A 49,767-nucleotide genomic window follows, 5' to 3' on the forward strand; every position below is an offset into this window, starting at 1 on the left:
TCAAGTGAAAAATATACCTAAAACCACAAGCGGGAAAGTCCAGCGCTATAAACTTCGGGATAGCTATATGCGGGGGGAGTTTGACCTAGTCAAACATGAGATAGAGCTCTTGCTTCAAGAAAATTTTGAAAAAAGAGAGTATGTACAGCCAAATAGCAATACTGAGAAAGAATTGGCTCAAATATGGAGTGATGTATTAAACATAAAACAAATTGGTATTTGTGATGATTTCTTTGCTTTGGGCGGGAATTCTTTGCATATCACACAAATCGTATCCAGAATCAGAGATTCCTTTGAAATTGAATTGGAACAGGGAGAGATTTTTGAAAACTCTGACATTGAGCATTTGGCAAAGAAAGTAGAGCTTTCTCTCAAGAACCGGCAAGGAAGGGTTGAACTGATAAAAAGTACTTCAGCAGGAAAAAATAGGCTGCCTCTTTCATTTGCACAACAGAGGCTTTGGTTTTTGGACCGCTTGAATTCAGAGAGCCCGCAATACAATCTGTATACCGGGTTAGTATTAAAAGGAAGCCTAAAAAAAGAAGTTATTTTAAAAAGCTTCAACGCTTTGATAAAACGACATCAGATTTTACAGGTATCTTTTACTGAAGAGAATGGACAGCCTGCTCAGGTGTTAAACAAGGATGCCCAAATGCCTATGGAATATGTTAACCTTTTTGATACTTCAGCGAACGAAAAAGAGTTAAAAGCATCAGACATTGCAAAGGAGTGGGTTTCGAAACCCTTCGACTTGGAAAAGGCTCCACTTTTAAGGGGCATGCTCATCCAAATGGATGAAGAGGAACACATACTTGTTTTAGCAGTACATCACATCATTTTTGATGGTTGGTCTTTTGGCATTCTTTTAAAAGAGCTTAATTTCTACTATGAAGCATTTCTGAATCATAAAGCAGAAGATTTACCTTTACCCGCTATTCAGTATGCAGATTTCGCACAGTGGCAGATTGAAAAGTTAAAAGAGGGGAGTCTAAAAAAACAAATTGAGTATTGGAAACAAAAACTCAGTGGAAAACTTCCCGTTTTAGACTTGCCGCTGGATAAACAAAGACCACCTGTCCAGACCTATCATGGAGCAAAATTCACCTGTACAATTTCGGGAGAATTAGTGAATAAGCTGCAGCTTTATGCCGGAAAAGAGAATGCAACTCTTTTTATGGTATTGCTTGCAGCATTTAAACTCATGCTTTACAGGTATTCGGGACAATTGGATATTGTGGTAGGTTCACCCATTGCCAACAGGAACAGGAAAGATCTGGAGGATTTAATGGGCTTCTTTACAAATAACATTGTTTTGCGTACTACATTCTCCAGTGAAATTAATTTTAGTGAGTTTTTAAGACTTATAAAAAAGGTGACTCTAGAAGCGTATAAAAACCAGGATGTTCCCTTTGAAAAGCTTGTAGAGGAGCTTCACACCGAACGTGATATGAGCAGAAACCCACTATTCCAGGTGTTATTCAGTTTGCAGAATTCTCCACTGCCGCGCATGGAGTTTTCTGAGCTCAGTGTTTCGAAAAAGGATCTGGATGCAGGTTATGCAAGATTTGATCTTGCCGTGGACATTCGTGAAGCAGGCGAAGGTATGATTGTAGATTTTGAATATAATACAGAGTTATTTAATGAAGACACGATCATCCGGATGTCTGGTCATTACAAACAATTATTGAAGAATATTTTAAAAAACCCCAAGGCCGGTCTGGATGATTTTGAAATGCTTACCATTGAGGAGAAAGATACACTCATCAATAGATGGAATGATACAAAAGAAGATTATTTCAGTAAGGGTCAGAGTTGGGTGGAATTATTCACCAAACAGGCGGAAGAAACACCCCAGGTGCTGGCGGTTGTGTGTGAGAAACAGCACTTGACTTACCGGGAGCTGGATAGTGAATCGAACCGATTGGCTCATTACCTGATTTCCAATGGAGTGGGAGCGGAAAGTATTGTAGGTATCTATATGGAGCGCTCGGTGAATATGCTTGTTGGGTTGCTGGGCATACATAAAGCCGGAGGGGCATACCTTCCCATGGATCCTGTCTTCCCGGGAGAACGGCTTGCGTTTATGTTGGAGGATGCAAAGGTAAATATCATACTGTCCGAAAGTAAGCTTGCAGACACTTTACCGCAGAGTGATGCCAGAGTCATCTGCCTTGATGCGGAAAAGGATACTATATCCCGGTTTAGTGCTGAAAAGCCAAATAGAAATTATGAAGGGCATCATTTGGCTTATTTAATATACACTTCCGGTTCTACCGGAAATCCTAAAGGTGTTCAGATTGAACAGCGTGCGCTGATTAATTTCCTTATCTCCATGGAGAAAAAGACCGGAATTTGTGCGAAAGATGCACTTTTAGCTGTTACGACACTTTCTTTTGATATTGCAGGACTTGAAATGTACCTGCCGCTGATTTGCGGTGCCAAAGTAGTCATTGCAAAGAGAGATGAAATCATTGATGGCAGCGCATTAATGAAGATTATAAATCAGCAGGATATTACCATAATGCAGGCTACACCTGCTACATGGAGACTTTTAATTGAAGCGGGATGGAACGGTAATCAAGACCTGACAGTATTATGCGGTGGAGAAGCCCTGCCCCGGGATTTGGCAAATCAGCTTCTGGATAGATGCCAGACCCTTTTGAATGTTTATGGTCCTACCGAAACAACCATATGGTCTACATTGGAACGTATTGATTCGAAAGATGGAGATATTTATATAGGTAAGCCCATCGCCAATACTCAGGTTTATGTGGTAGACAGGGCAATGAATCCTGTCCCCGTAGGAATACCCGGTGAATTGCTCATCGGCGGGGATGGACTGGCAAGAGGGTATTTAAATCTACCTGAATTAACGCGTGAAAAGTTTATTCCGGATATCTTCAGTGGGAAAAAGGGGGCTCGTCTATATAGGACGGGAGATTTGGTCAGGTTTACCCGGGATGGCAATATGGAGTTTGTGGGACGTATGGATAATCAGGTAAAAATCAGGGGATTCAGGATAGAATTAGGCGAAATTGAGACCTTGTTAAACCTCGACCCATCAATCAAAGAATGTGTGGTTGTTGCAAAAGAAGTGATTGCAGGTGAAAAAACACTGATTGCTTATATCATTCCTGTGTCGGAACAAGCTGAGGAGACCTTAAGCTCCGAGAACCTTCGTAAAAGCTTGAAAGAAAAGCTTCCTGATTATATGATACCGTCCAGCTTCATATTTTTAAATTCTTTCCCCATGACACCTAACGGGAAGATTGACAGAAAAGCACTCCCTATGCCTGAAAACATAAGGCCGCAATTATCAACCCAATATACAGCACCTTCCAATAAGACGGAAGATTCGATCACAAGGATTTGGCAGGAAGTTTTGCACCTGGAAAGGATAGGTGTTAACGACAATTTCTTTGATATGGGCGGACATTCTTTACTTTTGGCACAGGTTAGAAGCAAAATAAGTAATGCCATTCATAAAGAAGTATCTATAATGGACCTCTTCCGATACCCCACAATAAGTACCCTGGCCAGGTTTCTGCAGACTGGGAACCAACCTGAACCGAAAGGGAATTCCAACGGTCGGATTTCTGGTGAAAAGAAGGATACCGATATTGCAATCATCGGTTTGAGTGGAAGATTCCCGGGTGCAGCAAATATTCAAGAGTTTTGGGATAACCTGTGTAATGGGGTTGAATGCATTTCCCGTTTTACAGACGAACAGGTATTGGAAGAAGGGGTGGATCCGGAACTTTTAAAGAAGTCAGGCTATGTAAAGTCTTGGGGTATACTGAATGATGTGGATAAATTTGATGCAAACTTCTTTGGATACAATCCAAGAGAAGCCGAGATTTTGGATCCACAGCAGAGGATATTCCTGGAGGAATGCTGGAAAGCACTTGAAACGGCTGGTTATGACTCGGAGCGTTATCAGGGGAAGATTGGTGTATACGCAAGTGTGGGAATGAATCATTATATCCAAAACATTAAAGAAAGCCGTGGTTCTCAAGGTTTAGCCAGTGATTACCAGATTATGATCAGCAACGACAAGGATTTTCTGGCTACACGTGTCGCTTATAAAATGAATCTTGAAGGTCCGGGCATAACGGTGCAGACCGCTTGCTCATCTTCTCTTGTTGCTGTTCATCTGGCATGCCAGAGCTTATTCAATGGGGAGTGTGATATGGCTTTGGCGGGTGGTGTGAGTATCAGACTCCCTCAAAAGTCAGGCTACTTGTACCAGGAAGGGATGATTTTATCTCCGGATGGCCACTGCAGGGCTTTTGATGAGCAGGCAAAAGGGACCGTGGGTGGAAATGGAACGGGTGTGGTTGTTATGAAACGGCTTCAGGAAGCAATTGCGGATGGAGATGACATCAGCGCTGTTATCAAAGGTACAGCCATTAATAATGACGGGGCATTAAAAATAGGATATACTGCTCCCAGAATTGACGGCCAGGCCGGAGTAATTGCAGAAGCCCAGTTAAAGGCGGGTGTTGAGCCAGAAACCATTACCTATATTGAAGCACATGGTACGGGAACTCCATTAGGAGATCCTATTGAAATAGAAGCCTTGACCCAGGTGTTTAATCAAAGGACTGATAAAAAAGGCTTTTGTGCCATTGGATCGGTAAAAACCAATATCGGACACCTTGATGCAGCCGCAGGGGTAACGGGCTTAATTAAAACAGTATTATCGCTTCGCAATAAAAAGATACCGCAAAGCCTCAATTTCAAGAGCCCCAATCCAAAGATTCATTTCAAGGAAAGCCCGTTTTATGTAAATGAGTCTCTGACCGAGTGGAAAAACAGCCAGGGGCCTTTAAGAGCAGGGATCAGTTCATTCGGCATCGGTGGCACCAATGCCCATGCTGTGCTGGAAGAGGCTCCGGTAGTTTACAGTGATATAAATAATCATTCTGAGGTCTTATTGGTTTTCTCTGCAAAAAGTAACCAGGCTTTGGAAAGAATGACTGCTAATTTTGCAAACTTTTTGAAAGCAAATAAAGAGATTAATCTGGCTGATATGGCCTATACATTGCAGGTGGGACGAAGGGAATTTGAATTTAGAAGGTTTGTGGTATGTACATCGGTTGAGAATGCAATAGAGCTTTTGGAAAAGAATATAAATGACGCCAAAGCAGCAGATGCTGGAGCTTTAACCATTGAAGAGCCGGCTGAATATTCATTGGAACAGCTTGGAAACCTATGGACCACCGGAAATAAGATAAATTGGAGCAATCTTTATAAGGAAGAAAAGCGGAAAAGGGTAGCACTTCCAAACTACCCCTTTGATGGACAGTCTTATTGGGTTAAGAAGGATAAAACAGTTGATGCTGTGAAATCCCATAAAAATGAAGCCAAAAGAGCTGGGCTTTCTGAATGGTTCTATACGCCTGTTTGGAAGCAGTCCTTGAAAAATGGTGTCTATCCAAATACAAAGGATGGTACCGGGAAAGAAGTATTGCTGGTATTGACCGAGAAAAATATTTTTGCCCATGCTTTTATAAATAGACTAATAAAGGAATATACCGACACATTTGTAGCAGTCAAGGGAGAGCAATTCAATAAAACCGGAAGCAATCAATATGCAATCAATATTGACGATTATCAAGATTATGAGCGATTATTGAGGGAATTGTCCGCAATGGGTAAAACACCTGCAAAAGTGATTAACTTGCTTGGCTTAACAGAATACACAAATCCTGGCGCAGCAGAGCAGAGTATTCAGTGTGGGAAAAGTTTGTTCTATAGCATGATGCTCCTGGCACAAGCCATTGGAAGATGTGGAATGACAACTCCTGTACAAATAAAGGTAATCACAAACAATTCTCAAAGGGTGTTTAATGAAGGACCTCTATATCCTGAGAAGGCATTGCACCTTGGAGCTTGCAGGGTTATTCCCAGAGAGTATCCCAATATCCGGTGCAGCAGCATTGACTGTATCCTGCCTGAGATAGATTCTTTGGAGGCGCAGGAAGATTTAATAGAGCAGTTGATTACGGAAGTTACCATACAAACAGAAGAAGGGATTGTAGCTTACCGGGGCTTGAATCGTTGGACCCAGGAGTTTGAAAAAATGGAACTCGGGAAAGCTGCAAATCCATCTATAAAAATCAAACAGAATGGTGTTTATCTCATTACCGGCGGTTTGGGAGGCATAGGGCTTGTTTTGGCTGAGTTTCTCGCACGGGAGGCAAAGGCCAAATTAGTTCTGGCAGGCCGCTCCGAATTCCCGGATGTCGAGCAGTGGGAGCAGTGGATTACTGCCCACCATAAGAAAGATACCATATCAAGTAAAATAAAAAAATTAAAGCAATTACTGGCTATGGGTGCAGAAATCTATGTATGCCGGACAGATATTGCTGATTTGGAGCAGGTTCGCTCTTTACGTGAAAAGACAATAAACAGGTATGGGACGATTGATGGAGTGATACATGCAGCAGGAAACCCAGGTGGTGGAATGATTCAGCTCAAAAAGAAAGAGCATGCGGAGCAGATGCTTTTACCTAAGGTACAAGGTACACAGTTTCTTTATAAGACAATGAAAGAAGATAACCTTGACTTTATGATATTCTGTTCTTCATTAAATGCCATTACCGGCGGGTTCGGACAGTTGGATTACAGTGCAGCCAATGCTTTCCTGGACGCCTTTGCACAGGCCTATGACAGCAGGCGGGGCACCCGTCTGGTTTCTATAGACTGGGATAGATGGCCTGGAGTAGGAATGGCTGCTGGAACCGGATTGGGAATAGATTCAGAAGAAGAAATACACCCTCTCTTAGGAAAATGCATTTTGGAGCAGCCGGAAAAAGTGATTTACTCCCAGGAGCTATCTCCTGAAAAGGACTGGATATTATCAGAGCACCTTGTCTTAGGAATACCGACCATTGCCGGAACTGCATACCTGGAAATGGCCAGGGCTGCATTTGAGGATACAACAGGGGAAACAAATATTCAAATATCCGATGTCCTATTCTTAAGCCCTATGGCAGTAAGGCAAGGGGAGAAAAGGAAGGTTTACACCCTTTTAAATAAAAATGGAGAGGCTTATGATTTCCGTATTATCAGCCAGGAAAGCGGAGCACAGGAGGATAAGGAAAACTGGCTGGAACATGCCAGGGGGAAAATCAGCTGCCCTCCAGGTTTGGAGAGTCAAATATTTAACATCCGGGAGTTAATGGAAAAGTGCTCCGGGAAGACAGTGTACTCGTCGGAAGAACAGCAAAAGCTTTCAGAAGAATTCATCAGCTTTGGAAATCGGTGGAGAAATCTTAAGAAGTTCTCTCATGGTGAAACAGAAGGTTTCGTTGAACTTGGTCTGGCTGAGGAGTATATTTCCGACCTTCATAGCCACAAAATTCACCCGGCTATGCTGGATATGGCTACGGGTGCGGTAAGACTGGCGGCTGGAGGAAATTATCTGCCTTTTTCTTATGAAAAGATTGAAATAAAGGAGCCAATGCCTGAAAAGATTTATGGCTATATCCGATTTAAAAACGGCTGCCATTCATCCCAGGAAATCATCACCTGTGATATAGACATTTTAGGAGAAAACGGGCAACAGATTATCGGGATTAAAAATTTCTCAATGAAACTGATAGGTGAGGCAGCTGCTGCAAACATCAAGAGTAGGACTTCGGTGGGATTGCAGAAAAGTGAAACCGCGTTTATCGGAGAGTTGGCAGAGCAAGGGCTCCGCAGCAGGTCAGGAATACTGCATGAAGGTATTCTTCCTGCCGAAGGGCAGAAGGCATTCGGTAGTATCCTTCATGGCTGCTTCAGACCTCAAATCATCGTTTCAACGAAAGACATTATGGCTGCTATTGAGCAAGCCAACTATTTTGAACAATCCGGTATCAAAGATACCCTTGAAGAGGCTGCAGCTTCAAAAGAAAGACATCCCAGGCCGGAACTGGAAAACGAATATGTGCCTCCTAAAAGTGATACAGAAAAGAAACTGGCGGAACTTTGGCAGGACGTTTTGGGGATTGATAAAGTAGGAATTCTGGATGACTTTTTTGCATTAGGTGGAGATTCCCTGCTGTTAATACAGTTCCATACCAAATTGAAAGAAAAGTTTGAAACAGATATTGCTGTGGTCGACCTGTACAAATATAATACCGTCGCATCACTGGCAGGCTATTTAAAAAATGATAATAAGGAAGAGTCTCAGCCGGTTTTTGAAGAAGTCAACAGCAGGGTTAACAAACAGCTGGAATTGATGAAACAGAGAAGACAGCGCATGCAAACAAGAAAAGGGGTGGAATTTGGTGAGTAATTTTGATGAAAGTAATGGAATAGGGGCAATTGCCATTATCGGAATGGGTGGACGCTTCCCCGGGGCAGCGGATATGGAGGAATTTTGGCAAAACCTTTACAATGGAGTAGAATCTGTCAAGTTTTTTAACCGTGAAGAGTTGTTAAAAATGGGTATAGATGAGAATTTATTGGATAATCCGAGATTTGTAGCAGCAGATGCTATTTTGGACGGAATGGATTTATTTGATGCCTCTTTCTTTGACTATTCTGCCAGAGAGGCTGAAATCATGGATCCACAGCACCGTCTGTATCTGGAGACCGCATGGGAGGTACTGGAAAGTGCCGGGTATAATTCAGAGCTTTATACTGGGAGAGTGGCTGTCTATGGCAGTGCAAACTTAAGCGGCTACATGATACGAAATCTATACTCCAATCCTGGATTGGCAGACACAGTGGGATCATTTAAAATCATGCTGGCAAACGGGCAGGATTTTTTGGCTACAAAGGTATCCTACAAAATGAACCTGACAGGACCCAGCGTGAATGTAAATACCCTTTGTTCCTCATCTCTGGTGGCTGTCCATGATGCATGCCAAAATCTTATGAATTTTGGGTGTGATCTTGCATTAGCGGGGGGAGTGAGCTTCCAGGTTTCAAGAAATGAAGCCTTTTTCTACCAGGAAGGAGGAATCGGCTCTTCCGATGGTCATTGCCGTGCTTATGATTCCAAAGCAAACGGAACAGTCAGCGGAAGCGGTCTTGCAATTGTTGCATTAAAAAGACTGGAAGATGCCATTGCAGATGGAGACCATATTCATGCAGTTATTAAGGGGACAGGTATCAATAATGACGGTTCTCAAAAGAACAGTTATACAGCTCCGAATGTTGACGGGCAGGCAGAGTGTATTGCGGAAGCTATTGCAATGTCGGGTGTAAATCCCGAAACCATTACCTATATAGATGGTCACGGCACAGGTACAGACCTTGGAGACCCCATCGAAATTGCTGCCTTAACAAAAGCTTTTCGTGCGTATACAAAGAAAAAACAATTTTGTGCCATTGGCTCTGTAAAAACCAATATTGGACATCTTGTAAATGCCGGTGGTTTGGCAAGTGTGGTGAAAACAGTGCTTTCCATGCAAAATAAAGTGATTCCCCCAAGCCTTAATTTTGAAGCGCCAAATCCCAAAATCGATTTTGAGAACAGCCCGTTTTATGTGAATACAAGATTATCCGATTGGAAAACAGATGGGTTCCCATTAAGAGCAGGGGTTAGTTCTTTCGGAATAGGTGGGACGAATACCCACGTGATTTTGGAGGAATCACCTCAGGTGGAATCATCCCAGGTTTCAAAGAGACCGTGGCAGATTATTTCCTTATCAGCCAAGACAGGTACGGCATTGGAAAAGATGACTGGCAATCTTATCCGTTTTGCTAGGAACAATCCAGATACAAATCTTGCAGATGTTGCGTTTACACTGCATCTTGGAAGAAGGAATTTTAATCACCGCAGAGTTTTGATCTGCAGGGACATGAATGATTTGACAGACAAATTTGAAAATATGTCACCTGTAAGTGTTTTTACATACTTCCAGAAACCTAAAGTTCAGCCAGTTGTGTTCATGTTCCCGGGAGAAGGGGAATATGTCAATATGGGTGCAGAGCTATACAAAACAGAAAATAATTTTAGGAATACAGTGGACCGGTGCTGTGAAATTCTGCAATCTCAAACAGGTAAGGATGCACAGAGTGTTCTTTACCCAACTGAATCGGATAAAGAACGGTCAGCAATACAAATATCCGATGCCGGAACAGGGAGAGGAATTCTCTTTGCTGTTGAATATGCCCTGGCTCAGTTATGGATGAAGTGGGGTATTAAGCCTGGCTGTATGATTGGCGAGGGTATTGGCGAGGTAGTTGCTGCCTGCCTGTCCGGAGTACTATCCCTTGAAGATGCCTTGAAACTGGCTGTTTCAGAAGATAGCAGCCTTCCGGAAACAGTATCCAGGATAAGTAATGGTAAAGTGGACATACCCTTTATCTCTTGTGTAACCGGAGGTTGGATTACAGATACCGAGCTTGGAAGCCCTGATTACTGGATACGTCAAAGAGGTTCTTTCCGGTTTGGCGACGGCTTAAATGAAATAATGAAAGACGCTGACCAAATTCTACTGGAGATTGGACCTGGAAACAAGCTGACCATTGAGGCAGAAAAGTATAAAAATGAGGGTGTTCAACAGGCCATCCTATATTCAATGCCTGGTAAGGGTGAAGGAACTTCCGATTGTGAAGCCTTATTCAAATGCTTGGGAATGTTCTGGAATGTGGGAGGAAGAGTGGATTGGAATCAATTCTATGTTGAAGAAAAACGCCACCGTATTCCATTGCCTACCTATCCTTTTGAGAGACAGCGCTATTGGATAGAGCCAGGAAAACGGGGTGTGTCAAAACCTGATGTATTGATTTCCAGGAAAGAGGATATTACCAGCAGTATTACTGACTCAGAGTTTAAGGAAGCAAGTATTACCATCACATTAAAGCTGGATGAGCAAAACCGGACAAACAGCAATGAAGAACGCAAGAAACAGTTAGAGGAATTTTTAGCTTTGAAGGAACGCTTGGAAGAGCTAAGTAAGGAAGTAAACGGTAGCTGCACCAGAATAGATGTGTCTCCTTTAGGACTAAAGACCAATGGAGGTGAAGGGCAATTTGGCTTTGAAAGTAATGAAAAGCTGAAAAAAAGGCCGCGTCCTGATTTGGAGTCAGCTTATGTGGCACCTGCCAATGAAGTAGAAAGTGCCATTATCGAAAAGTGGCAGGAGGTCCTTGGTTTTGACAGGATTGGGATCCATGACGACTTTTTTGAACTGGGCGGACACTCATTGATAGCAGCTGCAGTTGCGACAGACCTCAGCAAGAAATTTGATGTCCAAATCCCTATGAGAAAATTATTTGAAACTACAACAGCAGCAGGCATTGCACAATTGATTGAGACGTTCCGCTGGGCAACGGAAGGTGTAAAAGAGGCAGCATCCAGTGAAGAACTTGAAGGTGGAACCATTTGACGGAGGGAAATATGTCTATTATTGATTTTTTAACGAAGTTGAGAAAACTCGATATAAGACTCTGGTTGGAAAATGATGCACTCCAGTATCAGGCACCCAAAGGGGTAGTAACAAAGGAACTGCTTCTCGAAATTAAAGACAGAAAAGATGATATCCTAAGCTTTTTAAGACAGGTGAATATGGAGGCACGTACAAACAGAGAACCTATTCCAAGGACCTCAAAAGAGGACGGACAGGGAATACCTCTGTCTTTCTTCCAGCAGTCCATGTGGTTCTTCAGTCAGCTTACAAAGGCAAACCCTGTATTCAATATTTCCAATGCAGTAAAAATGAGCGGAACGCTTCACAAAGAGATTCTTATTCAGTCTTTAAAGGAAGTAATTGCAAGACATGAATCGTTAAGGACGACTTTTAAGAATGTTGACGGAAGACCGGTTCAAATTATAAACCCATCAGTTGAAGTGACCTTGCCTGAGATGGACTTGCGTCATATTCCGCAGGAGGAACTGGGACAATACCTTAAAAAACGCTTAAAAGAAGAAGCAAGATTTATTTTTAACCTTGAAAAAGGACCATTATTCCGATTTTGCCTTTTTGTCACAGGAGAAAATGAATACGTATTTTCCATGATTATTCATCATATTATTTCGGATGCCTGGTCTAATGCTATTTTTGTGGGGGAGTTCTTCAAGCTCTATGAGGCATTTTTAAAAGGAGAGGATTTGAAGCTTCCGGAGCTGCCTATTCAATATACTGACTTTTCTGTTTGGGAAAGAAACCGGCTTCAGGGTGAAACCCTGGAGGAATTACTGGGTTACTGGAGAAAGCAGCTGGTAAATCCAACAACCATACAGCTTCCTACCGATTACCCAAGACCTAAAAGCCAGACCTATGAGGGAGGCTTTGAACCTTTTTCGGTGTCAGGGCCTTTGACAGAAAGACTGAAAGCCATTTGCAACAAGGAAGGCACTACTCTCTTTATGATTATTCTTGCGGCATTTCAGACGTTACTTTACCGTTATTCAAATCAAACAGATATCTTCACGGGTACTGTCGTTGCCAATAGGAACAGGAAAGAAGTAGAGGGTCTGGTCGGGTTTTTCATGAATACCCTTGTCCTTCGTTCCGATTTTGAGGGAAATCCCAGTTTCATTGAGGTTTTACGCAAGATTAAGAACATGACACTGGATGCCTATACATACCAGGAATTGCCCTTTGACAAGCTCCTTGAAGAATTGAAACCTGAACGTGATGTCAGCAGGACTCCACTATTTCAAACCATGTTAATATTCCACAATACACAAAAAGTTGAGTTGGAGCTGCCAGGTTTAAAAATAAATCAAATTGATGTGGAAAGTGGTATGGCTCCCTTTGATTTAAGGCTGCAGCTGGCTGAATCAGAAGATGGAATCAAAGGTGGATTTGATTATAATTCAGCTCTCTTTAAGAATTCAACCATAAAAAGATTAGGCGTTCATTTATTGAATATTCTTGAAGTAATATCCATGGTACCTGAAGAAAAAGTGTCAGATATTGTCCTGCTGACCCAGGAAGAACAAAATCAGATTTTATTGGAGTTCAATCATACGGAAGCGGATTATCCGGGGGATAGAGTGATCCATGAATTTTTTGAGGAAAATGCTTCCAATTACCCTGAGCGCGTAGCTGCAATATTTGGAAACCAACATCTGACATACCTTGAACTGAATGAGAAATCGAACCAGCTGGCAAGGCTGCTTCGCAGAAACGGCGTTCAAAAGGATAGTATCATTGGAATTATGCTGGAACGTTCCTTGGAGATGATTATCGGTATAATGGCTGTAGAAAAAGCAGGAGGAGCATACCTGCCTGTCGATCCACACTATCCCAGGGATAGAATCAATTATATTTTAGAGGACAGCGGAGTAACCCTGTTGCTTTCTCATAGAAAATTCAGTTCAATCGAAGTGAATGAAAATATACATAGGATATTTCTGGAAGATGCTTCCCTATATGAAGGAGACAGCTCCAATTTGCCGGGGCTTGCCGGACCCGGGAACCTGGCTTATATCATCTATACCTCCGGTTCTACCGGAAAACCCAAGGGGACACTCATTGAGCATCACTCTTTGGTAAACAGGCTCCACTGGATGCAAAAAAGATATCCTATAGGACCAGAGGACATTATCTTGCAGAAAACACCATTTACTTTTGATGTCTCTCTGTGGGAGCTGTTTTGGTGGTCCATGCAGGGAGCAAAGGTATGTTTCCTTGAGCCAGGTGCAGAAAAGGATCCCGGAATGCTTGTCAATGCCATTGAAAAGAACCGCATTACAGTGATGCACTTTGTACCTTCCATGTTGAATTCATTTTTAGAATATATCAATGATACAGGGAAAGTTGAGAGAATTGCAAGCTTAAAACAGGTTTTTGCCAGCGGTGAGGCTTTGGCACCTTCACATGTCAGACTTTTTAAACGCCTGCTGGAGAAGAATGGTACCCAATTGGCAAACCTCTATGGTCCGACCGAAGCAACCGTAGATGTGTCCTATTTTGACTGTATTACAAAAGAAGATCTGGATAGTATTCCTATTGGAAAGCCAATTGACAATATCAAGCTGTATATCATGGATAAAAAAATGCACCCTCAACCGATCGGAGTAGCCGGAGAGTTATGTATTGCAGGAGTAGGTTTGGCAAGAGGCTATCTAAACCTCCCCGAACTGACTGATGAGAAATTTGTTCCAAATACTCTGGAGCCTGGGCAAAAACTGTACCGTACCGGTGACTTGGCAAAATGGAGGGAAGACGGCAATATCGAATATCTTGGAAGAATGGACTTTCAGGTCAAAATCAGGGGACTTCGGATTGAACTGGGAGAGATTGAAAGAGTACTTCAAGAACATCCCGCTGTCAGGGAAAGCATTGTGACTGCCTGGGAAAAACAGCCTGGCAATATGCATCTGGTGGGATATGTTGTGCATGAAAAAGGGATGGATGTAGAATCTGGAGAGCTTCAAGCCTTCCTTGAAAAGGCACTGCCTGAATATATGGTGCCCCGTATTTATGTTTTCCTTGATACCATGCCGTTATCAGCAAATGGAAAAGTAGATCGTAAAGCACTGCCGGTACCTGTATTGGATAGCAAAACCGATTTTGTGGCCCCTCGAAATGAGGTGGAAAACATTCTGACAAATATATGGAAGGATGAGCTGGGAATTGAAAATGTGGGTGTAAATGATAACTTCTTTGAAATCGGTGGTCACTCACTGCTTTTAACAAGGGTTCACAGCCGTTTGAACAAGCAGTTTCAACGGGAGTTTTCCTTAATTGATTTATTTACCCACTCTACAATTAGTGCCCTTGCCAAATATGTCGCAGCAGATAATGGAGAAGAAACCTTCCTTATGAATAATGACAGGCTACAGAAACAAAAAGAAGCAAAAAGAATGAGAAAACAAATGTTCAGGAGGTAGAAAAAATGGCTGATACACCTATACAAGACGCTCTGGAGGGAGTAGCCATTATCGGAATGTCGGGGCGTTTTCCGGGAGCCAAAAATATAAATGAATTTTGGGAAAGGCTAAAAGGCGGTAAGGAATGCATTACCTATTTTTCAAAGGAGGATGCAAGAGCTTGCGGGATTGATGAGGAAAGTATTAATGATCCCAACTATGTTTTTGCAGGAGGTATCCTGGAAGATATTGAGCTTTTTGATGCAGGCTTTTTCAGTCTAAACCCCAAAGAAGCAGAAAACCTTGATCCTCAGCAAAGGCTCTTTTTGGAATGCTCTTATGAAGCATTGGAAGATGCGGGTTACTCCTGTAATCAATATGATTACCCTATCGGTGTTTACGCGGGCAGTAATATGAGTTATTACTTTCTTTACCACCTCTTTAACAAGCTGGGGGTAAAGGATGATCTGGCTATTGCGGTAGGTAACGACAAAGACTATATGGCTACCAGGGCATCCTATGAATTCAACTTAAAAGGGCCCAGCATCAATATTCAAACAGCCTGTTCAACTTCTATGACTGCGGTTGCGATGGCTTATGAAGGATTACTGAACTATCACTGCGATATGGCTGTTGCAGGAGGAGCCGGAATAAAACTGCCTCAGAAATCAGGATATTTGTATCAGACGGGTTTTATCGGCTCGCCGGATGGGCATACTCGACCCTTTGATGCAGATGCCTATGGAACGGTTTTTACCAGTGCAGTTGGTGTTGTTCTTTTAAAGCGTGTGGAAGATGCCCTGCGGGACGGAGATCACATTTATGCAGTGATTAAGGGAATGGCTGTCAATAATGACGGTTCTACAAAGGTTGGTTTTACTGCACCCAGCAGGGAAGGAGAAGCGGAGGTAATCGCAGCAGCCCAAAATCTTGCCGGGGTTCATCCGGAAGATATCAGTTATATCGAAGCCCATGGGACAGGTACGGCTTTAGGGGATCCGATTGAAATATCGGCACTTACCAAGGTGTTTGAACAATTTACAAACAAAAAGTCTTATTGTGCCATTGGTTCGGTAAAAAGCAATATTGGACATGCTATTTCAGGTGCGGGTATTTCTGGAATGATTAAAACTGTACTGGCTTTAAAACATAAGCAGATACCTCCCAGCATTAATTTCTCAATACCAAACCCCAAGATTGACTTTGAAAATAGTCCTTTCTATATCAATACCAGGCTCTGTGACTGGGAAACAGGTGAAAAGCCAAGAACCGCAGGAGTCAGTTCTTTTGGATTTGGCGGTACCAACGTCCATGCTGTAGTAGAAGAAGCACTTCCCATGGAAGTATTGCCTTCCTCAAGGGAGTGGCAGCTGATAACCTTATCTGCCAAGGCTCCGGAGGCATTGGAACAGATGTGCCTGAACCTTTCACAACACTTTAGGGAAAATCCAACCGTACATCTTTCGGATGCCGTTTATACCCTCCATGTTGGTAGAAAAGAGTTTGAATACAGGCGTGCAATCCTGTGCAGGGATCTGGAGGATGCAGTTCGCCTTTTGGAAGCCAAGGAGGATGAAAGAGTTTTCTCCGGTGCAGCAAAAAGTACGCAGAAAGAAAACAGTACTGCCAATCATCTGATAGGAAGCAGTTCCCTGGCTTCTAAAGAAGTTTTGGCTTCCATCGGTAAGCTTTGGGTTGAAGGTGTGCCCGTTGACTGGAAAACTTTCCACAGTGATGAAAAAAGGCATAGAACGCCGCTGCCTACTTACCCCTTCCAGAGGAAGAGATATTGGGTAGAGCAATATAATAGCAAGGAATTAATGAAAAAGAACAGTATTTCATCCTCAAAAAAATCCGATTTTAATGATTGGCTTTACTTCCCTTCCTGGAAGAGAGCGGCCAATGTTCCTTTTGTCAGCAGCAAACTGGAGAAGGACGGTACTTGGCTTGTTTTCGAAGATGAAACGGGCTTAAGCGAAAATATCGTCAGGACGTTAAAAGAAGAAGGTGTTCAGCTTGTGACTGTCTCTAAAGGGCATCAATACCGCAAGATGAATCAAGGCGCCTATACCATAAATCCTAAGACCAAAGAACATTACGTATCACTGGTAAAGGATGTGTTTAAAGGGAATAAACCAGGCAGCATTCTTCATCTTTGGAATGTAACAGAAGAGGAGCTTGGATGTCCAATGCTGGAGTTTTCTGAGGAATGCTTAAGTCATGGCTTTCACAGCCTGCTTTGTCTTGCACAGGCATTGGGAGAAACTATCATTGACCATAATGTAAAAATTGCTGTTGTTTCAAATAATATGCAGGTCATTTCAGATGAAAAGGTCTGTTATCCTGCAAAGGCAGTAATCACCGGACCTTGTAAGGTTATTCCGATGGAGTATAGCAATATTTTTTGCCAAAGCATCGATTTAGTTTTAAAAGGCATCGGAAGGAATGAAAAAAGCAGATTTGCAAAAGCAATTCTAGCTGAAATATCGGCAGAGGAGCCTCAAACTACTATTGCACTGAGGGGAAATCATCGATGGCTGCCAACCATGGAATGTACCACCCTTGAAAGTATGAAGGAAAGAAACTGGGTGAAAGAAGGAGGTACTTATCTAATCACTGGAGGCCTGGGAGGGATAGGACTTGTTGCAGCTCTTCGTATGGCAAAGGAGGCAAAGGTTAATCTGATTCTTACCAGAAGGTCTGCTTTCCCTGAAAAAGATCAGTGGCAGGAATGGCTTGATACACACCCTGCCCAAGATACTGCCGGCGATATCATAAAGCAAGTAAAAGCACTGGAAGCACTGGGGTCTGAGGTCATGGCAATCCAGGCTGATACTTCTGACCTGGAGCAGATGCGTGAAGTGGTTCGACAGGCAAAATCCAGATTTGGCGCCATTCACGGAGTCATTCATGCAGCAGGAATTTCTGATAACGGGCTGATTCAGGAAAAACAAGCAGAAGCTGCAGACAAAGTGTTTGCACCCAAGGTTGCAGGTACATTGATAATCGATGAATTATTTAAGGACGAGGATTTAGATTTTATGGCGTTGTTTTCATCCAGCAGTTCCATTCTGGGAGAGGCAGGCTTTGTAGATTACTGTGGTGCCAATGCAGTTTTGGATGCTTATGCGCATTACAGAAGTCAAATGTCAAACACTTTTACCGTATCGGTTAACTGGGATGAATGGGACGAAGTAGGAATGGCGGTGAAAACCGGATCCAGAAGCAAAAGGCAGAAAATAACCGTTCACGAGGGACTCACATTATTAGAAAGGATCATAGCATCCAAGGCCCTGGCTCAGGTTGCAGTAGTACCCGATGATTTTATGGGAAGGCTTCAAGAAATTGAGGAATTCAGAATGTCATCCGTAAGAGGAAATAGCGGTGCTGCGAAGGTCACGAACCAGTCAAATAACAGACCGAATTTGGATGTGCCTTATACGGCTCCTCAAAATGAACTGGAAGAAGTGATAGCGGGAATATGGCAGGAGCAGCTGGGTGTTTATCCTGTGGGTATTCACGACGACTTCTTTGAATTAGGAGGACATTCACTCCTGGCCACTTCATTAATTACAATTCTTCGAAAGAAGTTCCATAGAAATGTGAATCTGCAAAGCTTTTTTGAACAGTCAACTGTCGCACAGTTGGCAAAGATACTGGGAGACAGTGATGAGGATTCAAATGAACTGGAAGAAGAATTTGACGAAGGAGCTTTATAAATAAAACAAATAATTTTAAATATTGGAGGTTGATTTGATATGAATAAAGTTGCATTGTTATTCCCCGGTCAGGGCTCTCAATACGTTGGAATGGGAAAGGTGCTTTATGAGTCCTTTCCGGAAGCAAGAGAAACCTTTGAAGAAGCCAATAATGCCTTAGGCTTTGACCTGAAAAAACTATGCTTTGAAGGTGATATGGAAGAGCTTATAAAAACGGAAAATACACAGCCTGCTATTTTAACAGCAAGTATGGCAGCCTTCAGAGTATATATGAAAGAAATTGGTATTGAGCCTGCATATGCGGCTGGGCATAGTCTGGGTGAGTTTTCGGCATTGTGCTGTGCAGGAGCAATAAAATTTACGGATGCGGTCAAAATCGTAAGACAAAGAGGCAAATTCATGCAGCAGGCTGTAGCAGTCGGAGTAGGCGGTATGGCTGCTGTCAGTGGGGTCAGCCAAAGTACAATTGATGAAGAATGCAGCAATGTCTCAAAGAATGGAAAGCTGATTGTGGTGTCCAATTATAATTCTCCCGAGCAGATTGTTATTTCAGGGCATTTGGAAGCTGTAGAAGAAGCAGGTGCAAAACTAAAAGCTTCAGGTGCAAGAGTGATTCCGCTAAAGGTAAGCGCACCCTTCCACAGTCCTTTAATGCAGCCTGCTGCAGACTTGCTGAACGGGGAATTGTGCAAATATAGCTACTTTGACTTGAGTTACCCTGTTTTATCCAATGTTACTGCTCTATCTTACCAGGGAAAAGAAAGTATTATTGAAAATTTAACAAAACAGATGGTACAGCCTGTCAGATGGCAAGCTTCCATGCAATATCTGCAAAATGAAGGGGTGGATCTGGCAATTGAACTGGGACCGCAGACAGTTCTTAGAAATCTCATGAAGAAGAATGCTCCACAAATCAAAACCTATTCTTACGACAATGCTGCAGACATACAAGCAGTAAAGAGGAAGCTTTTAAGTGGTGAACAGGATATCAGTAACGGGATGGAAGTCATTACAAAATGCATTGCTGCAGCAATTTGTACCAAGAACAGTAACTGGGATGAACAAGCTTATCAAAAGGGAGTTGTAGAGCCTTATAGAAAGATTAAAAACCTGAAGGAGGAAATATTAAAAGAGAATAGACAGCCTAGCATTGAAGAGGTTGGACAAGCCTTGGATATGTTAAAGAGTGTACTCTTAACAAAGATGGTTTCGAAGGAAAAACAAATCGAATATATAGGCCAGATACTGGGAGAAACAAAATTCAAGGAAATATTCAAGAATCCTGAAGTGGGATGATTATATAAAGAAGGGTATTTGGGTTTAGTCATTTGTCTTTGGGGGTAAAATAAAATGATAGAAAATGATAGTTGTTTAAAAGAGAAGCAGCCAATAGAAAAATTTATCTCGGAGTTAAAAGCTAAGAGTATCAAGCTTTGGAAAGAGGACGGGTTTTTACGGTACAAGGCCCCGAAAGGAGTCATTACAGCGGAGATTCTAAAGGATATGGCTGAAAGAAAAGAAGAAATAAAAAACTATCTTATTTCCTCTGACTTTGGCGATGCTTTTAGCAGGCCTATTCCAAAGATAGAAATGAGGGATTATTATTCCCTTTCTGCTGCCCAGAAGAGAATGTACCTGGTTAGCCAAATAGATAGTGAAAGTACGGCATATAATATGACTCAGGTTTTAAAAATAGAGGGTGATCTGGACTTAAACCATTTTACACAGGTAATTGAAAAGCTGGTGGAGCGGCATGAAATTTTACGAACATCCTTTGAATTTATTGAGGGTAAGCCGGTTCAAAAGATTCACCAAAAAGTAAGCTTCAATATAGAATACAATGAAATGGAAGAAGACAAGGAAAAAGTGGACCTCATGATAGGGGAGTTTATCCGTCCCTATGATTTGAGCAAACCCCCGTTATTCAGGTTTAAACTTGTAAAACTTAAAAATGCTTCAGAAAGACCTACCTACATACTGCTCCAGGATATGCACCATATTGTAGGGGACGGGGTATCCGAAGGTATTCTTGTCAGCGAAGTCAATGAGCTTTATGCAGGGAAAGACCTTCCGGCTCTAAATATTCAATATAAGGATTATGCTGTATGGCAGGAAAAGCTCCTGGAAAGTGAAGAGGTGGAGAGCCAAAAGCGGTTCTGGAAAGAACTGCTTTCGGGTGAATTACCGGTTTTGAATCTTCCGGCTGATTTTACCAGACCTATAGAATTTTCCTATAAAGGGGACTCGGTGTTATTTGCTTTAAATAGGGAGCTGGCTGAAAAGCTTTATCAGCTTGCAAGGGAGAACAGGGTTACCTTGTATATCGTACTGCTTACCGCATATAATATCCTCCTTGCAAAATATACAGGGCAGACGGATATCATTATTGGTACCCCTTCTGCAGGAAGAAGGCATTCGGATATTCAGAATACTCTCGGTGTATTTATTAACACACTGGTGCTCAGGAATTTTCCTCAAGCTGACAAGACTTTTAGTGCGTTTTTACAGGAAGTGGGTGCAAATGTATTAAAGGTATTTGACAACCAGGATTACCAATTTGAGCAATTGGTAGATGAACTGAATATCAAAAGGGATTTGAGCAGAAACCCTATATTTGATACCATGTTTATTCTACAGAACATGAATATCGGAGATGTAAAAGCCGAAGGACTTGAGATATCCGGTTATCAATACAAACGGAAAATGTCTCAATTCGATATTGAAACCATTGCAGCAGAAAGTAAAAAGGGTATTGATATTGAAATCAACTATTGTACAGATTTATTCAAGCGGGAAACTATTGAAAGGTTTGGGAGACATTTTTTAAATATATTAAATTTTATAGTGGACAATACGCAAGTCAGATTACATGAAATAGACCTATTAGACAATGAAGAGAAGGATCAGGTACTCAATGAGTTTAACAACACCGCTGCTGAGTTTCCAAGGGATAAGACACTGCATGAGCTTTTTGAAAATCAGGTGGAAAAAACTCCTCTTAATACTGCTCTGATATTTAACAACAAAACTCTGACCTATAAGGAATTAAATGAAAAATCAAATCAGCTTGCAAATGTGTTAAGAAGTAAAGGTATCAAACCTGATGATATTGTAGGTATCATGGTAGAACGGTCATTTGAAATGCTCATTGGAATTATGGGTATTCTGAAAGCTGGAGGGGCATACCTTCCTATTGATACTGAATATCCGGAAGAGAGGATAAACTATATTCTGGACGATGGTGGGGCAAAGCTTGTACTTACCAGGAAGCAATTAGAACACAAGCTGAGGTTTGCCGGGGAAATTATAGATTTGGAAGAGGAAAGCCTGTATCAGGGGGATTACAAAAATCTTGAGAAAATAAATAATCCAAAAGATTTAGCTTATGTTATCTATACATCGGGTTCCACAGGGAAACCAAAGGGGGTCATGATTGAACATGGAAGTGCGGTAAATATACTTATTGGACTTCAGGAAGATTATCCGCTGCTTGAGGAAGATACATACCTATTAAAGACAACTTATACTTTCGATGTATCTGTTGCAGAACTGTTCGGCTGGTTTTATGCAGGAGGCAGACTGGCTATTTTAGAGCCTGGTGAAGAAAAAAACCCTCAAAAAGTCCTTGAAGCGATAGAACAGTATCACGTTACCCACATCAATTTTGTACCTTCCATGTTAAACCTGTTTTTGGATATATGTGCCAAAGAGAAAACGCATACCCTCGACAAATTAAGGTATATTTTTGCATGCGGTGAAGCATTACCCAAAGAAGTAGTCAATAAATTCAACAAGATATCTTCAAAAGTAAAGCTGGAAAATATCTATGGACCCACAGAATCAACCATTTATGCAACCCGGTACTCTTTAAGTGATAGTGCCTATCAGGATATTGTACCTATAGGTCAGCCACTGCAGAATATCCAAGCATATATTCTGGACAAAAATAATAACCTTCAACCCATCGGTGTACCGGGTGAATTATGCCTGGGAGGAAAGGGAATTGCAAGGGGATACATCAACAGGCCGGAATTGACCTCATCAAAGTTTATACCCAATCCCTTTCGCGCTGGAGAAAAAATATATAAAACAGGAGACCTTGTAAAGTGGCTCCCTGACGGGAACATTGAGTATCTTGGAAGAATGGACCACCAGGTAAAAATCAGAGGTTTCAGGATAGAACTTGGTGAGATCGAGTCACAGTTATATAAGCTTGAGTATATAAAAGAGGCTGTTGTTGTTGCCAGGGAGGATGCAAAGAGCGGCACTAAATACCTTTGTGCCTATATCGTGGCGGACAGGGATTTGATCGTTCATGAAATAAGAGAAAATCTCAAAACTACACTTCCTGAATACATGGTGCCGTCTTATTTTATTCAAATGGAAAACCTGCCGTTATCGCAAAACGGAAAGATAGACAGGAAGGCACTGCCTGCGCAGGATGGTAAATTTAGTACAGGTGAGGAGTATGTAGCTCCTTCCAATGAGATCGAACAAAAGCTTGTTGAAGTATGGCAGGAAATATTAGGTGTTAAGAAGGTAGGCATCAAGGATAACTTTTTTGACCTTGGAGGTAACTCGCTGAAGGCGATCCAAATGATGGGGCGCTTGGAAGGGTATTCGCTGAATATGCGACATATTATGCAATACCCAACAATCGCAGAGCTCCAGAAATATGTGGTTGGTTTAAATGCCAAAGAGCATGAACTGCCCCTGATAATGAGACAAAACATAGATATGGAGTATCACTTTTTAAAAAACGGGGAAACAGATGATTATAGTATATATCTGGATTGTGCTTCACTTATGCTGTACTTTATTTCAAAGAAAAAACTAAAAAGTATAAAAGGCATTAGAGAATTGTTTCTGGGAGATATAGTCCCTAAAGTAATCCAAAACTCAGACGGTTCAATTTATGATGTTGATCATTTGGCTTATCCATTTAGAGAAGATATTTTCAAGGTGCAGTATTACAGAGATAAAGGATATCAGTCTATAAAAGAAATAGAGGAACTTCTTGATAAAGGAGAGTTGGTCATAGTTAATACTTTTATGCAAAGGGTGCCATTTTCAGTTCATTTTAGAGGAGCAGAATATTCTGCATTAGAAGTTAATGATGAACATACTTTCCTTATTATAGCTTATGACAAACAAAGGTTTTATTACGTAGAAATACCTCATGTTATCAACGCCGAAAATTATATACCATATGATGGAAACAAATCTGTGGGGATTATTGACAAGGAGGAATTACGTCCAGCATTTGATGTCTTGCTTAACTTTGCCACGGTTTCTGTTGATGAACAAAAACTAAATAAAGGTTCTCAATTGAAAAAGTTAATCCAATTAACGCTGGATAACTATGAAAAAGGTGTGTTTTACGAAGAAGGGCGAAAAGTATCTCAAGGGTTTGCTGCAATACCATGTCTTATGGAACTATGTGAAAAGTGCAATTTAGACTTGAATAATAGAAAGGTATTCACGGGAACTACGCTAGTTGAATTGTTCAATTGGAAAATCTGGATGATAGCATCCCAGAGAAAATTATTAAAATTTGTTTTGGAAGAGTATGATGAGGAATGTAATTACGAGGTTAGATTAAATCTTATGGATAGGCTTGAAGAATTATGTAAAATGTGGATAGATCTAGGACATCTCATTGGGGGAAGGCATGGAAAAGGTGAAGCTATTTTTGATACTTTCTATATGGAATATCTGAGAGAATTGAAGGATAAAGAGGAAGAATTGATCAATGAACTAAAAGAGATGTGGAGCCCGACAAATCTGGTGTAGAGCAGCAGAAAAATATATTGTCAAGTCTAAAATGGGGGGGATTATAATGAAAAAATACAGTTTTATTATTCCTGCATACCAAAGTAAAGTCATGCTGAAGAATTCCTTGGAAGCGATAAATTTCCTGGAAGGTTATCCTAAAGAGAAATTTGAGGTCATTGTAGTGGATGACGGTTCAATGGATGGTACAAAAGACTTTATCAAAGGTGTAAATAGAAACTATGAATTGAAATATGTCTATCTTGAAAGATGTGAGGATTCATGCCGCTCCAGAGCCAGAAACTTCGGGATGAAAAATGCGGAAGGAGAAATCCTGATTTTTATTGATGCTGACATTATCATCCGTAAGGACTACCTGAAGGAGGTAGAACGGTACTACTGTACGAATAATGAGTTTGTTTTGGTAGGCCCCAGAATTATGATTCCTCATGATATTACATATGAAACGGTCCAGAGTGGACAAGTGTTTGAGGAATTCACATTTGATTGCAGCCGGGATGAATTACATGAATTCAGATACGGGGTGTTTAATGAATTATCTTATAATGCATCTGCTATTATGTATCCATTTTTGTATGGGCAAAGCTGCAATTTGGCAGTTCCTAAAAAGTGGCTTGAGAAAGTAAATGGATTTGATGAGGACCTTAAAGCATGGGGGTTAGAAGATATAGAAGCAGTATACAAATTGTGGAAGGAAGGCTTGAAATTCTATATAAACAGTAAATTGGAGGTTCTCCACCAGTTCCACTGGTTTGAGGGGAAAATTGTTGAAGATGACAAAATTGCCGGTGTTGAGGAGAATACAAGACTATTTTTATTGAAGCATTCCAACATTTTTAATATTCCTGAAGAAAAGGTATATGAACTGTTTAAAGGCTTGGCAATTCGATTCTGGTATGTAGAAAAGCAGGCATCTGAGTATACAAACCGAATTGTCATCGAGTTTAAGGATCGGAATACCCTGGAAGATCTCAAGGAAACGATTGCTGCATTATCCAACCGTAAAGGTCTGGAGATTGTCATCAATGATCACATTGAAGATACTGATTTAGATATATGGATTCAGTTCCTGGGCAGAAGGAACAGTACACCAAAGTACTATCCGGTTTCAAGAAAACTGCTGGTTAACCAGCGTCAGACGGTATAGAACTTAAGGGAGGTTAAAAATCAATATGATATTTCATTTATTGGAGCAAACGGCAAAAGTACATAGTGATAATATTGCTGTATGTTGTCAACATAAGAATGTGACCTATAAAGAACTGCTTTTTAATGTAAAAAAGTTGGCAGAGAGACTATCTTTGAAGGGGATTCAAAAAGGGGACAATGTGATCATTGCAATGGACAACTCTATTGAATTTATAGAAGCATTCTTTGCAATCAATCTTTGCGGTGCAACTATTGTTCCTCTATATGTCAATATGGGAATCCACAAACTGCTGAACGTGGTAAAATTTTATGATGTTAAGTATATCATCACTCTTAGTAAATTTGAGAAAGTTTTTTCGGCTTTTCAGCAGAATGACTGCGGTATTTTATCAGGCATTTTTTATCTGGGGAATAGTGGAGAAGTGGATGATTGCCGGTTTATAGAGATTTCTAGTATGGCGTCTGAAGTCCCACAGACATGTCCAGGAAAGGAAGCGGATCTGGCAATCATTCTGTTTTCTTCGGGTACAACCCAAATGCCAAAGGGAATCATGCTTTCAAATCACAATATTGTAAGCAACGTCATGGCAATTTCGGATTATTTAAAGCTTATCCCTGAAGATAAAATACTTCTTATAAAAAATATTAACCATGCTTCGAGCATCACCGGAGAAATGCTTGTTTCACTGGTAAATGGCTGTACCCTTGTTTTAACTTCCAATATGCCCACTGCATCGTTAATACTGCAGCTTATTGATGAATATAAAGTTACGGTCTTTTTTGCTGTACCTACCCTATTGACTGCAATATTAGGTCACAGGAATTTGGAACAATATAATATATCAACCCTCAGGATTATTAATTTTTATGGAGCAAGTATAGCAGCTTCAAAGATTAGAGAACTCGCCGACCATTTTGTATGGGCAAATCTCATCTATTCTTACGGTTTAACTGAAGCTGCACCCAGAGTTACCTATATTGAAAGGGATGAATTACTAAAAAGGGAAGGCTCAAGCGGAGTTCCTATTAAAGGTGTGAGTGTGTGTATTTTAGATAACAAGGGTAAGGTACTGGGGCCTGATCAATCTGGAGAAATTGCCGTGAAAGGTCCGAACGTAATGCTGGGATATTATAAAAATGAGGAGTTGACCTGTAAAGCCTTAAAAGACGGGCTTCTACATACCGGTGATATTGGGTGTCTTGATTCAGACGGATATTTGTATGTTACAGGAAGAAAAGACAATTTGATTATTCATTCGGGTAAAAACATATACCCTGAGGAAATTGAAAGTGTGCTTATGGGATTTAAAGGTGTCAAGGAAGTTTTAGTAAGGGGCGAAGCAGACGAGCTGGCTGGAGAGGATATTGCTGCTTATGTTGTCCTGGGTGAAGGACGCAAAATTAATATGAGAGAATTGCTGATGCATTGTAAAGACAACCTTGAGGACTATAAAATTCCACAGAAAATATTTGAGGTGGAACAACTGGAGAAGACACTCAGCGGTAAGATTGTAAGAAAACAGGACTTAAAGACAATAATGTAAAAACATTGTAAAGGGGATGGCGTTTTTATGAAAGAATGTGTAGATGAAAAGCTAAAACAAATTATTGCGAGGAATATGAGAATAGGGCTTTCTATTGACGAAATTCATGACGATTCAGACCTTATCGGGGATTTCCTTTTTGACTCCATACAGGTATTAAGGCTGATTGCCGATATCGAAAGGGAATTTGAGATGATCGTTGAAAATGAATATCTTGTAATTGAGACCCTGACGAAATACAGTGCTTTAAGGGAGTATATAGAAAGCAAAGCTTGCTGATGCATTTTAGAATATTAAATAATTTGCGGGGGATAAAATGATGCTGGAAACTTGTGATAGACGCCTCATGATGCCAAATCCGGCTCAAAAGGAAAAGCTGGCTGGCATTCTTAACTATCTGAATACGCATAATGAGTATTACAGAGAAGTTTTCCTGAAAAATAACATTAATCTTGATGATAGTATAGATGAAAATTTTCTGAAACTGCCTATTACCACAAAAAAAGACATCAGGAAAAATTATTCAATCTATTTTTCAGATACCAAAGAAGAGAAATTTGGAGAGTTGACCAGCGGTTCAACAGGAATACCTGTCAATTGCCAGAAAACCAGGGCTGAACGAATGATTGCCATGTTGAATATTTGGAAACAGAGGCGCATATGGGATTCCGAAGTGGATATTACAAATTACCTGTCACTCCACGATGTAAATACATACAAAAAGGTTGGAAATCTTCTGAATTTTGAAAAAGACCACATGAAAAAGTGTTTCAGCCGGATATTGGCATTGTCCCCAAGGTGGCTTTCAGGGCCTATTTCTACATTTGAAAAATATGCAAAACTGATTCAAAACGGAGAAATGTCCTATAACAAGGGGACAATTAAGTTTTTAGAGTTGGCAGGAGAATTTGCAGATAAAAACAGAAGGCAATATATCGAAGAAATCTTTGGATGCAAGACGATTAACCACTATGGAACCATTGAAACCTGGTGTATTGCCTATGAATGCCGGATGGGTCATCTCCATGTTCAGAAAGATCTGATGTATGCGGAAACGACCAACCATAGTATACTGCCTGGAGAAAAAGACATTGGGGAGATTACTGTAACAAGTCTATATAATAAGCTGATGCCAATCCTCCGTTACAATATTCAGGATATTGGAAAGGTAGAAAACTTGGATTGTGAATGTGGACAATCATCACAGGTGATTACACTTTATGGCGGAAGGACCGGCGATATGATTGCCGGAACAAAGGAAGTCCTTGGAGAAATTTTCTTTAAAAGGGGGGTTTACAAATTAATTAACAGGGGAATGGACTGTATCGATAGCTTCCGGGTGGAGCAAGTGGAATTGAATAAGTTTATTATGTATATTGTTAAGCTGCCAAACTATACGGACGAGGCTGCGCGGATTCTGCTGGATTATATCCATATAGGAATTAGCAGAGAAGTGGAGGTTGAATTCAAGTTTGTGGAAGATATTCCGCCGCTTCCGTCGGGCAAGATCAAGATATTCTATTCTTTTGTTAAAGCTGGAGAAGGAGAGCGATAAAAGATGTTACAGGGGTTTGAACCGCATCATGATGAATTATATAACTGTTTGGAGGATGTTGTTGCATGTATAGCAAAAGGGTTCGAAAGAGAACATATGCTAATTTATGCAGATGCCTGGAATTTTGCTTTCTTTCCTTCAGCAGGTTCTTCGAGAAAGAGAATTATTGGTAATAGGGTAGAAGCAGGAGAATATAATGCCTGGGTTAGTCTGGAAAAATATCACGGGATCAAGTCCAAATGTCATTTCAGTCATACAATGGATCAGCAGATTGAGATATTGAAAAAAGAATTGGCTGATGGCAAGCCCACGGTTTTGTGGTTGGATGGTTTTTACGTTCCCTGGACGAATGTCTATGGAAAGTTACATATGAAGCATTTTTTAATTGTAGTGGATATGGATGAAGACCGGGAGATTATCCATGTGGTGGATCCTTACTGGAATCAGAATATTAATCCGCTTCCGGTGAAGAATTTTAAATTATCCATGGCAAAATGCATTACCTTTTCCCTTACTGAAAAAGAACCGGAGCTTGACTGGCGTGAGATAATAAAAAATGCTGTTTCAAAAGTACAGGCTTCAGGGGCCTTTGATGCCATGAGAATATTTGCAGATGAGGTGGAACACACCATTGATTTGAAGGCAGAGATTGAAGGCTTTGAAGAATTAAAATATAACTCACCAATCTTCATGCAGTTGGCAGAAGTATTTTTCCGCAGGTTGAATTTCGCACGGTTGATGGAATATCTGGGAGAACGAAATAATGTTTTGAGACTGGTGGAGCTTTCACACAATATGAAAAAGGTTGGAGAAGGATGGAAAAAAACCAGGGAAGTACTGGTGAAATCTATCGAAAGCAAAGAGCAGAAAAAGAAAATACTTCTATTTGCGAATGAAGTAAGAACATTGGCAATGGAGGAAAAAGAATTGGCGCATGAACTTTCGTTGATAGTTGGTTGAAAAGAATGTACGATTTGTTGTTTAAGGAGTTTCAGTTCAATGATTGATAATTTTAAGTTTATTCGTGAAGAGCATTATAACTGCCTGGAAAACGTTCTGGTATCGTTGATGGAGACCTGGCAGCAGGAATATGTTTTGATGTTTTCGGAAGGCTGGGGTTTTACCTATTTGCCGCCGGAAGATAACCCCTCTGAAATCCTCGGTAACCGGATAGGGGGAGGAGAATACAAGGTTTGGGAATGTCTCCAAAAATACTATGGGATTATACCTACAGTGCATTTGGAAGAAGATACCGATTTGCAGAAGAATATTTTAAGAAACGAATTAGCTGAAGGAAGTCCTGTCATACTGAGCCTTGATGCGTTCTATGCACCCTGGAAAGATGTTTTCGGCAAATATCATTTTGAACACTATAGTCTGGCTGTAGCGATTGATGAAGAAAAGGGAGCGGTTTATTGTCTGGACCCGTTTGTAAACAGTCTTGCCAATCCACTACCTATGGATAATTTTATTAAGGGGAATGCAAAGTGTATCACCCTGGTCCGCAATACAAAAAAGCTGATAAGTATTAACCTTTATGAAATTCTTAAAAATGCAGCATTGACGATCCTCAGAGATGAGGGGGATATCAACGGAATTAAAGGAATGCGAGCTTTTGCGGACCAGATGGAGAGTTCGTTTAACCTTAGGAAAGAAATCGAAGGTTTTGAAACAATGATATGGGTTTCTCCAATCATTTTGCGCATATCGGATATTGGTGCCCGCAGACTGCATTTTGCAAGTGTTCTTCTTTATCTTGAAAAGCACTTTTCCGGAAATAACCTGTCTTATTTCTCAAAACAAGTAGAAAAAGCAGGCTGGGGATGGAGAAGAATAAGAAGGTTACTGGCCAGTGCCTGTGACAGTAAAAACCCAGAAGAATTCACAGTTCAAATTGTAAGTGACATAAGACGTCTGGCAGAATTTGAAGAAAGTACAGCGAGAGAAATGCTGGATCTTTTCAATAGATATTAAAAAAACATACCTATCGTATCAGGTAGGTAGACAAGGTGGGTTAACGATGGAAACCTGTGTAAACAAAAAAAACAGACCGGAAAATGAAGAGATTTTTTCATACTGGAAGGAATATCTTAGCGGCTTTGAACAAGATACGATTTTTCCGAAATTCAACAAAGCAAACAAAAGTAATATTTATATACAGGAAGAAGTTTTCATTGAGCTGAATGAAAAGCTGACCCAAAACATGAAGGAAATGGCCCTAAGGCATCATGTATCCATGGATATAATAGCGGAAGCTATTTGGGGAATTATCCTCCAAAAATACAATAATACTAACGACGTATTATTTGGATTGGTAGTGAAGGAAAATCAGGTAGAGGACACAGTTGTTCCATTAAGAGTCAAATGTGATGGAGACACCTGCTTCAATCAGCTTCTGGCATGTTTGGAAACACACAAATCAAAAGCGGGACAGGCTGGAACCATGGATATTAACGAAATCCAATCACGTTTGGGAGAGAACCGGAAGCTTGCCACCCATATTATGTTCATTGGTAAGCAAACTATAAAGGGAAAAGGTGACAAATCTGCGCTTCAAAATAGCATGAGGCATTGTGGGGGTCAAGAACAGAATGCTTATGATTTTTCAATCAAAATAGCTTTTGGAAATAAGATGTGCATTCAGTTTAGCTATAATGCAGCTGTCTTTGACAAAAAATTAGTAGAAGCCGCGGGAGACCATTTTACTAAAGTAGCACAAATAGTAACACAAACGGATGAGGTTAAAGTTTATGAGATAGACCTGTTAACTGAAAAAGAAAAAAATATGATTATAGGTACCTTTAATCATACCATATCCGAATATCCACGCAATAAAACGATACACCAGTTATTTGAAGAGCAGGTGAACAAAACTCCTAATCAGATAGCCGTTGTATTTGGACATACAAAGCTGACATATAAGGAACTCAATTTACGGGCAAACCGGCTGGCTTCAATATTGAAAGAAAGGGGTACAGGCGCTGAAAGCATCGTAGCTATTATGGTACAACGCTCCATTGAGTCCATTGTTGGTATGCTGGCTATATTAAAGGTCGGAGGGGCATACCTTCCTATTGACCCAGGCTATCCTGACGAAAGAAAATGTTATATGCTTCAGGACAGCGGGGCAAGGGTGCTGCTGACTACGTCAGATCTTGACCCTGTTTTTGGCGTCCAGGTACCGGAGACAGTATTCCTGGATAAACATTCACCATGCCAGGCAGAGGACATTGAAGCTGGATGTACAGGTGCACCCGATCACCTGGCTTATATTATGTATACTTCCGGTTCTACCGGCAAGCCAAAAGGTACGATGGTCGAACACAGGAATGTTGTAAGACTGGTCAAAAACACCAACTATATCCAATTTACTCAGGAGGATCGAATTCTTCAAACAGGTGCCATTGTTTTTGATGCCTGTACCTTTGAAATCTGGGGAGCACTTTTAAACGGACTAAGCTTATACCTGACAGAAGAGAATGTCATTTTGGATGCCAAAAAGCTTCAGAACGTCCTTGTAGAAAATAAGATAACAATATTATGGCTTACATCCCCACTGTTTAACCAGCTGTCCGATAAAAGCCCCGAAATGTTTGCAGGGCTTAAATTCCTTCTTGTGGGGGGGGATACACTTTCACCCAGACACATCAATCATGTAATGGAGAAATGCCCGAATCTTAAAATTATTAACGGGTATGGGCCTACAGAGAATACAACTTTTTCAACATGCTTCCCAATTGACAGAATATATGAGGAAAGCATCCCCATAGGAAAACCCATCAGCAATTCTACCGCCTATATTGTTGATCGATATCATCATTTACAGCCCGTGGGCGTATATGGAGAGTTGTGGGTTGGAGGAGATGGTGTTGGAAGAGGATATTTAAACAGGGAGGACCTGACCTCGGAAAAATTTATAGACAACCCATTTGTAAAAGGGGATAGAATCTATAAAACCGGGGATTTGGCAAGGTGGCTTCCTGATGGAAACATTGACTTTCTGGGCAGGGTCGACAATCAGGTAAAGATTCGTGGCTATCGAATAGAGCTGGGAGAGATAGAAAACCGGTTAAAGAAGTATGATCATATCAGTGAAGCCATTGTCATGGATATGACAGATAAAAATAAGGGTAAATACCTTTGTGCTTATTTGGTTTCGGATAGGGAATTAACAGTAGCCAAATTAAAAGAACATATTCTAAAGGAATTACCAGGCTATATGGTTCCAGCATACTTTATCCGTCTCGATAAAATGCCTCTGACACCGAATGGAAAGATTGATAAAAAGAAACTTCCTGAGCCGGATACATCATCTATTAATACAGGAGCGGAATTCATCCCTCCCAGAAATGAACAGGAAGATTTGCTGGCTGAAATATGGTGTGATGTATTGGGACTTCATAAAGTGGGTATTGAAGATAATTTTTTTAATCTGGGAGGGGACTCCATCAAGGCGGTGGAGGTGGTTGCCAGAGCAGCCGAGATCGGCATGAATCTGTCTATATCGGATATATTTAGATACACAACCATTAAAGGAATGATGGATACATGGAAAACCGGCGGACAGCAGGAAACCTTTGACCAGTTTGCAGCGGTACAGGAAAAATACAACCTGAAAGACTATCAGGTACAAGTGGACTGCAAAGGGGTAGATATGGCGTTAACCGGAGGAATTGAAGAATACCCTGTATCAAAGGAACTCAAGGTGGTAATGCAGAGGGATATAACAACATACCTTCATAGAAGCTTGCCTCTATGTGCGATACTTGCTTGCGATAAGTATCTTCCATGGTACTTCAATAACTTTATACAGGTTTTTTCATTTACAGATTCCAATGGATATGTGGAACTCAACTACCTTGAACCCAGAGATTGCTTTATTGAAATCGCAGACGTGGTTTGTTTGGGGTATCATTTATTAAAAAATGAAAAATCTATCCTTGAATTTATAATAGAAAAGCTTAATATGGGATATTACCTGGTGATGAATGTAGATGAGTTCTATCTTCCAAACAAATGGGACTACCAAAAAAATCATTTTGTGCATTCTTCACTGATCTATGGATATGACAATACGACGAAACAAATAAAAGCCATCGGGTTTAACCAGGAAAGACTTTTTACGGGACTCACTTTTGACTATAGCGAGTTTACTGATGCTTATGAGAACGGGAAAATCCATTATAAAAATTATGCCCCATGGTGTGCCTGGTCAGCTGTACAATTGATCAGACCCAAAAGTTTTGACGGAGAATTCCCTTTTAGTACAACTAGGTTTATAAATGAATTAGAGGATTACCTCCTTTCAAGAAGTGACTTAAGGAGACTTTATACGTTTGAGTATCAGCCGGAACAAGTAGAATACGGGTTTAAGGCATACGATGTACTTATTGGAAATTTACATCATTTATTAGAGGGAAAGCTGACAATTGATTATAGAGCACTCCATTTATTGTCCGAGCATAAAAAATGTTTATATGACAGGCTTGGATATGTAATCTCAAAATATCAGTTATCAGGAAAAATTACCGGACTTCATAAACAATACATGGGAATTGTAGAGAGATGGAATGATATCAGACTTGAGTACCTTGCGCAATCCTTTGCGGAGTTTGATACCAAAAGGCTGTCCCAAGAGCAGAAGTCTATGCTTCATAATGTTATTAATAAGATCAATGAAGTTAAAAAAACAGAATATGAAATTATACAAAAGGTAGTTAAACAATTAAAATTGAATTTTACTTAAGCACTTGAAAAAAATTCTCTCAATGGTGAAGAGAATATCTAACCTTATATCCAAAAAGTGGGACTAGGTTCTAAATCCTACTTGGTTTCCAGCTTCAATTAGAGGCAGGAAAACTATTATTTAGATGGGGGCTATTTTACGCTTACTTATTAGTCATCCTTTCCCTAAATTCGCTGGGAGAAATCCCTTTTATTTTTTTAAAAGCACGGTTAAATGAAGACAGGCTTGAAAATCCTGAGTCAAATGCAATATCAATTATGTGTGCTTTTGGATTCGAAATCAAAAATTCTGTTCTCTTGATACGCTCAGTAGTGAGAAAATCTATAAATGTCATATCGGTATATTTTTTGAATAAATGTGAGAAATGGGACTTGCTGACCCCTATGTGATGAGAAACATCGTCGAGTGTAAGAGGTTTGGTACAGTTTTGTGATATGTAAAGGCAAGCTTCCGTAATTAGCTTGGTAGACTTATAATCTGTTTTTGCATCATCAGAGAATTCTTCTTTCTTGGCATTGACGCAGTATTGTCCGAGTTTTACGAAAAACTCCAGGAGAAGGGAATATATACGAACTTCATTAAAAAGCGTGTCTGAAAAATAAAGCTCGGGCAATTTTTTTATTAAAAAAATCATTCTGTCGGCATCAATATTCGATGGGTCATATTTAATGCACTGGTACTGGCTAAACACAGAAAAATTGCTATTAAACTCACTCATAATCATCAGTAGGTCAAGAGGGAACTGAACGAGTATAAAAGCATTTTCAGCTACATGACCAAGCGAATGCAAGTCACCGGGGTAAATTATGACCAGGTCATTAGTTTTAAGAACATGTTCGGTGAAATTAATCGTTACTTCATTATTATCATAAAGGCTTAAAAGTATTTCAATAAAAGGATGCCAATGCAGCGTATTAGAAAAATTTATATCGATTTTCTTTGACACATTAATTTTCTTCCCACTGGTAAAATTCAATTTCTCGAAATAATTTTTCGTATGCATAAGCAAAAATCTCCTTTATTGGTTATATAGGTGAAGCTTTGTATACATAATTAGTCTATCAGTTATGATATCAAATAGCAATATTTGATATGTCTAAAAGAAGGATATGCATACAAAGTTGACAAAGGGCTTCAATATCAATGTTTTTTTACAGGTACAATATATACAGCAAAAATAATTATAACAATATATGCATAGGTACTACAGAATTTTTAAAGAGTAAGCAGGATGTAAAATTGATAATATATTAATTGCAAGACACATAAAAATGGTTTACATATATATTTGCATATATATAAGTTTAATAACGAGACTAAAATGTCCCCTGCCTATATAGGTGGCGGGTACCGCTTCGGTTTTCAAGCGGTGAGCACATATCCATAGTGTCCAGAAAGACACATTTGCCTCGCTGAAACGTGCAGAGGTAATAAAATTTTTCTACGACCGAAAAATTTTATTTGAACCTATGTGTTATAAGAAAGGGGTAATATTTTGCGAGTATTTAAAGTGGGTATACTTGGATCGGGAGTTATAAGCAGGACATATCTTGCCGATATAAAAGCATTTTACAAAAAGCTTGAAGTAATCGCTTGTGCAGATATAGATATAGAGCTTTCGCAAAAACTGGCATCGGAGTTTGGTATAAGAAAGGCATATACGACTGAAGAATTGTTAAATGATGATGAAGTTGAGATTGTAATAAATCTCACACCACCACAGTTTCATGTTGAGTTGGGCAAGCGGATAATAACAGCCGGTAAACATCTTTTTAGCGAGAAACCGTTTGCACCCAATTTAAAAGCTGCAAAGGAAGTATTGGATTTAGCAGCTGCAAAGGGTGTTAAAGTTGGTTGTGCACCGGACACCTTTTTAGCGTCGGGGCTTCAGAGCATGAGATACTATCTTGATGCCAAACTTATAGGAAAGCCTTTCTTTGTCACGGCGAATATGGCCACCTTCGGGGTTGAAACCTGGCACCCCAACCCTGCACCTTTTTATACGAAGTACAGCGGCCCTTTATTTGATATGGGACCGTATTATCTCTCTGCAATTGTATCCCTGTTAGGACCGATAGAGAGCATTGCTGCTCTTGATGCAAAGGGCAGCGATACCAGACATATATATGTGGGACGAGAGGCCGGAACTGATATTGAAATAGAGATCCCCACTCATTACTCTTCCATATTGAGGTTAAAAAGCGGTGTAGTTGTGAATTTTAACGTAAGTTTTGATATTTACAGGTCGAACCTTCCGATGTTTGAAATTTATGGAGATGGCGGTACGCTCACCTATCCGGATCCGAACTTTGGCGGCGGCACTCCCAGAGTGTATAGGAAAGAACAATACACCGACACAGTTTATCAAAAAACAGATGAAGCTATGGCGCGAAAAGATAGGTTCTATGAGCTTCCGGAGCTATTTTCCAGAGTTAAAGATTATTCAAGGGGCCTAGGTGTGCTTGATCTTGCGAAAGCTATAGAAACAAACTCGAATAACAGAGCAAATGGCAGTTTAATAATGCACATTACCGAAGCCATAGAGGGAATGATGCTTTCATCTGAAAATGGCGAGTTTTACAAAATGATAACTACCTGTGAGAGGCCGGAGCCTTTAAAACCAGGTGGATATATGGATAGAGTTTAATATTTGACTGAGTAAAGTCACGAAAGGAGACAAAAAATGTCAGGAGTAATTGGAACAAATTTAGTAGCACAGGTGGGATTTATCGTTAAAGATGTGGAGGCAACAAAGAAAAAGTGGGCTGAGTTTTTAGGTGTTGACGTACCTGAGACGCAACCTATTGGTGATTATGCGGTTACAGGAACAAAGTTTAAAGGTGAACCCGCTCCAAATGCATATTGTTGGATGGCTTTCTTTGACGTTGGCCCGGGACTGCAGCTTGAACTGATTCAGCCTAACGAGGAACCTTCAACATGGAGAAACTATCTTGAGGAGAAGGGCGAGGGCATTCACCACGTTGCATTTCAGGTTAAGGATTCAAAGACTGCTGTTGTTAATGCTGAAGCTGCCGGTTTAAAGCTGGTTCAAAGAGGTGTTTATGGTGATGGCAGCGGCGAATACAATTATTTTGATGCTCCGGAGCTAAAATGTGTAATTGAGCTTCTCGAGAGTTACAAGAAGTAATATTAACACTAACTATAAATAGAAAGGCATGAAGCTGATATGAGACTTGGGACATCTTCACCATTAAAACACAGCAGTCCAAAGGAATGGGCTATGAAACATAAAACCCTAGGACTTGGAACTATAAATTTCCCACTCTCTTACGAAAATGATGATGCGCTTATTGACGAGTATGTTAAAGAAGCAAGAAAAAACAACCTTGTGATAGCAGAGGTTGGAGTTTGGCGCAATACATTGGATTTAAATGAAGATGCGCGTAAAAAGGCTGTCAAGTACGCCGTGGGGCAGCTTGAACTTGCTGACAGGATAGGTTCTCGCTGTTGTGTGAATATTATAGGGGCAAGAGGCCCTCGCTGGGATGGTGCTTATAAGGATAATTTTACAAAGGAAACCTGGAAACTGGGTGTAAAGACTATTCAGGAGATTATAGATGAGGTAAATCCTAAGAACACGTATTTTACAATCGAGTCAATGCCATGGATGTTCCCGACTGGACCGGATGAATATCTGCAGTTGCTTGAGTCTGTGGACAGAGATAGATTTGCTGTTCATATGGACATTTTTAACTGGATAACAACACCAAGAAGGTATTTCTTTAATGAGGAGTTTATATGTGAATGCTTCGAGAAACTGGGTGAGCATATAAAAAGCTGCCATCTGAAAGATGTCAGAATGGAGGACGAGTATACGCTGTTTTTTAGGGAAACCAGTGCCGGAAACGGAGGGATAAATATCAAGCACCTAATCGAAAAAGGATTATCCTTTGATGAAAATATGCCGTTTATCATAGAGCATCTTAACACAGATGAAGAATATTTAAATAGTGTCACGTACATAAAGGCTCTAATGACGCCCTAAGCGTTATATATAGTGAGTAATAATAATTTAAAAGGAGAGGGTAAAATGAAAAAGACAAGAGTTTTAGCAGTGATCTTAGTTGCTTTAATGGTTATGATGACAACTGTGCTGGCAGGATGTGGCGGCAGTAAAAAGACAGAAGATACTTCCTCTGAAACGTCAGGCGAAGTAGTTTGGTGGGGGTGGACGCCGGGTTCCCCAACTAATGAACAATATATTGCAGAATTTAACAAAGAATATCCAAATATAAAAGTTACGTGGAAACAAACATCTATAGATGATTATGATGCGGCTATCAAACCGGCTTTAGCAAATGGCAAGGGTGTTGATGCTTTTGAGGTTTCAGCGGGTTCAGGAAATGGCGGTGTTAAAGTTTTTGGAGGACAGGCAATTGACTTGACTGATGCTGTAAAAAAGGCTTTAGGCGATGATTATAAAGACAAGCTCAACGAGGCATCAATCACCACAATGACTGTCAATGGTCAATTGAAAGCACTTGGCGTCGGAACTGTATATTCAGGAAATCTCTGGATTAACAAAGATCTTTTTGATAAATATAATGTAAAAGTTCCCACTAATTTAGCTGAGTGGAAAGAGGCTTGTAAAGTTTTTAAAGAACATGGTATCGATGGTTTTGTACAGGGAGCAGGTCAAGGTGCATTTAACATGGACACTTTCCATGCAATCGCTGATAATGTAAGCCCTGGTACTTTCACAAAAGCAGCAAGAGGTGAGGTTGAATGGACTGATGACTCAATTGTCAAAGCATTAGAACTATGGAAAGGGCTGTTTGATGACGGAATTATGCAAAAGGGTGCTCTTGGCCTTAAACAATATCCAGAAGCAAACAATTTATTTATGTCTCAAAAGGCTGCTATGGTTATGATGGGGTCCTGGTATACATCAAACACTTTGCCTGATACCATGAAGGCTTCTATTGAGGCTGCATCTTCAAAAGAAGAGCCGTTCACAATGATTCCAATTGATTTCCCTGATATTGCCGGAACAGGAAAAACAGGATCCATGTTTGGCGATTTAGACTATTCAACCGCAGTGTCTGCAACATCAAAGAATGTTAAGGCTGCAACTACATTTGCTGTTTGGCTTGGAACTTCTCAGAGTGGTCAACAGATCATTGCAGATTCCTTAAACGTTGTTCCTTCTCTAAAATCAGCAACTCCGAATTGGGACAAGGTAAAGCTTGTAAATCCTGAGAAACAAAACGAAGTAATCAAAAAATATATTGAAAAATCAATGGAAAGTGGCGATAACCCTCGTTTTGCAGAAATAAATGCAGATATGAACCAAAAAATGATGGATGTATTGGCTGGCGTGGCAGGAGGAACTATCACTCCTAAAGATGGTGCTGCTCAACTTGCAGAGACTCAAGCTGATAGTAAGTAAGAGATAGTATTTTTTATAGGGGCATATTTTTTCTAGTGCCCCTATCATTTAGTGTTGAGGAGAAGTATAAACATGAATAACATGAAAAAGGATAAAACACTGAAATCCAATAAAATGAACGGATTTCCGTGGATTCTTCCAGCATTTGTTTTTATTGCAGGTATTATATATTATTCAATATTTTATACATTCAAGCTGTCTACTTTAGATTGGAATGGGCTTGATCCAATTCAGACAGAAGTGGGGATAAATAATTATACCAAGGCACTTTTTTCTGACTGGGTTTTTTGGAAAGCTATACAAAACACAATTGTTTATTTCATTTTTACATTTTTGATTCAAAACTTTTTAGGTTTTATATTTGCCGCAATTTTGCACACAAAAGTAAAGCTTGCTACATTGCATAAGTGCTTGATTTTTATACCAACAATCCTGGCACCTGCGACTATGGCGCCAGTGTTTAGATTGTTGTTCTCTCCTCAGGGAATTCTGCAGGATATATTTGACATACTTCATTTAGGCATAACTGTTGATTGGTTGGCAAAACCCAATTCGGCACTTTTCATTCTCATGATTGTTGCGATTTGGGAGTACACAGGAATGAGTTTCATTCTATATTATGCGGCAATGAGCCAAATAGATAAAGAAATGCTTGAGGCGTCGCGCCTGGATGGAGCAGGAAACTTTAGAACTTTATTGAGCATTGTATTGCCAAACTGCAAAGGCACGACAGTTTCTCTTGCAATGCTTGGGATCATAGGTGCTTTGAAAACATTTGATATTCCTTATCTGATTACGACTGGCGGGCCAAATCACGCAACAGAATTTTTAGGCACATATATTTACAGGCAGGGAATAAGGCAATCGCATCTTGGCTATGCAGCTGCAATATCAGTAATGCTCCTTGTACTCGCATTCTGCGGTGCAATACTTATAAATAAGGTTAATAAAGGAGACGAGAAATAAAATGTTTGAAATTAGAACCTTAAAAAGTAAAGTCATTTTGCAAATCATTCTACTGATACTAACCATACCTTATGCGATTCCACTTGTTCAAATGTTTCTTGGCTCTCTCGGTGGAACAGGGTTATTAAATTATAAGGTGGTTTGGGACACAGGTGTAGTTCCAATCTATTTTAGAAATTCATTCATCATATCATCCGGCGTAATTTTGTTGGTTTATATATTCAGTATGACAGCCGGCTTTGGGTTTGCAAAATTACAGATATTTGGAAAGGAAGTGTTCTTTTGGTTGATTCTTATTGCGTTAACTTTACCTGAAGTAATTTTGTTGTCTCCTTTGTTTGTAACATTCCAAAAGCTGCATCTATTTAACACCTTCCTGGCTGTAATTTTACCTATTGCAGCATTGCAGCTGCCATTTACAATTCTGCTTACCAGAAATTTTGACAACGGAATTCCTAATGAGTTAATGGAGGCAGCAAGAATTGACGGTGCAGGTATTTTTTTGACGTTTTGGTATGTCATCCTTCCGCTTACAAAGCCAATTGCATCATCAATTATTGTTTTGACACTCATCAACTCATGGAATGCATATCTCATGCCACTTCTGTTCCTGCAAAGCCCGGATATGCAGACTGTAACGCTGCTTCCACAATACTTCCAGGGTGAGTTTACAAATGACCAGACGAAGATATTGGCGGCAGCTGTGCTCACTGCAGTTCCTGAGATTATTGTTTATTTGTTCATGCAGAAGAATTTTGAAAAAGGCATGAGTGCGGGTGCTCTGAAATAATTGAAACAAGAGCAGAATAATAGTGAAAAGAAGGAGATAATTATGCCGTTGATTCAAGTTGACTTAAAAAGATCAGTGTTTAAGGATAAAGGAAAAGAAATATCAAGTGCAATTCATAATTCGCTGGTTGCAGGTCTGGGTATGGATACAACTGATCTTTTCCAAGTGTTTAGACCGCATGATGAAGGGGAGATTATTTTTTCGCCAACCTATGGCAATCGCGACAGACACGATTTGATAATCATTAGGATTACAATGGTTAATATGTTTTCACTTGAGCAAAAGAAAAAAACATATAAGGAACTGACGAAAAGGCTTGTTGACATTGGAATCAGGTGCGATGATATTTTAGTTTGTCTTGTTGAAAACAGTGCTGAAAATTGGTCGCTTGGCGAAAGAGAAGTTTGATTTCAGAAGGGTTCATGTAAAGTTATGGAAAATGTAAAAAAAGAATTTTTACCGGGCAGGTCTTATCCTGTCTGGCTGGATGAAAAAATGCCTGATACGCATAGATGGGGTATCCTTGGTTCTGGCTGGATTGCAGGCTGTTTTTCCGCACAGGTGATCAAAGCCGGCGGAAACATCGCTGCTGTTGGTTCACGTGATTTAAAAAAGGCGCAGGCATTTAGGAGTGAGTTTCCGTCAATAAAAAAAGCGTATGGTTCTTACGAAGAGCTTATGAAAGATCCTGACATTGATGTGATTTATGTTGCAACTCCACATGCACAGCACCATGAGTGGGCGATGAAGTGCTTGCAGCACAATAAGCCTATCTTGGTTGAGAAGGCATTTACACAAAATTACAAGCAGGCGAAAGAAATTTTAGATTTGGCAAAAGAGAAAAATCTATTTGTTATGGAGGCGTATTGGACACGATTTCTGCCGCATATCATCAAGGTAAAAGAGTTGATTGACAGGGGCGAAATAGGGGACATTGTGCAGATAATTGCTGACCATGGGGTTTGCTTTCCTTTTGACCCCAAACATCGCTTATATGCACCTGAGCTTGCAGGCGGAGCTCTTTTAGACTTGGGCGTATATCCAATTTCATTCGTGCAGTTTTTGCTTGGAAACCCAACGGGAATAATCGCTGCCGGTTCTGCAACGCCAACAGGTGTGGATTCAAATGATGCTGCCATTTTAAAATATGAAAATGGCAAAGGTGCACTTGCGATGTTAGCTTTTGGCTCCCTCGCGTCATCTCCTGTCACCGCTGCAATCTGCGGAACAAAAGGGAGAATAGAAATAAAAAGGCAATTTTACAGGCCGTCAGACTTCACTGTCTTTTATAATGACGGTTCAACATTTGAGTATGTTTCAAAAACGCATGAAAATTATGAAGGTGGTCGCGACGGGCTTTTTGGAATGCATTTTGAAGCTGCTGAGGTGCAAAGGTGTCTTTTAGAAGGCAAGGTTGAATCTTCAGTTATGTCCTGGGAGGACACATTATCTGTGATGAAAATTATGGATGAAATCAGACGACAACTTGATTTCAATTATCAGGGAGAAACATTATGAGGATCATAAATCCGGTTAGTTTTATGTGATTTTACAGAGTAGCGAATGAAAGGTTTAGGTGGAATTTTATGAGTAAATTATTGGATAAAGAATTGTGCGTTGTCACGGGTGCGGCCAATGGAATCGGAAGAGCAATCGCAGAACGCTTCATAAGAGAAGGTGCTGATTTGATTGTGGCTGATTTTGATGTTGAAACCGCAAAAAAAGTATATGAGGGAAACAGTAAGGTTGTTGACATTCTAAAAGTTGACGCAACAAATGTAAAGGATTTGGAGAAAATAGCGGAATCTGTTAAAAGGACAGGGCGCAAATTAAAGGCGGTGTTACCAATCGTTGGTAACGGACCGCAAAACCCGATTCCAGAAATCACACCTGAGGAGTTTCATTTGACAATGGACCTTAATGTTTTTTCAGCTTTTTTCACGGTGCAGAAGTTAATTCCTTTTATGTCTGATAAATCTTCAATTGTTCTGATATCATCAATTGCAGGTTTTCAGGGCGGGAAAAACGCCATCGTCTATAATGCGGCGAAAGCAGCGGTCAGGTCCATGGCACGTTCCTTCACAGGAGAGCTTGCAGAAAAGGGTATCAGAGCAAATGCTATAAGCCCCGGTCCAACTGAAACTCAGGCATTTACAGATTTTGTGCACGGTGATGACGAACTGAGAAACAATATAGTTTCGCAACTTCCCATAGGGCATATCGGAAAGCCCGGCGAGATTGCGGCGGTTGCATTGTTCTTAGCGTCCGACGAATCTTCTTATGTGACAGGTGCTGAAATTATTGCCGACGGCGGTTTCACCAACAGATAAACAAATAGAGATTAATAGATAATACAGGGGAGAAAAAAATGGCATTATCATCAACGAATATAGTTAAGGTTATTGTCGTAACAGACGATTTGGAAAAAACAGTTTCTGCATATAAAACTTTGCTGGGCACAGGGAAAGAACCTGCGGAACAGAATACAGAGCATAAAGAGGTAAGAACACCTTTTATGAAGTATAAAGGTGCCGGCATCACTGATACCCCAATGAAGGTAGATAGTGTTTTCAGCGATAATTTCTGGTTTGAAATTATTCAGCCTCTGGGAAATAATGACCCATGGGCAGCTTGGTTAAAAGAACATGGCACGTCAATCTGCTCAATTTGTTTGCTGTCGGACGGACCTTTGGAAGCTGACGAAGAAACTATGAAAAATGCAGGGTTTGATTCACTTTTTAAACACGAAAAGGGCTATGAAGCGTATGAATATTTTGATACATCAAAAGCGCTTGGAGTTTTAGTTGAGGTAAAAGAGCAGTATAAATAATTAATTCACTTTAAAATATTTATCGGATAACTTGGAAGAGTCAGGTGTAAATTATGAACAGTTATGTTACGCTGTATTTTAGGGATCTGATTGTAGAATATACCGGAAGAAGTCTAAAATATTGACGGCAGTAGATACAAACACGTGGTACAATCTTAAGGTTATTATAGCGGGGAATAATATAAGAGCTTATGTGGACGGATATCCATTGATAAACCGGACAAATAGTGTGAATCAGCTTGCATCGGGCAAAATTGGCCTTAGATCCACATGCGATGCTGAATTTGATGATGTTGTAGTTAAAAATTAATTTTAAATAATTTTGTCATGTGAAATGTTAATGGATCCGACTGATATTTATACCGGTCAGATCCATTGCGTACGCTCAGCATGGGCTAAATCTAACGGGTGAAAGCCGTGAATTCTGATTCTGATGACGAGATGTGGTTCTGAGGAGAAAAAGTAGGGTTTTACCACAAGATGTTATGGTCTCGGTGCTTGTCAATGGACTGGTTCACGTACAATGGATTTAATTAAGTGTTACATTGAAGAGTGTGGACTGGAGTATGATGCACATGGTAATATAAAATCAGAATATTATCCAAAAGCACAAGAATGTCGTCGAGCAGAGAATAAGATGGTTGTTAAAGAATTAAATGGAGGGTACCATTCTGTTTATAACAATTGGTTATCTAAATATAGTAAAAAAGATGATGCTGCTTATTATGCGGGTTGGATAGTATGTAAGGAATATGAAAAACCTAAGGCAGACTCATCTGATGCAAGGGGGAAAAGTGCAGCAAAAATATATAAAGTTATGATGGGCCTAAAATAATGTGACTTAGTAAGGAAGTGTGACGAAAATGAAAAGAACAACTCTAGGATTAATTATTATGGCTGTACTAATGTTAGCTGGCTGTACTAATGAAGAAACAAATAGACAACTAAATTCATTTAGCAGTCAAAACAGTAGTCGGACCAGCGGCTCAACTAGCAGTCAAGCCAGTAGTTTAATTAGTAGTCAACCTAGTAGTCAAACCAATGCCTCAACCTGCAGTTCATCTAATTATGTTAAAACATATGACGATGAAACCCATAAGAATGTACAATATGAAGAACTGTCGTTTAATATTGGCTCTTACCATATAGTCTCTGATTCAAGCAGTAATAATATTGAAACATTTAAATGTGAAATTGATAAAGGTGAAGGATATTCTTGGACAAAAACCTATATGACCATCACAGTTCGCAAAATGGAAAAAAAAGAGCTCCACGATACGAATAGTATCGTAGCATACTTAAGTGGTAGGTACCCTAATTATGAAAAAATAAATATTTATAATAATGTAACCGATAATTCTGGAATTATCAGTCTATACATTGCATCACAAGGGGATCAGACGAAATATGTAGTTTCCTATAAGGAGGCATGCTATTTAATTGAATCTGATGTTAATGAAGTTTATCTATTAAAAAATTATCCTTCAGAGTATTATGAGGTACATAATCAAAAAATAGAATGTGCGAACTCTAATATAACCACTGTTAATGAAACCATTTCCTATAATAAAAATGAGTTTGAAAAGGCGGGTTATGATATTATTCAAGGTATAAACGGAATAAAATATTCTGCTGAATTAAGCCGCGACAAGGAATATCAATATCATTTTACTTTAAAAAATGAGAAACTTGAAAATCTTCTGACATTATCTACTTATGGACAATTTGATGAGGTTATTAAGATTTTAGATGTCAATATGGATGGTTATGCAGATATTAGATTTTTGGAGGAACCAGGTACTTTTAATAATAGTTATTCTCTATATGTCTGGGATGATTCTGCCAAGGATTTTGATAAAGTAAAATGTGAAGAGCTGCTTTCAGAATTTGATGTGCATGATGGTTACTTGTTAAATCATCAAAAAGCAGATGCAAACTCCATGGTTAGTCAAAAACTCGTATGGAAAAATAACAATACATTGATAAAAGCAGCAGAAGAGCAATATCATGTTGACTAAACCGAGGAAAACTATAAAGTATTGCATTGAGAGGTCGAGAACAAAATGGTTCTGATGCAAGAATTAATTTATATCAGGGCGAAGCGCAATTGCACAAATAGAGTAAGAATCCCATTGAAAAGCACACTATATTTATTTAAGTAATAGTTGGAATTCCCCTTAAATCAAGGGGTTATTTTTTTACCCCAAAATCCAAATACGAGAGGAGCCACTCCGCCGTCCAACAAAAAGGACGGCGTTTCATCGTATCAGGAACAGAAAACAATAAAGGAGGCAGTCTATGGAGAATACTATTAACGTTAAAATGCTGACAATAAATGACTACATATATTCTGGTCAAAGAAACCGCCAATTATTACTTTTCATAAAAATCAATATACCTTATTTATATTATTTTGAAAATATGTCCGGTTTTGTAGAAAATGAGGACTTTAATACATTTTACAAATTGGTTACAAGTTTGCAGGATTATTGAAATATTCGAGTGATATAATTAAATGGCATGTAATGCATAAGGCGCAGGAGGAATACTATTGAAGAGCAAAAAGATACTGATAATTGAAGATGAAGAAGCTATCTCAGATTTGATTTCTTACTATCTTGAAAAAGAGGGTTTTATTACAAAAGCTGCCGGCTGCGGTGAAAAAGGCTTATGTCTTGTGAGGGAATTCATGCCTGACCTGGTCCTGCTTGATTTAATGCTTCCTGATATGGACGGCTTTGAAGTATGCAAGAAAATATCTGCGGATTATATCATACCGATTATCATGCTTACGGCTAAATCGGATACCATTGATAAAATACTGGGGATGGAGCTTGGCGCGGATGATTATATAACAAAGCCGTTTGAAATCAGAGAGGTGATTGTCAGGATAAAGTCCATTTTCAGGCGGATTGAACTCATTTCGGAAGCGGCGGATACCGATGCCGGTGACCTGAAAAAATACGATACTTTTTCCGGCTGCAAAGCGATGTATGAGGATGCATCGTTCTGGACGGATAAGGGCACTGTAACTTCCGACGGTAAAACCTTGAAAAAAATTTTATGCGGTAACGAACAGGAAGGAAATACAACCTGTGTATACATAGATGAAGCCACAGGATTCCCGGCGAAAGAAGAAAGCTATGAAAAAGGAAAACTTATTTCCACCATGACCTATGAATTCAAGTATGCAGACCGTGATGAAAAACTGTTCGATGCGAGCGGAGAAGGTGTGAAGCTGGAGCAGCTGGATATGAACAAAATGTCCGAAAAGCTGAAGAAAATAACCGAGAAAAATAAAGTGGATTAGTCAGCCGGTAACAGGCGGGAATGGATTTATAAAATACGATAGGGAGGACAGTTCACAGCTTCATGTGGTTTCATGGGACTGATGGGCTGTCCTTGTTTATTTTACTAATCTTTTAGACAACCGATTATCAGTATGGAAATGCTTGTATAAAGTTAGTGGAAGAAAGTGGCAATATATGATATGATAACGGCAAACAGGAATTTGTCGAGTAGCTTTAGAACTACAGATCATTTATATTATCGGATGACAAGACATCGTATTCTAAGACATGACTCTCAGGGTCATGCTATTGTAAAATATTCCTTGAAAGGAGGTGCCCTGTGAACTGGATACAATGCCTGTCGAAGGCAATACATTATATCGAAGAGCACTTAACCGACAATATTAACATAGACGAAATATCGAGCCAAGCTTATACGTCAAGTTCGCATTTCCAGCTTATTTTTCATGTGGTGATGGGCATGACCATAGGCGAGTACATCCGTAATAGGCGACTGAGTTTAGCCGCACAAGATTTATTACAACAAAACAGCAAAATAATTGATATAGCCATGCGGTACCAATACGATACGCAAGAGAGCTTTTCCAAGGCATTTACGCGGTTTCACGGCGTTCCGCCCTCGAAAGTGCAGCGGGGAAAGATTAAGCTGTTTCATCCGCTTTCCATTAACATTACCATTCAAGGAGGATTTGAAATGTCACGTAAACTGATTGATGAGTTTTATTGGAGCGATATCGAAGGGCAAAAGGGTGAAAAACTGACGGATGCCGAGAAATATAAAAGGATTGTCAGCTGGGCGGCTAAAGCAAGGGGGCAAAATCCGGGCGTTTTTGATGCGTTGACCGAATGGGTGCTGGACGATTCCCAATGGAGTGACGAAAAACTCGCCGAAAACGAGCAAATTTTAATGCAGGGCGTGTTTGCGAGGTTTAAAGAACAGAACGCACAGCTTCGGGCCTACTTGTCAGAATTAGAGCTGTCCGGGGTGGTTAATGCAGCGGTGTTCAAGGCATTGGACAGATTTGACGATGAGTTGTCGGGCATATCGCATGATGAGCGGCTGCGTGAGACGGTTGCCAGGGTGTTTGCTGATTTTTCTGCCATGCGGGAGCGCGGCGTACGGGAGCAAATTGCAGGAAATAAAACAGGTCCTGCCGGCGTTAATTACGTAGATATATTTGGGTATATCAATTATTTGAAAGACTGCGATGCAGGGGTACAGTGGGCGTTGTTCATGCCTGATATGGCAGCGAGGCAGCAAAAGGGCTTCAGGGTGGACAGCTTTGAATACAAAAAAATGTCCGCAATGCGCTTTATCGGGCGGGAAGACGCTGACTTAGACAATATGGAGGTTCGCAATAAACTTTTCCGCACTCTGGACGCCATGGATGAGTATAAATCGGACTTTGACTATGATATTTTGTTTATGCACCATTACGGGTTATGCGTGGATGTTGGTCCGTGGCATGGTTTTTGGGGGAGGTTTATGAAGGCGGATACCCCTGTGCCGGAAGGATTTCTCTATTTCGACTTCGTGCCGCATAATGATGGCAAGGCAGGCCCGCCATTCTTTTCCCAGTTTGCGTATGTCACTTTCTCAGGCGATATGGACGCTATGCACAAACGCGAGGGATACGACAGCGATGCCATGTATGATGTCACCAGAAACATTATGCTTGGGCAAGGCGTAAACATTCCGTACCCGGATAAATATTGGACTGCGGAAGTATTTCTTGATGGTTGCGACAAATACAGCACCGCTTATATGTTTAGCGCGGAGCTGTAGGGGGTGTATGACGCATTGCGCGTAGAAAAAAGTATAGTGCGGAGTAATATTTTAATGACAAACAGGAATTTGTAGTGCAGATTATTTATAGAATACTCTCGAAAAGTAATTGGTAATTTCGAGAAAAACCAATACTTCACTCCATTTTCTTTGTGAAATGGAGCTATTTGTAGAAAAAGCATTGTACCTTGAGAAATTAATAGTTGTGTAATTTTGAGCCCAGATTTTTTGGGACAGCAAATAAACCTTTGAAATTCAAAGATTTTTAAATGCTGTTTGAAAAGTTCTTGTACTATTGCAATAGACTCAGAATACTAAAGGATTTGTGTTTGATCCAAGCATCCAGATGTATATTAGCAGCAGCGAAAGTGGCTCTTGCAAAACGGTGCTTTGAGCTCCTT

29 protein-coding genes and 1 pseudogene (1 of these 30 running past the window's edge) are annotated in these 49,767 nt (G+C 40.2%); 29 read left to right on the plus strand and 1 reads right to left on the minus strand.

Features of this window, described 5'->3' with window-relative positions; all coding sequences use genetic code 11:
* The 13 genes in view from T344_RS0123480 to T344_RS29185 are tightly spaced (at most 54 nt apart) and all read left to right on the plus strand, a layout consistent with a single transcriptional unit that may run on beyond the window.
* A protein-coding gene (locus tag T344_RS0123480; protein WP_027630727.1) for a non-ribosomal peptide synthetase crosses the window boundary here: on the plus strand, positions 1-8,287 show its 3' portion. 1,586 nt of this gene lie to the left of the window's left edge; only the last 8,287 of its 9,873 coding nucleotides appear in the window; the start codon falls outside the window, past its left edge; the stop codon is at positions 8,285-8,287.
* The gene (locus T344_RS0123485) at positions 8,280-11,333 is read left to right on the plus strand and encodes a type I polyketide synthase (protein WP_027630728.1); all 3,054 of its coding nucleotides are present in this window, start codon (positions 8,280-8,282) and stop codon (positions 11,331-11,333) included. The genes T344_RS0123480 and T344_RS0123485 overlap by 8 nt, the downstream gene beginning before the upstream one ends.
* Positions 11,334-11,344: 11 nt before the next feature.
* Positions 11,345-14,788 carry a non-ribosomal peptide synthetase gene (locus T344_RS29170; RefSeq protein ID WP_051572198.1) on the plus strand — a complete coding sequence of 1,148 codons (3,444 nt, stop codon included), beginning with the start codon at positions 11,345-11,347 and terminating at the stop codon, positions 14,786-14,788.
* 5 nt (positions 14,789-14,793) lie between these two features.
* A complete protein-coding gene (locus T344_RS0123495; protein WP_027630729.1) occupies positions 14,794-18,486 on the plus strand; it encodes a type I polyketide synthase in 3,693 nt (1,230 codons plus the stop codon).
* A gap of 39 nt (positions 18,487-18,525) precedes the next feature.
* Positions 18,526-19,782, plus strand: a complete 1,257-nt coding sequence (gene fabD, locus T344_RS0123500; protein ID WP_027630730.1) for an ACP S-malonyltransferase — start codon at positions 18,526-18,528, stop codon at positions 19,780-19,782.
* 54 nt (positions 19,783-19,836) lie between these two features.
* Positions 19,837-24,279 (plus strand): non-ribosomal peptide synthetase, encoded by a 4,443-nt coding sequence (locus tag T344_RS29175; RefSeq protein WP_027630731.1) that lies wholly within the window; start codon positions 19,837-19,839, stop codon positions 24,277-24,279.
* 46 nt (positions 24,280-24,325) lie between these two features.
* Positions 24,326-25,426 carry a glycosyltransferase family 2 protein gene (locus T344_RS30075; RefSeq protein WP_027630732.1) on the plus strand — a complete coding sequence of 367 codons (1,101 nt, stop codon included), beginning with the start codon at positions 24,326-24,328 and terminating at the stop codon, positions 25,424-25,426.
* A gap of 25 nt (positions 25,427-25,451) precedes the next feature.
* The gene (locus tag T344_RS0123515) at positions 25,452-26,972 is read left to right on the plus strand and encodes a class I adenylate-forming enzyme family protein (RefSeq protein WP_027630733.1); all 1,521 of its coding nucleotides are present in this window, start codon (positions 25,452-25,454) and stop codon (positions 26,970-26,972) included.
* A 27-nt stretch (positions 26,973-26,999) separates the two neighbouring features.
* Positions 27,000-27,251, plus strand: a complete 252-nt coding sequence (locus T344_RS0123520; RefSeq protein WP_004624824.1) for an acyl carrier protein — start codon at positions 27,000-27,002, stop codon at positions 27,249-27,251.
* 37 nt (positions 27,252-27,288) lie between these two features.
* The gene (locus T344_RS0123525) at positions 27,289-28,527 is read left to right on the plus strand and encodes a phenylacetate--CoA ligase family protein (RefSeq protein WP_027630734.1); all 1,239 of its coding nucleotides are present in this window, start codon (positions 27,289-27,291) and stop codon (positions 28,525-28,527) included.
* Between the two features lie 3 nt (positions 28,528-28,530).
* On the plus strand, positions 28,531-29,487 hold the full coding sequence (locus tag T344_RS0123530) for a BtrH N-terminal domain-containing protein (protein ID WP_027630735.1): 957 nt from the start codon (positions 28,531-28,533) through the stop codon (positions 29,485-29,487).
* 39 nt (positions 29,488-29,526) lie between these two features.
* A complete protein-coding gene (locus T344_RS0123535; RefSeq protein WP_027630736.1) occupies positions 29,527-30,501 on the plus strand; it encodes a BtrH N-terminal domain-containing protein in 975 nt (324 codons plus the stop codon).
* A 46-nt stretch (positions 30,502-30,547) separates the two neighbouring features.
* A complete protein-coding gene (locus T344_RS29185) occupies positions 30,548-34,273 on the plus strand; it encodes a non-ribosomal peptide synthetase (protein WP_051572199.1) in 3,726 nt (1,241 codons plus the stop codon).
* 142 nt (positions 34,274-34,415) lie between these two features.
* Here T344_RS29185 and T344_RS30080 read toward each other — a convergent pair whose 3' ends face one another.
* Entirely contained in the window at positions 34,416-35,276 is an 861-nt protein-coding gene (locus T344_RS30080; RefSeq protein ID WP_051572201.1) for an AraC family transcriptional regulator, read from the minus strand.
* 492 nt (positions 35,277-35,768) lie between these two features.
* On the opposite strand from T344_RS30080, the gene T344_RS0123555 reads away from it, so the two are divergent.
* The 16 genes and pseudogenes from T344_RS0123555 (at position 35,769) to T344_RS30085 (ending at position 49,366) form a co-directional block, all read left to right on the plus strand.
* Positions 35,769-36,920: a Gfo/Idh/MocA family protein gene (locus T344_RS0123555; protein WP_027630737.1), complete on the plus strand. Its 1,152-nt coding sequence runs from the start codon at positions 35,769-35,771 to the stop codon at positions 36,918-36,920.
* Between the two features lie 36 nt (positions 36,921-36,956).
* Complete coding sequence (locus T344_RS0123560; RefSeq protein WP_004624908.1) at positions 36,957-37,421, plus strand: VOC family protein; 465 nt, start codon at positions 36,957-36,959, stop codon at positions 37,419-37,421.
* A 93-nt stretch (positions 37,422-37,514) separates the two neighbouring features.
* On the plus strand, positions 37,515-38,279 hold the full coding sequence (locus T344_RS0123565; RefSeq protein WP_340140770.1) for a sugar phosphate isomerase/epimerase family protein: 765 nt from the start codon (positions 37,515-37,517) through the stop codon (positions 38,277-38,279).
* A 45-nt stretch (positions 38,280-38,324) separates the two neighbouring features.
* Positions 38,325-39,683 carry an ABC transporter substrate-binding protein gene (locus tag T344_RS29195; protein ID WP_051572203.1) on the plus strand — a complete coding sequence of 453 codons (1,359 nt, stop codon included), beginning with the start codon at positions 38,325-38,327 and terminating at the stop codon, positions 39,681-39,683.
* Positions 39,684-39,755: 72 nt separating this feature from the next.
* A complete protein-coding gene (locus T344_RS0123575; protein ID WP_027630739.1) occupies positions 39,756-40,649 on the plus strand; it encodes a carbohydrate ABC transporter permease in 894 nt (297 codons plus the stop codon).
* 1 nt (position 40,650) lies between these two features.
* The gene (locus T344_RS0123580) at positions 40,651-41,439 is read left to right on the plus strand and encodes a carbohydrate ABC transporter permease (protein WP_027630740.1); all 789 of its coding nucleotides are present in this window, start codon (positions 40,651-40,653) and stop codon (positions 41,437-41,439) included.
* Complete coding sequence (locus T344_RS0123585) at positions 41,440-41,847, plus strand: tautomerase family protein (protein WP_154669473.1); 408 nt, start codon at positions 41,440-41,442, stop codon at positions 41,845-41,847. It begins immediately after the preceding gene.
* A 24-nt stretch (positions 41,848-41,871) separates the two neighbouring features.
* Positions 41,872-42,957 carry a Gfo/Idh/MocA family protein gene (locus tag T344_RS0123590; RefSeq protein WP_051572205.1) on the plus strand — a complete coding sequence of 362 codons (1,086 nt, stop codon included), beginning with the start codon at positions 41,872-41,874 and terminating at the stop codon, positions 42,955-42,957.
* A 68-nt stretch (positions 42,958-43,025) separates the two neighbouring features.
* Positions 43,026-43,769 (plus strand): SDR family NAD(P)-dependent oxidoreductase, encoded by a 744-nt coding sequence (locus T344_RS0123595; RefSeq protein WP_027630743.1) that lies wholly within the window; start codon positions 43,026-43,028, stop codon positions 43,767-43,769.
* Between the two features lie 38 nt (positions 43,770-43,807).
* Positions 43,808-44,269, plus strand: a complete 462-nt coding sequence (locus T344_RS0123600) for a VOC family protein (protein ID WP_027630744.1) — start codon at positions 43,808-43,810, stop codon at positions 44,267-44,269.
* A gap of 121 nt (positions 44,270-44,390) precedes the next feature.
* Entirely contained in the window at positions 44,391-44,579 is a 189-nt protein-coding gene (locus tag T344_RS0123605; RefSeq protein WP_027630745.1) for a DUF6250 domain-containing protein, read from the plus strand.
* Positions 44,580-44,768: 189 nt separating this feature from the next.
* Positions 44,769-45,104, plus strand: a pseudogene (locus T344_RS0123610) (phage tail tip lysozyme); the annotation flags it as partial.
* Between the two features lie 28 nt (positions 45,105-45,132).
* On the plus strand, positions 45,133-46,287 hold the full coding sequence (locus tag T344_RS0123615) for a hypothetical protein (RefSeq protein ID WP_027630747.1): 1,155 nt from the start codon (positions 45,133-45,135) through the stop codon (positions 46,285-46,287).
* 280 nt (positions 46,288-46,567) lie between these two features.
* Positions 46,568-46,762 (plus strand): hypothetical protein, encoded by a 195-nt coding sequence (locus T344_RS0123620; RefSeq protein ID WP_027630748.1) that lies wholly within the window; start codon positions 46,568-46,570, stop codon positions 46,760-46,762.
* A 58-nt stretch (positions 46,763-46,820) separates the two neighbouring features.
* Positions 46,821-47,579 carry a response regulator transcription factor gene (locus T344_RS31665; RefSeq protein ID WP_242842134.1) on the plus strand — a complete coding sequence of 253 codons (759 nt, stop codon included), beginning with the start codon at positions 46,821-46,823 and terminating at the stop codon, positions 47,577-47,579.
* A gap of 320 nt (positions 47,580-47,899) precedes the next feature.
* Positions 47,900-49,366 (plus strand): helix-turn-helix transcriptional regulator, encoded by a 1,467-nt coding sequence (locus T344_RS30085; RefSeq protein WP_051572207.1) that lies wholly within the window; start codon positions 47,900-47,902, stop codon positions 49,364-49,366.
* The last annotated feature ends 401 nt before the right edge of the window (positions 49,367-49,767 follow it).

This window comes from Ruminiclostridium cellobioparum DSM 1351 = ATCC 15832, from assembly GCF_000621505.1.
Lineage (GTDB): Bacteria > Bacillota > Clostridia > Acetivibrionales > DSM-1351 > Ruminiclostridium > Ruminiclostridium cellobioparum.

What these genes read in the sequence shown, in the direction of transcription:
- T344_RS29170 (WP_051572198.1), top strand. Translation starts at nt 11,345, where the DNA reads ATGTCTATTATTGATTTTTTAACGAAGTTGAGAAAACTCGATATAAGA.
- T344_RS0123495 (WP_027630729.1), top strand. Translation starts at nt 14,794, where the DNA reads ATGGCTGATACACCTATACAAGACGCTCTGGAGGGAGTAGCCATTATC.
- fabD (WP_027630730.1), top strand. Translation starts at nt 18,526, where the DNA reads ATGAATAAAGTTGCATTGTTATTCCCCGGTCAGGGCTCTCAATACGTT.
- T344_RS29175 (WP_027630731.1), top strand. Translation starts at nt 19,837, where the DNA reads ATGATAGAAAATGATAGTTGTTTAAAAGAGAAGCAGCCAATAGAAAAA.
- T344_RS30075 (WP_027630732.1), top strand. Translation starts at nt 24,326, where the DNA reads ATGAAAAAATACAGTTTTATTATTCCTGCATACCAAAGTAAAGTCATG.
- T344_RS0123515 (WP_027630733.1), top strand. Translation starts at nt 25,452, where the DNA reads ATGATATTTCATTTATTGGAGCAAACGGCAAAAGTACATAGTGATAAT.
- T344_RS0123520 (WP_004624824.1), top strand. Translation starts at nt 27,000, where the DNA reads ATGAAAGAATGTGTAGATGAAAAGCTAAAACAAATTATTGCGAGGAAT.
- T344_RS0123525 (WP_027630734.1), top strand. Translation starts at nt 27,289, where the DNA reads ATGATGCTGGAAACTTGTGATAGACGCCTCATGATGCCAAATCCGGCT.
- T344_RS0123530 (WP_027630735.1), top strand. Translation starts at nt 28,531, where the DNA reads ATGTTACAGGGGTTTGAACCGCATCATGATGAATTATATAACTGTTTG.
- T344_RS0123535 (WP_027630736.1), top strand. Translation starts at nt 29,527, where the DNA reads ATGATTGATAATTTTAAGTTTATTCGTGAAGAGCATTATAACTGCCTG.
- T344_RS29185 (WP_051572199.1), top strand. Translation starts at nt 30,548, where the DNA reads ATGGAAACCTGTGTAAACAAAAAAAACAGACCGGAAAATGAAGAGATT.
- T344_RS30080 (WP_051572201.1), bottom strand. Translation starts at nt 35,276, where the DNA reads ATGCATACGAAAAATTATTTCGAGAAATTGAATTTTACCAGTGGGAAG.
- T344_RS0123560 (WP_004624908.1), top strand. Translation starts at nt 36,957, where the DNA reads ATGTCAGGAGTAATTGGAACAAATTTAGTAGCACAGGTGGGATTTATC.
- T344_RS0123565 (WP_340140770.1), top strand. Translation starts at nt 37,515, where the DNA reads ATGAAACATAAAACCCTAGGACTTGGAACTATAAATTTCCCACTCTCT.
- T344_RS29195 (WP_051572203.1), top strand. Translation starts at nt 38,325, where the DNA reads ATGAAAAAGACAAGAGTTTTAGCAGTGATCTTAGTTGCTTTAATGGTT.
- T344_RS0123575 (WP_027630739.1), top strand. Translation starts at nt 39,756, where the DNA reads ATGAATAACATGAAAAAGGATAAAACACTGAAATCCAATAAAATGAAC.
- T344_RS0123580 (WP_027630740.1), top strand. Translation starts at nt 40,651, where the DNA reads ATGTTTGAAATTAGAACCTTAAAAAGTAAAGTCATTTTGCAAATCATT.
- T344_RS0123590 (WP_051572205.1), top strand. Translation starts at nt 41,872, where the DNA reads ATGGAAAATGTAAAAAAAGAATTTTTACCGGGCAGGTCTTATCCTGTC.
- T344_RS0123595 (WP_027630743.1), top strand. Translation starts at nt 43,026, where the DNA reads ATGAGTAAATTATTGGATAAAGAATTGTGCGTTGTCACGGGTGCGGCC.
- T344_RS0123600 (WP_027630744.1), top strand. Translation starts at nt 43,808, where the DNA reads ATGGCATTATCATCAACGAATATAGTTAAGGTTATTGTCGTAACAGAC.
- T344_RS0123615 (WP_027630747.1), top strand. Translation starts at nt 45,133, where the DNA reads ATGAAAAGAACAACTCTAGGATTAATTATTATGGCTGTACTAATGTTA.
- T344_RS0123620 (WP_027630748.1), top strand. Translation starts at nt 46,568, where the DNA reads ATGGAGAATACTATTAACGTTAAAATGCTGACAATAAATGACTACATA.